This window comes from Caenispirillum bisanense (assembly GCF_900230255.1).
GTDB lineage: Bacteria > Pseudomonadota > Alphaproteobacteria > Rhodospirillales > Rhodospirillaceae > Caenispirillum > Caenispirillum bisanense_A.
In genome coordinates, this window is sequence record NZ_OCNJ01000002.1 from 1 (window position 1) to 53,098 (window position 53,098).

Consider the following 53,098-nt stretch of genomic DNA (forward strand, 5'->3'; position numbering starts at 1 on the left):
CCCGTTTCTGGGACGGAAGGCGCGGGTCCCTGTCGATCCGCCGGGCCGTCCTCTCGCTGAACCCGGCCTTGGCGGCCGCGACGTGCTGCGTGTGTTGTCCTCGGTGCTTCATGTAAAGTCTCACCTGATGGTCCGTGATGTGGGTTCCAGGCACCGGCGGTTCTCGTCTTGGCAGTTGAGTTCCGCACAGTGTCTCCCATCACGGCCGTCGGCGGGGTCTATGAAGACCGCGCACCGCATGGGGTGACCTCCGGCCGGGCTACGCCCGCCCTACGGTCACCCCATGCGGACATCGTAGTCGTCGGCAGAGCGGCCATCGTAATCGTCGCTGGATACGAGGGCGCGGTCGGCGCCGATCTCGGTGCCGGCGTACCCATGGAACCGGCCGCCCTGGAACACCGGATGGGTCGCCTTACCCTGTTGCCGCTGCGGGTGGAAGGGTCGGAACAGTGGCCCTTTCAGGTCGACGACGATGAAGCCGTCGCGCACCTGCTTGCCAAAGTGCCACCTGTCGTCCCGGATCGGCTCGAAGTGCGCCCCGCTGATGCGAATGTCCGCATTCTCAACGATCCAACGCGAGTGCGCGTCAATCTCCTCCGGCGACAGGATCTCGCCCTCCTTGGCCGGCCGGGCGGCCTTGTCGATAACCGGCAGGGTGTCCGTCGCGCAGAGGCAGAGGCCGTCGCCGGTGACGATCTCCAGGGAGAACGACGCCGTCTCCCAGTTTCTCGTGGCGGGGGTGTAGGTGGGGACCACCTGCAGGGCCTCTCTGGCCTCGGCGGCGGCGATGAGGCGGTCGGCCAGTTCGGGAGACAGGCTCTGGAAGCTGAGGGCGATGCGGTGGTTCACCTGACCGCGCTGGGGGCGGACATCGTTACGGTAAGCGAAGAGCTTCATGGTCAGACCTCCCGTTCGGCGGCGGAGCCGCTCAGCGCCATCTCACGGCAGACGATGCGGCCGTGGGGCGTCTGGATGGTGTAGGAGAGGGTTCCTGTGAGGGGGCAACGGCTGATGCCGACCACCCAGCCGTAGCGAATGGGGCGCCCCAGCACCGTCACCGGCTGGCCGACTTGATAAGTGGCCGGGGTTTCTGCCGGTGGAGCCACCGGCAGGCCGCGAGCCGCGCGGGCAGCCTGCAGATTGATGATGGTGGCGGTGGATGACATAGGGAGACCTCCCTTGCTTGAATAGCGTCCTGATGTCAGATAATATATCTCACATAAGACATCTGAAGCAAGGTCTTTTATCTCATGTCGGACGAAATATCCATTACGCCCGCGCAGTGCCTGGGTGCTCGCGCCATGCTCGGTTGGACCCGTCAACAACTGGCCGAGCGCGCCAAGGTGGGGGCTGCTACGTTGGCTGACTTTGAGGCAGGGAAGCGCCAGCCGTATGCGCGGACGTTGGCCGACATCCAGGGCGCGCTGGAGGCCGCCGGCATTGTTTTCATCCCAGAGGGACAGCCGAGCCCTGAGGGCGGCGCCGGCGTGCGTCTGAAAGCTGGAGCCTGAGGAGCGAGGGCGCATCATCAGCCTTCTCCCCCGTCCTCAGCCTCGATAGTGACCTTCCAGCGCCGCCCGTCGACGACGACGGTGCGCACCGCCTTTTCCTGTCGTCCCGTCGGCGCGCCCCTGGGCGCGACACTCTGCCGCGCTTGCCGAGCGGCTTCTGCCTCGGCGGCAGCTGGCCCGTGGATCTGCGCGATCTCGTCCAGCGACAACGGCCGCTGTCCCCGGCTCACCAGCAGCGCCTGATGCTCGCGGACGGCCAGCGTGTTGACCTGAAGGCCGGAGCAGCGGGCAGCCTCGGCGTTGTCGCGCGTCCACCGGGGCTGATCGACGACGGGCGGAATGGGGGGCTGTCGCTTGGTCATGCTCCACATCCTTTGTCGACCAAGCGCCGCAGGCTGTGGCACACGGTCTCAGCCAGCTTGGGATGGCGGAGCATGGAGCACAGATAGCCGGCCCGGCGCTTCACCCCCTGTCGTTCCATCACCACCACGGCGGCGGCCAGCGCAGCCCATCCATGCCGAGCAAGAGCCTCGGTCCAGATCCCGCTGGACAGCCCCAGCTCGCGCACGAAAGCGCCCACGGCCGCCGTCAGCCGGTTCAAAGCCGGCCCTGGTGGTCGTGGGCGTTGCAGGTCGATCAGGTCGTGGGGCGAGAGAAGCCCCTGGAGACGCGGTGAGGCATGGAGCATGAGGCTCACCAGCTCGCCGCCGGCACCAGCTTCGGCGCGCTGTACAGAAGCCGTAGGCTTGGGATTTCCACTGTAGGATTTCAGGCGGACGGAAATGTCCTCCATGCCGGACTCAGGTGTCCGGCTGCCGGTACCGGCGTCGTCACGCTCGGCATCGGCCTGGCGCCGGGCTTCACGCCCCTCTTCCGCCACCCACTCGACGGCCTCTCGCAGGTCGGCCAGCCGCGCCGCCACGGGCGCCAGGTCGATCCCCGCCTCGGGGCGGCTGCGGCGGTTGCTGGCGGTGTAGCGGCGGACGATCCAGTGGTTGGCCTCCAGCAGGCTCAGCAGGCGCCGGATGCCGCGCTCGCAGGTCCCCATCATCGCCGCCAACCGGGCGTTGCTCGGCACCACTCGCAGCCTGCCGCGTCGCCATCTGTCGTCGCCGTGGACGTGCTCGACCAGCAGCGCCAGAAGGTGGACCGCTGCAGGCGTCAGCGCCGGCGTCAGCACCTTCACGCCGCGTAGAACCAGGCCGGTCACCGATGCCGTCGTGACACCGGGGGCGCTGGCGCCGCGCGCCGATGCCTCAAGATCTGGAAAGGTATCGGAGCGATTCGCCACTCCCGGCGACCTGCTCCGGCTCGCCCCTGTGGGGGCGCATTGCAATGCCCGTACAGTCATTCATGACCTCCGGGGCAGGAACTTGGCCGCACAAGATCATCGCCATCCTAAGACAGCGTTGACGGGCGCACCGGTATCCGCTAAGAAAGAGGTCTGTTGCATCTCTTCTTTAGCGCTTCGGCGCACCACGAAAAGCGACCCGTTTGCAGACGGGTCGCTTTTTCGTTATCGGCTTGTGCTGAGTTTTTTCATCCCTACCCGAATCGAGGGCTTGTCAGCCCACCGAGCGGCGCCGTATCATTTCGGCGCCGCTGGAATCAGGGTAGTTAAAGGGGTGGTGGAGCTGAGGGGAATCGAACCCCTGACCTCTACAATGCCATTGTAGCGCTCTCCCAACTGAGCTACAGCCCCGTCGTGCCACCGGATCGTTGGGATCACCGGCGGAAGGTGGGCGGAACATAAGGAAGCGCCGCGCCCGAATCAAGCGAAAAATGAAGGGTTTGCGACGGCCTTTTCACAAGGCCGCCGCAGCCCCGGAACGGCCCCTTACGCGGCGGCCAGCGCGTCCATTTCGGCGAGCAGGGCGTCGCCCATTTCCTTGGTGCCGACGCGCGTCGCGCCCGGCTGCATGATGTCGCCGGTGCGGATGCCCTTGTTCAGCACCACCTGGATCGCCTGCTCGATCAGGTCGGCCTCGGCCATCATGTCGAAGCTGTAGCGCAGCATCATGGTGAACGACAGGATGGTCGCCAGCGGGTTCGCCAGGTTCTGGCCGGCAATGTCCGGCGCCGAGCCGTGCACCGGCTCGTACAGCGCATAGCGCTTGCCGGTGGTGGCGTCGGCCGCACCCAGCGAGGCCGACGGCAGCATGCCGAGCGAGCCGGTCAGCATGGCGGCGCAGTCGGACAGGATGTCACCGAACATGTTGGTCGTGACCACCACGTCGAACTGCTTGGGGTTGCGCACCAGCTGCATGGAGGCGTTGTCGACGTACATGTGCGACAGCTCGATCTCCGGGTACTCTTCCTTCTGCAGCTTGATCATCTCCTCGCGCCACAGCACCGTGCATTCCAGCACGTTGGCCTTGTCGACCGAGCAGACGCGCTTGCCGCGCTTCATGGCGAGGTCCATGGCGACGCGGCCGATGCGGGTGATCTCCGGCGTCGTGTAGACCAGCGAGTTGACGCCCTTGCGGGTTCCGTCGGGCAGCGTCTCGATGCCGCGCGGCTGGCCGAAGTAGATGCCGCCGGTCAGCTCGCGCACGATCATGATGTCGAGGCCCTTGACCACCTCGAGCTTGAGCGTCGAGGCCTCGGCCAGCGCGTCGAACACCACGGCGGGGCGCAGGTTGGCGAACAGGCCCAGTTCCTTGCGGATGCCGAGCAGGCCGCGTTCCGGCTTGATGTCGAAGGGCAGGTCGTCCCACTTGGGGCCGCCGACCGCGCCCAGCAGCACGGCGTCGGCCGCCTTGGCCTTCTCCAGCGTGTCGACCGGCAGCGGGCCGCCGGTGGCGTCGATGGCGGCGCCGCCGATGAGGCCTTCGGTCAGCTCGAACTTGGCCTTGCCGGCCTTCTCCAGCCACTGCATGACGCGCACCACCTGCGGCATCACTTCCGGGCCGATGCCGTCGCCGGGCAGGACGAGAACCTTCTTCGTGTCAGCCATGGTGTTCGTTCTCTCTCTCACGGACAGTCTTGGTCTTCGGGGCGCGGGAGGGGGCGTACGGACGGCCCCGGCATGAAAAAGGGGGCTCCGCCGCGCAAAGCCCCCTTCCTGCGATCAGAGCCGCATCAGGCCGCCGTGTTGGCGGCCGGCACCGACCACGGCGCTTCGCGGGTCAGCTTGTCCTCGAAGGCGGTGATCTTGGCGTCCTTCTGGAGGGTCAGGCCGATGTCGTCCAGGCCTTCCAGCAGGCAGTGCTTGCGGAACGGGTCGATGTCGAAGCGGATGACGCCGCCGTCGGGGCCGGTGATCTCCTGCTTCTCCAGGTCGACGGTCACGGTGGCGTTGGCGCCGCGGCTGGCGTCGTCCAGCAGCTTTTCCACCTGCTCCTGCGGCAGGCGGATCGGCAGGGTGCCGTTCTTGAAGCAGTTGTTGTAGAAGATGTCGGCGAAGCTCGGCGCGATGACGCAGCGGAAGCCGAAGTCGAGCAGCGCCCAGGGGGCATGCTCGCGCGACGAGCCGCAGCCGAAGTTGTCGCCCGCCACCAGGATCTTGGCGTTGCGGTAGGCCGGCTTGTTCAGCACGAAGTCGGCGATCTCGGCGCCGGCGTCGTCGTAGCGCATCTCGAAGAACAGGTTCTTGCCGAGACCCGTCCGCTTGATGGTCTTCAGGAACTGCTTGGGGATGATCATGTCGGTGTCGACATTGATCATCGGCAGCGGCGCGGCGACGCCGGTCAGCTTGGTGAACTTTTCCATCGCACGATCATCCCTTCTTGCGCGGCGACCAGGACGCGAGGTCGGCGAAGAAACCGTCCTCGTCCTCGTCGGCCTCGAATTCGATCTCGACGTCGTCGTCATCGCCGTCGCAGGCGGCGAACTCGTCGTCGGCATCGTCCTCGTTGGCGGCCTCGTCGAACAGCAGGTCGGCGGCGGAAAAGGCCGGCCACACGCGGCTCAGCAGCTTTTCCGACACCTCGATCTCCGAGGTGATGAGGTCGTTGACGAAGCGAGCCGTCGGATCCACGAACAGCGGCGCCATCGCGGCCTTGGCCATGGCAGGTACCCTTCTCTCTCTCAATTTTTCACCGGCGCCCTCGGGCGCCGGGCGGGCGCTCCGCGCCCCTGGCTCCCGCGGCGGGGGCCGCGCGGCGCAGGCGCGCCGTGGCAGGGTTTGCCCCCGTCGCCCGGCCGCGTCTTCGGCGGTCCTGAAGCGGCGGGGGCGAAGGTCAGGCCGGAACGGCGTCCACCGCCGGCAGCTTGCGCACGTCGGTCAGGCGGCCGGTGACGGCGGCGGCGGCGGCCATGGCGGGGCTGCACAGGTGGGTGCGTCCGCCGCGGCCCTGACGGCCTTCGAAGTTGCGGTTCGAGGTCGAGGCGCAACGCTCGCCCGGCGCCAGCTTGTCGGCGTTCATGGCGAGGCACATGGAGCACCCCGGCTCGCGCCATTCGAACCCGGCGGCGATGAAGATTTCGTCAAGGCCCTCGGCCTCGGCCTGTTCCTTCACGAGGCCGGAGCCCGGCACCACCATGGCGGAGACGCCGGCGGCCACCTTGCGGCCCTTGGCGATCTCGGCGGCGGCGCGCAGGTCCTCGATGCGGCCGTTGGTGCACGAGCCGATGAAGACGCGGTCGATGGCCACCTCTTCCAGCGGCACGCCGGCCTGCAGGCCCATGTATTCCAGCGAGCGGGCGGCGGCCTTCTGCTTGGCCGGGTCCTTGAAGCTGGCGGGCTGCGGGATGACGGCGCTGATGGGCGCCACGTCTTCCGGGCTGGTGCCCCAGGTGACGTGCGGCTCGATGGCGGCGGCGTCGATCTCGATCTCGACGTCGAACGTCGCACCGGCGTCGGTCTTCAGGGTCTTCCAGTAGGAGACGGCGGCCTCCCACGCGGCGCCCTTGGGCGCCATGGGGCGGCCCTTGAGGTATTCGAAGGTGGTCTCGTCCGGCGCGATCAGGCCGGCGCGAGCGCCCGCCTCAATGGTCATGTTGCAGACCGTCATGCGGCCTTCCATGGACAGCGCCTGGATGGCGTCGCCGGCGTATTCCACCACGTAGCCGGTGCCGCCGGCGGTGCCGAGGCGACCGATGATCGCCAGCACGATGTCCTTGGCGGTGACGCCGGGGCCGACCCGGCCCGTCACGGTCACGCGCATGTTCTTGGCCGGGCTCTGCAGCAGCGTCTGGGTGGCGAGCACGTGCTCGACCTCCGAGGTGCCGATGCCGAAGGCCAGCGCACCGAAGGCGCCGTGGGTGGCGGTGTGGCTGTCACCGCAGACGATGGTGGCGCCCGGCAGGGTGAAGCCCTGCTCCGGCCCGACGATGTGCACCACGCCCTGGCGGATGTCGGTCATGGGGAAGTACGGCACGCCGAAATCGGCGGCGTTCTTCTCCAGCGTCTCCACCTGGATGCGGCTCTCCTCGTCGGCGATGCCCTTGGAGCGGTCGGTGGTCGGCACGTTGTGGTCGGCGACGGCCAGCGTGTTCTGCGGCCGGCGGACCTGGCGACCGGCCGTGCGGAGGCCTTCGAAGGCCTGCGGGCTGGTGACCTCGTGCACCATGTGGCGGTCGATATAGATCAGGCAGGTGCCGTCGTCCTGCACGTCCACCAGGTGGGACTGCCAGATCTTGTCGAAGAGGGTGCGGGGCTCGGCCATCTCCGATCCACTCCAATGTGAGAGTCTGAACGCTGTGATTTCCGCCGGGGCGGAAAAGCGAGCGGAGCATATGAAAACCGGGCGCGCCTGTCCAACGGAGTCGGACCGGACGCGCCCGGTGATACGGAACGGCTGCCGTCGCGATTCACGACGGCAGCCGCTGGCGGGCTTCTCAGCCCTCGGTCTTCTTGGCGCGGAGGTCCTGGTCGACCTGGCGCTCGTGCGCCTTCGCCTTGATGGTCGCCTGGGTGTCCTCGACGATACGGGCCGAACGGCCGCGACGGTCGCGCAGGTAGTACAGCTTCGCGCGGCGAACCTTACCGCGGCGCACCACCTCGATGCGCTCCAGCGCCGGGGAGTACAGCGGGAACACGCGCTCGACGCCTTCGCCGAAGGAGATCTTGCGGACGGTGAACGAGCTGTTGATGCCGGCGTTCTTGCGGGCGATGCACATGCCTTCGTAGGCCTGGGTACGCTCGCGGTTGCCTTCCACGACCTTCACGTGGACGCGCACGGTGTCGCCGGGGGAGAATTCGGGAATGCCGTGCTCGGGGGTGAGCTTGGCGACCTGCTCTTTTTCGAGCTGTTCGATGATGTTCATTGGGATCGACCCTCTTGCTCTTGCTTCTGGGCAGCGACGTAGCGGGACCACAGGTCCGGGCGACGCTGCCGGGTGATGTCCTCCGCCTGGTCCCGACGCCAGGCGTCTATGCGGGCGTGATGCCCGCTCATCAAGACCTCCGGCACCGGGATGCCGTTCCACTCCTGGGGCCGCGTATAGAGCGGATGTTCCAGAAGCCCGGTCTCGAAACTCTCGTGCTCCAGCGACTCGGTCTTGCCGACCACGCCGGGGAGCATGCGCACGACCGCGTCCAGGAGGACGATGGCCGCCGCTTCGCCGCCCGACAGCACGAAGTCGCCGATGCTGATCTCCAGCACGCCGCGGGCCTCCAGCACACGCTGGTCGACCCCTTCGTAGCGGCCGCAGAGAACGGTCACCGCCGGTTCACGCGCCAGGTCCTTCACCAGCGGCTGATCGAGCACCCGGCCCCGCGGGGTCAGGTAGACGATCGGCCCCTCGCCGGGGTACGAGCCTGCGATGGCGGCGTCCACCACGTCGGGACGCATGACCATACCGGCCCCACCCCCGAACGGCGTGTCGTCGACGGTGCGGTGTTTATCGCGCGCGAAAGCCCGGATGTCCACCGTTTCCAACGACCACAGGCCGTCGGCCTGCGCCTTGCCGGCGAGGGAGTGGCCGAGCGGCCCCGGAAACATCTCCGGGAACAGCGTCAGCACCACGGCCCGGAAGGGCGTGCGGGGCTCCGCCGCGTCGCTCATGCCTCGTCCTCGTCGGTGTCGGCCTCGGCCGCGCCGTCGGAGGCCTCGCGGTGGTCTTCGGGCCGCGACTCGTCGATCAGCCCGGCCGGCGGGTCGATGACGAGGCGCCGGGCGGCGATGTCCACCACCGGCACCACGGCGCGGGTGAAGGGCACCAGCACCGGCTTGTGGGTCAGGCCCCCGTCGACCGGCGTCACCTCCAGGATGTCGCCGGCGCCGAAGTCGTAGACCGCGGCCACCGTGCCCACCGTGCCGGAGCCGTCGGCCATCTCGACCGTCAGCCCGACCAGGTCGGCGTGGTAGTACTCGTCGTCCTCCAGCTGCTGCGGCGGCAGGGCCGTGCGCGGCAGATAGAGGCGGGTGCCCTTGAGCGCTTCCGCCGCGTTGCGGTCGGCGACGCCCTTGACGGCGCAGATCACCGTGCCCTTGGCCATGCCCTTGACGCGCAGGGAGAAGGTGCGCTGCCCGCTCTCCGTCTGGACGGGGCCGTAAGCGGCCACGCCTTCGGGTTCGCCGGTGAAGCTCTTCACCTTGACGTCGCCACGGATACCGTGGGCGCCGACGACGACGCCCACCAGCACCCGATCGACAGCCCCATCACCTTGCGCGGCCATGGCCGGTCCCGGAGTCGGCTGGGAAGTACGAGCGGTGCCCACCGATTACTCGGCGGACGCGGCCTCGCCACCGGCAGCCTGTTCGGCGGCGGCAGCGGCGGCGGCGGCCTTCTCGGCGGCCTCGCGCAGACGCTCCTGCGCCTTCGCCTTCGGCTGGTTCTTCTTGGTCTGCTCGGGCACGGCGGCGGCCTCGACCAGGCCGGCCTGCGACAGCAGCTTGCGCAAGCGGTCGGTCGGCTGGGCGCCGCTGGCGATCCAGTACTGGACGCGCTCGGTCTTCAGGACCAGACGGTCGCCGTGCTCGGTCGGCAGGATCGGGTTGTAGGTGCCCAGCTTCTCGATGAAGCGGCCATCGCGCGGGGCGCGGGCGTCGGCGACGACGATGCGGTAGAACGGACGCTTCTTGGCACCGCCACGCGACAGGCGAATCTTCAGGGACATTTACCGGTCTCCAGGTTCACTAACAGACATTGACCAATGGCACGGGAGAGGCTCCCGCACCGGTTCGCGGAGGCACGGCGGCGGCGCGGTCCGAACCCGGACCACGACCGCCGCCGCGCCGTCATTTCTTGCGGCCCTTGTTCATGGCCTTCAGCAGGTCGGGAGGCAGCCCGCCGGGCATGCCCTTGCCGAGCTGCGCCAGGTCCGGCATGCCGCCCTGGCCGCCCTTGGCCTTGCCGCCGCCCATGCCCTGCAGCATCTCCGGCGGCAGCGCGCCCTGCATGCCGGCCGGCGGCATGGCGCCGCCGAACATCTTCGACATGGCGCCCATCAGGCCCTTCTTGCCGCCCATCTTCTTCATGCGCTTCATGACGTCGGCCATCTGCTGATGCTGTTTCAGCAGCTTGTTGACCTCCTGCACCGTGGTGCCGGAGCCTTCCGCCACGCGCTTCTTGCGGCTGGCCTTCAGAAGCTCCGGCGTGCGGCGCTCCTTCTTCGTCATGGACAGGATGATCGCTTCCTGGCGCTTGATCATCTTGTCGTCGATCTTGGCGGCATCGAGCTGCTTCTGCATCTTGCCGATGCCCGGCAGCATGCCGAGGATGCCCTTGATGTCGCCCATCTTCTGGATCTGGCGCAGCTGCGAGAGCATGTCGTCCATGTCGAACTTGCCGTCGAGCAGCTTGGCCGCCATCTTCTCGGCCTCTTCGGCCTCGAAGGTGGCGGCGGCTTTCTCGACCAGGCTGACCACGTCGCCCATGCCCAGGATGCGGCCGGCGATGCGGTCGGCGTGGAAGCCTTCCAGCTGGTCCAGCTTCTCGCCCATGCCGAGCAGCTTGATGGGCTTGCCGGTGATGGCGCGCATGGACAGCGCCGCACCGCCGCGGGCGTCGCCGTCGACGCGGGTCAGCACGATGCCGGTGATGCCGATCTTCTCGTTGAACTCGCGCGCCAGGTTGACGGCGTCCTGGCCGATCATGGCGTCGGTGACGAGCAGCGTCTCGGCCGGGCGGACGGCGTCGCGCACCTGGGCGACCTCGTCCATCAGCTCCTGGTCGATGTGCAGGCGGCCGGCGGTGTCGAGGATGACCACGTCGAAGCCGCCGCGGCGCGCCTCGTCCATGGCGCGGCGGGCGATCTCCACCGGCATCTGGCCGGGAACGATGGGCAGGCTGACCACTTCGGCCTGACCGGCGACCACTTCCAGCTGCTTCTGCGCCGCCGGGCGGTAGACGTCGAGCGAGGCGACCATCACCTTCTTGCGCTCGCGGGTGCGCAGGCGCAGCGCGAGCTTGCCCGAGGTGGTGGTCTTGCCCGAGCCCTGCAGGCCGACCATGAGGATCGGCACCGGCGGGGCGGCGCGCAGGTTGATGGCGCTGTCCTCGTCGTCGGCACCCAGGGTGTCGACCAGCACGTCGTGGACGATCTTGACGACCATCTGGCCCGGGGTGATCGACTTGATCACCTCCTGACCGACGGCGCGCTCCTTCACCTTGGCGACGAAGTCCTTGACCACCGGCAGGGCGACGTCGGCCTCGAGGAGGGCGATGCGCACCTCGCGCATGGCCTCCGAGACGTCGGCCTCCGACAGCGCACCGCGGCCGCGGAGCTTGTCGAAGACGGTGCCGAGCCGGCTGGACAGACTTTCGAACATGCGAACCCTTTATGAAGTCGCGTCGACCAAAGCAGTATCGCGCCAGTGCGCGAACCCTCGCGGACTGGCGTGCCCCCTCGGGAGCCGAAGCCCGAAGCAGCGTGAAGACACACTCCACCCTTGGGGCGAAGGTGACGGTGTAATAGGCCCTCCACGCGCCGGAGTCAAGGGAACCTGCGGGCGAAGAGGCGGGGAACCGGCGGCGGCGGGCGTCCGTTGCTTCGGAACGCAGCAGGAACAGCCACGAGGTCATCCGCCATGACGAACCCCAAGGTCGCAGACGATCGCCAGACCTCCAACCTGGAAAAGGACCCGGAGGACTGGGTGACCGGCGACGAACCCATGACCGGCGCCCAGAAGAGCTACCTGAAGACCCTGAGCGAGGAAGCGGGGGAGCCGTTCGACGACACCCTCACCAAGGCCCACGCCGCCGAACGGATCGAGGCGCTGCGGACGAAGACAGGCCGGGGGCAGTGAGGCGCTGCCCAAAGAAGAAGCGGCGCCCGAGTCGGGCGCCGCTTCTTGACTGGAGTCCGCCGTTTCAGGCGTTCACGGGACCGGGTGAGGGCTTGCGAAGCATATGGCGGTTCCTTTAGCGGGGATTCGGGGTTGATGGTACCAGTGGTGACACTGGTGGTGCAAGGACTTCCATGGCATAGAGCCAGGCGTCCATCTCGTCTGCCGAGAGGTAAGTGTGTGCGTATCCGGTGATCCTCAAGGGCGGGGTATCTTCTGGTACTCCGGCCCGCGCGCACACCGCTTCCTGCAGAATGGCGCGCGACCGCTGCGCCATGGCAACTGCATCCGCCCTCTCTCCTAGAGAGTTATAGCAGCGGCAAAGCGTGTCGTAGCTAGTATGGGCCTGGAACGGCGGATCCTGATCCACCAGCGCCCGGAGGTCGGCGACATGACGGCGGAAGTCATCTTCGTCGATATTTATGTCAGAGTAGCCTCGCTCGCGTGCCTCCCAGCAGTAGTACGCCAGATTGTTGAGGCAGAGCTGCCGGTCCCGGACATCCATGGGCATGGTCAGGGCCTTGGAGGTGCACTCGATCGCGAGCTTGAGGTTCGTTTCCGGTTCCTTCCGCTCCTCCACGGCAACCATGTACAGGGCAAAGCCCAGGTGCCGGTGCAGCGCCGCGTGGATCCAGTGGTCCTGGTCGATCCTCGGGTCGGAGTCTATGACGGCTAATGCCGCCCGGTAACGGTCGACACTGTCGCCGAACCGGTTCTTGCGGCGCAGGACCTGAGCACGGCGGAAACGGGAGACCGCATCGGTCGCGAGTTCCTGCTCGATGCCAGCGTAAATCTGGTCGGCCTCGTCCAGGTTCTGCCGGCTTTCCTCGCCGCCGCCGTCGCCGTGCATGAGGCAGAAGGCGAGCTCGAGACGCAGCCAGTACCGCAGTTCCTGGACGTCTGCCCGTGAGGCGGCGTGCATCCAGCTCGTGCCGCCCTCGACTTCATCGAGGAGCATTCGGAACCGCTTGATGCCGTCTTTGAAGTGCGGGATGCGCTCTGCTCCCTTGACCAATGTCTTCGCGGTGTCGCGCACCTTGAACGCCTCCCGAAGGCGCTCCGCAAAGGCATTCGGCATCCCCCTGATCCTGGCCAAGCGGCTCAACACCGTGTCGGTCGTCTCGATGGGCTTGGTATCGTTGCTTGGCGCTCCGGAATCGGCGCCGGCCATGGCCTGACCGCGGATGACCTCGACGTACTGGATCAGGCCGTCGGTGAGGGCCTTGAGCGCGTTCAGGTGCTTGTCCCACGACGTTGAGTCGATGGCACCCCGGTTGGGCCCGTAGCGCAGTTTGTGGTCAATCTCGCCCCACACCTCTTCGAAGGCGCTGCGGACCTGGAATTCGATGCCCACCACCCGAGAGACGCCGTTGTCGTCGGCGACGTTCAGGTCCATGACGATGTGGACGGATGAGTAGAGCGACGCCTTGGTCTCTCGTGCATAGATCTGGCGCAGGTCGCACTCGTCCACGACCTTCTCGACCTCCAGCTCAATCGATAGCGGGTCCGATACGGGGCGCGAACCGTAGAACCTGATCTCCCGCACAGTCGGAAACAGGGCGTCGGCGTGGTCGCCCACATAGTGCAGGAGTTGCCGCAGAGCCGCAGCGACGTCGCTCTGGAACAATGCGATAAGGCGAAAACCGCAGGCGTCGGTGATATGGTCCACCGAATACTCGGGGCGGCCGGCCCGGCGACGCTCCAGAACTTTTTCGACGATCCGATTGGGACGCTTGAGACGGTCTTTCATGTGGTAGCAGACGACCCGAAGCCGTTGATCGTCCTCCAGCGTCGACACGATCTTTCGGTGTGGCTCCTTCAGGCATTCCAGAAGGCTCAGCGCCTCGAACTTTATCTGATCGGCTTCAGTCATGCCCCGCCCCCATTTATGCGCTTTCGTCGCGAGCGCACCTCTATAAAGCATGATAATGACATTATGCAACCAGCAATGCAGTCTGACCATGAAAGCTATAGATAACTACATCCACCCCCACGGCCTCCTTCTCCGCGGTGCCCTGCACCCGCCCGAAGGCGGCACCGTCGTGCTGGTGGGGAACGCCGGGCCGGGCCTGTGGCAGGCCTTTGCCCGCGCTCGCCGTGCCGAAGACCGGCCGCACGAGTTGGATGCCTGGACGCGGCGGGTGATGGAGCCCGTCGCCGCCGCGGTGGGCGCGCGGGTGGTGTTTCCGTTCGAGGGGCCGCCCTACCACCCGTTCCAGCGCTGGGCCATGGCGGCGGAGGGGTTGAAGCCGTCGCCTGTGGGCGTGCTGATGCATCCCGTCTTCGGCCTGTGGCACGCCTATCGCGCCGCGCTGCTGTTCGACGCACGGCTGCCGCTACCGGAGTCCGCGCCCGCGCCGCATCCCTGCGACTCCTGCGACGCCAAACCCTGCCTGAGCGCCTGTCCGGTCGGCGCCTTCACCGCCGGCGGCTACGATGTCGCCGCCTGCCGGGCGCATGTGCGGTCGGCGGCGGGGGAGGCCTGCCGTGCGGGTGGGTGCCTGGCGCGCCATGCCTGTCCGGTGGGCGAGGCTTACGCGCCCGGGCAGGCGGCCTTCCACATGGCGGCCTTCGCCGGGCTCAGCTGAAGGTGGGGATGCGCTTCACGGTCACCGGCGGCGTTTCCACCTTGGCCGCCACGATGAGGATGAGGCTGACCGGCTCGCCCTCCGCCGGGGCCGCCGGCAGCACCAGGCGCTGCCAGACCTGGTCCTCGCCGCCGAACTGCGCCTTGTAGCTGCGCCACACCGGGCTGCGACGCTCCGTCGCCGTGGCGAACTCGTACTCGATGAGTTGGCGCTGCCCGGCCGGCAGGGTGCTTTCCGGGATGCTGTCGAGCGCGAGGCCGGTGAGGTCGGTCTTGAAGGCCGCCCGCAGCGCCGGCCCGTACCAGCGGTACCAGTAGGTGCCGTCGCGCCGCTCGATGATGACGGCGTTGGGACGCCAGCGGGCGAGGTCGACGCGCAGCACGTCGGCGACCAGCGGCAGCCCCTGGTCCCAGCCGAGGGCCTGCCACAGGGCGTAGAGGTCCCGCAGCGGCGGGATCATCGAGTCGATGACGCTCTGCTTCAGCATGACCTCCGGTCTACGACCTTCGGTCACGTCCGCCAAGCTGTGCAAAGGTGTATGGCACGCGGGAAAGGCGTGCGGCGCGGTCATTCCGGCCGGTGCGGCCGCTCCGGTGCCCCCTCGGGCGCGAAGTCGCTGCGGCCGACGCTGCGGCGCTGCGCCTCCAGCGCCCAGACCACCGAGGGAAAGGCCAGGTCGTCCCACGGGATCTCGTCCCACGTCAGCAGCGCCACCTCCAGGCTCTCGGGGCCGGCGGCGTGGTCGGCGTCGATCATTTCGGCGCGATAGATGAGGTGCACCTGGCTGATGTGGGTCAGGCTGTAGACGCCGAGCAGCGGCCCCACCGTCACCCGCGCCCGCGCTTCCTCCCACACCTCGCGGGCGGCGCCGGCCTCGGCCGTCTCGTTCAGTTCCATGAAGCCGGCCGGGATGGTCCAGAAGCCCTTGCGCGGCTCGATGGCGCGGCGGGCCAGCAGGTAGCGGTCGCCGTGGGTGACGACGGCGCCGACGATGATCTTGGGGTTCTCGTAAGCGATGAAGCCGCAGTCGTCGCACACCAGGCGCAGCCGTTCGTCGCCGGCGGGCACGCGCTCCACCACGGGGCCGCGCGGCGCGTCGGTCAGGTCGCTCATGGAGGGGGTCCGTTCGCTGCCGGTCATGGGCTTCAATGTGCGCGCCCCTCCCGCCGGGGGCAAGGCCCCGTGTGCGGCGCAAAGGAAAACGGCGCCGGATCGCTCCGACGCCGTTTCCTGCTCTGAAGGAGGCCGCCGAAGCGACCCACCACATCCGGATTACTGGATGCGGATCATCACGCGACGGTTCTGCGGCTCGCGCGCACCGTCGGCGGTCGGGACCAGCGGCTGCGACTCGCCCTCGGCGTCGAGCGCCATGGCCGAACGCGGCACGCCCTGGCTTTCCAGGTAGGCGGCGACGGCTTCGGCGCGGCGCATGGACAGGCGCTCGTTGTACTGGTCGCTGCCGGCGCGGTCGGTGTGACCGGTGACGTTGATCACCGCCGGACGGTTGTTGGAGGCGGTGGAGGCGGCCTGATTGAGGACCGACTGCGCTTCCGGGGTCAGGTTGGCGCGGTCGAACTCGAAGAACACCAGGTAGTCACGCGGGGCCGGGCGCTGGGCCACCGGCTCGGGCTGCGGCGCCGGGGCCGGCGCGGCGGCCGGCGGCGGCGGGGCCGGCGGGGCACCGAAGGTGTAGCGCACGCCGAGCATGACGGTGTGGTTCTGGTATTCGGAGTCGTAGCTGGTGCCGGCGGTGGCGCCGCTCAGTTCCAGGTCCGGGGCGCTGAAGTAGCGGTAGTCCAGCGTCAGGTCGACGTTGTCGCTGATGCCGTAGGCGGCACCGGCGATGCCCTGCCACGCCCAGGAGATGTCGCCGTCGTCGGTGATGGCGCCGGCGCTGTTGCGCCAGTTTTCCGCCTCGACGCGGGCCAGACCGATACCGGCGCCCAGGTAGGGCTTCAGGCCGATGCCGAAGTCGAAGTCGTACAGCACGTTGGCCATGGTGGCGAGCGCGTTGGCCGAGCCGGCGCCGTTCACGGCGCCCGGCGTGGTGATGCCGTCGACGCCGGTGTCGCGGTACGAGAACTCGAGTTCCGTACGCAGGCCGTTACCCCAGGCGTAACCGCCGGCGATCATGGCGGCCCAGCCGTTGTCGAACTCGACTTCGCCGCTGGTGGCGGCGGTCGGGCCGTCGAGGTCGGAGTCCTCGGGAATCACGAGGCCGGCGCCGAGGGCGACGTACGGGCCCTCGGACTGGGCGAGGGCGGGGGTGCCGGCGGCGGCAGCGAGCGCGATGGCGCTGACCGCGAGGGCGAGGGAACGCTTCATGACGCGGACCTTCCTTCTATCATCCCGTTGTGTCGTGGCGGCCACAGGGGAAAGGTGTGGCGGCCACAAGGGCGCAATGTTCTGGAGCCAAGGGTGTGCCTGAAACACGGCGCAAATCAAGGACTGGAACGGTTCTGAAGGCCGCTGCGGCGGGGCCCGATCGCGTTTTCCCGGGTGATGTTGCCGCGGTGCAACAGCTTCGTGGCGAAAATACGCCGAACGGGCGGCCGGGACTACACCGAAAGAAGAAGGGGCGCCGTCGCCGACGCCCCTGTCGCAGGACTGCCGTGGCGGTCGCCCCGGATCAGCGCGGCTCGAGGCGGATGGCGCCGTCGAGGCGGATGACCGTGCCGTTCAGCATGCGGTTGCCGCAGATGGACAGCACCAGCTCGGCGTATTCCTCGGGCTTGCCGAGGCGCTTCGGGTAGAGCGTCTTGGCCAGCAGGGCGTCCAGCACGTCCTGCGGCAGGCCGCCGAACATCGGCGTCTCGAAGATGCCCGGCGCGATGCACATGACGCGCACGCCCTTGGGCGCGAACTCGCGCGCCGCCGGCAGGGTCAGCGACGCGACGCCGCCCTTGGACGCCGAATAGGCGGCCTGGCCGAACTGGCCCTCGAAGGCGGCGACCGAGGTGGTGTTGACGATGACGCCGCGCTCGCCGTCCTCCAGCGGATCCAGGGCGAGCATGTCGGCGGCCGCCTGGCTCATGACGTTGAAGGTGCCGATCAGGTTGATCTGAATGACGCGCGAGAAGGCGCCCAGGTCCATGGCGCCTTCCTTGCCGACGATGCGGGCACCGTGGACGACGCCGGCGCAGTTGACGGCGATGCGGGCCGGGCCGTGCGCCTCGCGGCCCTTGGCGATGGCCTCCTTCACCGAGGCGGCGTCGGTGACGTCGCAGGCGGCGGCGAGCCCGCCGATCTCCTCGGCGACGGCGGCCAGCTTGTCGGCGTTGAGGTCGAGCAGCGTGACCTTGGCGCCGGCGGCGGCCAGCGCCGTGGCGGTGGCGCGGCCGAGACCCGAAGCGGCTCCGGTGACGACGGCGGCCTGCCCCTTCACGTTCATTGTATTCCTCCCGATGAGTTTTGCGCTTAAAGCGAAGGCGGATTGCATACCAGATTCGCCCCGCAGCCGGAAGCCGCGTGCGGCGTGGGGGTTCCGTCCGCCCGGGACCGGCGTCGGAGGCTCCGCCCGCTCAGGCCGGCGTGTCGGTGGCCGAGGGCACCGGCGGGTCCTTCTTCAGCCTCGCCTCGCGCAGCAGGATGTAGAGGGTGGAGCAGGCGATCACCGCCGCCCCCGCCAGGGTGAGCCAGCTCGGCTGCTCGGCGAACATCATGTAGCCGAGGCCCCAGGCGATGGGGATCTGGAAGTAGTCGAAAGGCACCACGATGGTCGCTTCCGCCAGGCGGTAGGCGCGCAGCACGCAGTATTGCGCGGCGGTGCCGACCAGTCCGACGAAGGCCAGCACGCCCAGCTGCCGCGCATCGGGCATGGTCCAGTAGGGCGCGGCGGCGACGCCGGTCACCAGCACGGACGCGATGGAGAACCACAGCAGCATGGTCAGCGGCCGCTCCGTCGCCGACATGCGCTTGATGAGGGTGATGACGCAGGCCATGAGGAAGGCCGCCGCCACCGCCGCCCAGGCGGCGGCGTTGAGGTCGCCGGCATCGGGCCGCAGGATCATCAGCACGCCCAGGAAGCCGCAGGCGGTGGCCGCCCAGCGGCGCCAGCGTACCGCCTCGCCGAGGAACAGCACCGCCAGCACGATGAGGAACAGCGGCCGGGCGTAGGCCAGCGCCGTCGCCGCCGCCAGCTCCATGTGGGTGATGGCGTAGAAGATGCACAGCATGGTGGCCGAGCCGAACAGCGCCCGCAGGGTGTGCAGCCCCGGCCGCTGCGTCGCCAGCAGCGGGCGCAGGCCTTCCCGCATCACGAAGGGCAGCAGCACCACGAGGCCGAACAGGCAGCGGAAGAAGGCGACCTCGAAGGCGTGCAGCCCGGCGCCGCCGGCCAGCTTGATGCCGGCGCCCATGAGCCCGAAGCCGACCGAGCCGCAGACCATCCACAGCACGCCGCGCACGTTGTCGGACAGGCGCTCCGCCAGGGTGTCGAAGGGCCGGCGCAGGCTGTCGAGAAGGGCGGGCATGGCGGGTCCGGAACGGCGGAAGGCAAAGCCGAGCATGGGGGCTTTGCCGCCGGCGCACCAGTGCCACTCTGCGATGCGGGGCCTCGCCATCGGACAAGAGGGTGCGCGCAGGAGCGCGGCGGCTCAGACGCCGCAGTCGGCCACCTTCAGGTCGATGCGGTGCTGGCGGCAGCAGGCCAGCAGGGTGTTGCGCAGCAGCATGGCGATGCCGAGCGGCCCGACGGCGCCGAAGCGGTCGGCGAAGGCGCCGGCGACGCCGAGGATCTCCTCGCGCCGGCAATCACCCACCAGCCGGGGTTCGGAGCCGGACTGCTGCAGGCGGTGGCGGCCGGTGTCGATGACGGTGGCGCCGGCCTGGATCCAGTCGGACCGCACCGCCTCCGCCCGGTTGACGGCGCAGACCACGATGTCGGCGGCGCGTGCCACGGCCTTGGGGTCGCGCGTCTGCGAGTGCGCGACGGTCACGGTGCAGTCGGCGGCGATGAGCAGCTGGGCGACCGGCGCCCCGACGGTGGCGCAGCGGCCGAGCACGGCGGCGGTCATGCCGGCGAGGCCGCGGCCGTGGTGGTTGCGCAGCACCGCGCGCACGGCGAGCGGGATGGACGGCACCAGCCCGACACCGCCGGTCATCAGCTCGCCGGCGTTGAGCGGGTGCTGGCCGTCGACGTCCTTCACCGGCAGCACGGCGCGGCGCACCCGGCCCATGTCGATCTGCTTCGGCGCCGGCTCCAGGATGACGACGCCGTTGATGGCGCTGTCGTCGTTGATGCCTTCCACCACCAGCAGCAGTTCCTCGGTGGTCGTCTCGGCGGGCATGTCGTGGCGGTTGACCTGGAACCCGGCGTCGCGCGCCCAGCGCTCGCGCTCGTCGAGCATGGGCTTGGTCTCGCCCTTGTCGCCGATGCGGATCAGGGCGAGGCCGGGGCGCAGCTTGCGGCTGTCGCGCAGGGCGCGGACGCGCTCGGCCACCCGGTCGCGCAGGTCGTCGGCGTCCTCGCGGCCGTCGAGCAGGATCGCCTTAGCCATGGCTCCGCATCCTTTCGCCCAAGTGGTCCGCCAGCGCGGCGGCATCGCCGGCCACCAGCAGCGTCTTGCGCCGGTCGGTGGCGCCGGAGACCAGGGTGAAGGCCGATTTCGGCAGCCGCCACTCCTTGGCCAGCAGCTTGATCAACGCCTCGTTGGCCTTGCCGTTCTCCGGCACGGCGGTGACCGCCACCTTCAGGACATGGCCGCCGTCGGCATCGGGTGCAATGCCCTGGACGGCGGTGCGCGACGCTTTCGGCGTCAGCCGCACGAACAGCCGCAGCCCCCCGGCGACGGGCTCGAACGGCAAGCCGGCGGGGGCGGCGGCGGTCACGGCGGACCGGCTCAGAGGGAGAAGGCGAGGCGGCCGATGACGCCCTGCAGGAAGATGATGATCAGGATCAGCACCATGGGCGACAGATCGACGCCGCCCATCACCGGCACCACCGAGCGGATGGGCCGCAGGGCCGGTTCCGTGATGCGGTGCAGGAAGTCGCCGATCATGTAGACGACACGGTTGTGCGTGTTGATCACGTTGAACGCCACGAGCCAGCTCATCACCGCCGAGATGATGAGCGCCCAGAGATAGAGATTGAGCGCGATGCTCACGACCTGCAGCAGGGGCCCGAGAACGACATCCATGGACGTGCAACCGCTCCGCGTTGGAAATGCTCGCGAAAAACGTAAGGCCTGGGGGCAGTTCGCGCAAGGCCGCGCGACCGTTCCGGGCGGTCTGCGGGGCCATGTTATTTTTCCGAGGAAGTGCTTGACAGGCGGGGCCCTTCCAACGAATATCCGCGCCCACCGGGGCTGTAGCTCAGATGGGAGAGCGCTGCAATCGCACTGCAGAGGTCAGGGGTTCGATTCCCCTCAGCTCCACCAGAATTCCGGTGAAACCCGCTGTCGTAAGACGGCGGGTTTTTCGCTTTCGAACCCCTGCCCTGGGCAGTGCGCACCTCTGGTGCGACGGGTTCGAGTCCCTCGGCAAGCTGCGCTACGTCGGCGTGTCGAACTTCTCCGGCTGGCAGGTGATGAAGTCGCTGGCCGCCGCCGACCACCGCGACCGCACCCGCTAGGTGGCGCACCAGATGTCCTTCTCACTGCTCGGCCGCGACTACGAGTGGGAGTTGATGCCGCTGGCCCGCGACCAGGGTCTCGGTGCCCTGGTGTGGAGCCCGCTCGGCTGGGGGGGCGCCTCACCGGCCGCATTCGCCGCGGCCAGCCCGTGCCGGAGGGCAGCTGCCTGCACGCCACCGAGCAGTTCGCACCGCCGGTGGCCGAGGAGCATCTCTATCGCGTGGTCGACGCCCTGGATGAGATCGCGGCGGAAACCGGGCGCAGCGTGCCGCAGATCGCCATCAACTGGCTGCTGCGCCGCCCGACAGTGTCATCGGTCATCATCGGCGCCCGCACGGAGGAGCAGTTGCGCCAGAACCTGGGCGCCGTCGGCTGGAAGCTGACGCCCGACCAGGTGGCACGCCTGGACGCGGCGAGCGCGGTGACGCCGGCCTATCCCCACTTCCCCTACTACCGCCAGCCGGGCTTCGCGCGCCTTTCGCCGCCCGCCGTGTGACGGCCCGTCGTCAGGTGGAGACGCGGTCGACGGCGGCGCCCGCCGGGCGCCGAACGCCGTCAGTCGCGTCCCACCAGTCGGCCAGGGCGTCGATGAGCGGCACCAGCTTGCGGCCTTCCGGCGTGAGGTCGTACTCGACGCGCAGGGGATAGCCCTCGAACTCGGTCCGCTGCACGATGCCCGCGTCGACGAGCTTCCGCAGTTCCACCGTCAGCATCTTGTGGGAGATGGTCGGATTGTCGCGGCGCAAGTCGCCGAACCGCTTGGTGCCGTCCTGCAGATAGTAGATGAGCAGCGTCGGCCAGCGGCCACTCAGGACCTGCATCACCTCTTCGATAGGGCAGCGGGAGACCAGGTCTTTCATGGCGCGCTCATGGTTACGAAAAGGTGCGTAATTTACTTCCAAGGCCGTGTCCCCGAAGGTCGGGTGGCTGCGCAGCCCACCCTCCGAACCTTCAGGACCGCACGCTATGGATCCGATTCTCATATACGGTTTCCCCTCGGGAAGCTCCATGGGCCTCGTCGCCGCTTTCGAATGGATGGGCCTGCCGCACCGCCTGTGCCGCGTCGACATGCTGGGCGAGATGCGCGAGCCGCCCTATCGCCGCATCAACCCGCGGGTCGAGACGCCGGCGCTGATCACCGACCGCGGGACCGTCGTCACCGAAACCATGGCCATCGCCGCGTGGCTGGAAGCCCGCGACACCGACCGCCGGATCAGCTTCGATCCCCGCTCGCCGGACGCCGACCGCATGCACCAGCTGATGGGCTTCGTCAACACCGGCTTCACCGGCGCCTTCTCGCCGCTGTGGGCGGCGATGGAGATGGATCCGCCCGATCCGGATCTGCAGGCCGCCCTCGTCCGATGGGGCCGGGAGAGCGTCGTCGAGCGCCACGACAAGCTGGAGGACATGATCGGCGACACCCCCTTCCTGGTGGGCGATCGGCCGACCCTGGCCGACGGCCTCCTCGTCGGCGTGGCGCGCTGGCTCGACTATCACGCCGTCGCCGATCCGGCCCGTTGGCCCCGGCTCGCGGCGCTGCGGGCCCGCCTCGATGCCGACCCCGCCGTCGTCTACGCAAGGGCGCTGGAGGCCGGCGAGCCGGCGACGGGCGGCGGAGCCTGCAAAGGGCACGTCCCCCTGGCGGAGGTCGTCGCGGCCTACGGGCGCTGACGGCCGCGGGCCGGTGACGGAAGCCTTGACGCAGCCCCGGCGCGTTGTGGACAACGGAGTGCCACCCGGCCTTGTGCCGGGTGGCGACGACGCCAGCGGCCACAGCACGGAACCGGGTCATGATCACCAGGCTGGCCATCTCGGGCTATCGGTCGTTGCGCGACGTCACCCTGCGTCTCGGCCCCGTCACCGTCGTCACCGGGCAGAACGGGTCGGGCAAGTCGAGCCTCTACCGCTCGCTCCGGCTGCTGGCCGACGTGGCGGACGGCGGCGTGGTCCGCTCGCTGGCGGCCGAGGGCGGCATCGCCTCGGCTCTCTGGGCGGGGCCGGAGGCCTTCAGCCGCGCCATGCGCGCCCGGGCGGAGCCGGTGCAGGGCACGGTGCTCACGAAGTCGGTCGCCATGCGGCTCGGGTTTTCCAGCGACGACTACGGCTACGCCATCGACCTCGGGCTGCCGCAGCCGTCGTCGTCGTTCTTCTCCCGCGATCCGGCCATCAAGGCGGAAGCCCTGTGGGCGGGGCAGAGCCTGACCCGGCGCACCGTCCTCGCCGAGCGTCGCGGTGCCGCCTTCCGCCTGCGGTCCCGCGCCCATGGCGGGTGGTCCGACGACTGGAACGCCATCGGGCCGGTCGACAGTATGCTGGTGCAGGGCGCCGGCCCCGGCGACGGCGTGGAGCTTCTGATGATGCGCGAGCGCCTGCGCCGCTGGCGCTTCTACGACGACCTGCGGGTCGACCGCAACGCGCCCGCCCGTCGCCCCCAGGTGGGCACCTTCACGCCCGTCCTCGCCGCCGACGGCGCCGATCTGGCCGCCGCCCTGCGGACCATCGTGGAAGTCGGCGACGACGTGGCCCTGAAGACCGCCGTCGCCGACGCCTTCGATGGCGCGACCGTCGCCGTCGCGCCGGATTTCTCCATCGAGATGCGGCAGCACGGACTGCTCCGGCCGCTGGGCGCGGGAGAGCTTTCGGAAGGGACGCTGCGCTACCTGCTGCTCGTGGCTGCCCTGCTGTCGCCGCGGCCACCGGAGCTGATGGTGCTGAACGAGCCCGAAAGCCACCTCAACCCGGCGCTGCACGAGGCGCTGGCGCGCCTGCTGACGGCGGCGGGCAAGCGCTGCCAGCTGATCGTCGTGACGCACGCTCCGGCGCTGGTCGAGGCGCTCGGCACGGACCCGGACACCGTCACCATCCGCCTGCACAAGGACCTCGGCGAATCGCATCCCGATGCGGAAGCACGGGATCCGGACCCGTGGTCCTGGCCGAGCCGCTGAGCGGGAACGAAAGGGAGTCAGGCTATGGCCCTGCGCCGCATGCCCAAGCCGGCCCTCCAGCCCTTCGTCTCGTCGGTATGGGCGACGGACGCCACCGCGCCGACGCCACTCGGCGCGCGGCGGGAGCTGATGCTGCCGGCGGGGGCGATGCACGTCGCCATCCGGCTCGGTGGCTCCCCACTGCGGATCTATACCGATCCCGCCGACGCGGCGGGAACCGTCGTCGGCGGGAGCGTCCTCAACGGCATGCGTCTGCGCGCCTATTGCAAGGCGACGGGTGACGGGGCGGCCTGCGTCGGGGCGCTGCTGAAGCCCGGCGCCGCCGATCTGCTCTCGAACACGCCCGCTGGCGCCCTTGCCGGCCGCCACACGAACCTCGAAGATCTGTGGCCGCGGGCCGACCTCGCGGACCTGCGCGAGCGGCTGGAGGCGACCCCGGCCCTCGACCGCCGGCTCGACCTGTTCGAGGCCGTGCTGGAGCGGCGTCTGGCGTCGCTGCGCCGCATCGACCCCATGATCGCCCACGCCTTGTGCCGGTTCGACGGCGGCTCGGCCATCGCCGGCGTGGTGAGGGACAGCGGCGTCAGTCACCGGCACTTCGTGCGGGTCTTCACCGAGGCGGTCGGCCTGAGCCCCAAGAGCAATCTGCGCCTGCACCGCTTCGATGCCGCCGTGACGCACCTGCATGCCGCGCCCGAAGCCTCCCTCGCCGATCTGGCGGCGCTGGCCGGCTATGCCGATCAGGCCCACATGACGCGCGAGTTCCGCGCGTTCTCGGGTCTGACGCCCGGCCGCTACCGCCGTCTGGCGCCGGTGGAGGCGCGCCACGTCCTGCTGGCGCCGTGACGGTCAATTATCTTCAAGACGCAGGGGCGCACCCGCAGGCAGGCTGTGGACGGGCAACCGCGAGGAGGTCGCACCATGTCGATCCACGAAGTCTATCCCTATCTCCGCGCCCGCGACGCCGCTGCGGCCGTCGCGTTCTACAAAGCGGCCTTCGGGGCGGTGGAGAAGTTCCGCCTGACCGAGCCCGGCGGGCGCATCGGCCATGTGGAGCTGCTGTTCGGCGGCACGACCATCATGCTGTCGGACCCCTTCCCCGAACTCGGCATCGCCGCGCTCGATCCCGACGGCCCGAGCTGCTTCGTCATCCACCTGCACGTGGACGACGCCGACGCCATGATCGCCGCCGCGGTGGCGGCCGGCGCCAGATTGGTGCGCGCGCCGCAGGACCACTTCTATGGCGAGCGGTCAGGCACCATCCGCGACCCCTTCGGCTACGACTGGTTGATCGGCCACGCCATCGAGGAGGTCGAGCCCGAGGAGATGCAGCGGCGTTACGCAGCCATGCTCTCGGGCGACTGACTAGGGCTGCGGCCACATCACTGGTAGGAAGCAAATGCGGGAATGTAGCCTCCGTGCCTCCTACAGTTGGAAATAGACCACCATCCGCAGGTGGCGGTGTTCGTCGACCGTCAGAACCTCATGCTCCAGCCGCAGTACACCTTGTTCGCCTGCAAGGGCGGTGAGGCCCCTCGCCGCGCTGTGTTCCGGTGTTCCGTTCCACCAGCGCCGGAAGTCCGGCGAGAGGGACTCCAGGTCGTCGACCAACCGCTGCATCGCCGGGTCGTCGGGGACCAGCGCAAGGTCGCGCCGCAGGGCCTCGACGAGGTGCGGCGCGTCACTCGCCCAAGCCGGAAGGCGGCGTCGCAGATCGGGATCGGCGAACACCATCCGGAGCATGTTCCTGTCTGGCGGCTCCTTGCGGGAGAAGCCGAACAGCCCGTCCCCGGCGGCGTTCCAGGCGACGACGTCCCACCGCAGGTTCTGGACATAGGCCGGGCGGTCCCGCCAGTCGTCCATGAGCAGCTGTACGCGCGGCGAGACGACGGGCCAATGGTAAGGCTCGGCGGGCGGCGGGCGGCGGTGCGCCAGAACGAACAGATGGCAGCATTCGGCGTCGTCGAGCCGGAGCACCTTGGCCAAGCGCAGGAGGAAGTCCTCCGACACGCCGATGTCTCGCCCCTGTTCGAGCCACGTGTACCAACTGAGGCCGACACCGGCGAGCGCAGCCACTTCCTCGCGGCGCAGCCCAGGCGTGCGGCGGCGGCGGCCGGCGGTAAGGCCGACCTCGGCGGGCGAGACCCGCTCGCGATGGTGCCGCAGGAACTCCGCAAGCTCCTTTCGTGTCCGCTCGAGAGATCGCGTCGTCATGGCCTGTTGCTCGTTGTAACACCATAAACAGCCAGATTGTAACAGGCCTAGTGCCTCCGGAAAATGCCGCCCCGACGTCGGGGGGCCGCACCGCGCCTCCCTATTCCCCGGAGGTGACATGTCTTCCGATTGCGAACAGATCTCCCTCGATGCCCAGGCCGTCCCGGCGACGGCGCCGCACTCTCCCGGCCGGGAAGGCGCAGGACCCGCGCGATGGGTCGGACTAGCCGTGCTGGCGCTGCCGACCGCCCTCCTCGGCCTGGACGTGACGCTGCTGTATCTGGCCATGCCGGCCCTCGCGGCCGACTTGCGCCCGAGCAGCAGCCAGGCGCTGTGGATCATGGACGCCTATGGCTTCATGATCGCTGGCTTCCTCATCACCATGGGCACGGTGGGGGACCGCATCGGACGCCGGCGACTGCTGCTTGTCGGAACCGCCGCCTTCGGCGCCGCATCGGTGCTGGCGGCCTTCTCGCCGACCGCCGGCATCTTGATCGCCGCCCGCGCCATGCTCGGCGTCGCCGGCGCGACCCTGATGCCCTCCACTCTGGCGCTCGTCAGCACCCTGTTTCCGGTGCCGCGGGAGCGGGCGCTCGCCATCGGGATATGGGCGACCATGTTCGCCCTCGGCATGGCGGCGGGACCGCTGGTCGGTGGGGTACTGCTGGAGCATTTCTGGTGGGGCGCGGCGTTTCTCGTGGCAATACCCGTCATCGCCGTGGTGCTCGTCGCCGGTCCGCTGGTTCTGCCGGAATACCGGGCGCCCGGAAGTGGGCGGCCCGACCTGCTCAGCGTCGCGCTGTCCCTCGCCGCGATCCTGCCGGTTGTCTATTTCATCAAGGCCAGTGCGGAGACCGGTCTGTCTATCGCGCCGGTGGCCGCGTTAGCGGCCGGATTGCTCTTCGCCCGCCTCTTCGTGAGGCGGCAGCGACGACTCCCGAGCCCGCTGCTCGATGTGGGCCTGTTCGGCAACAGGACCTTCAGCGCCGCCTTGACCGTGCTGTTGGTCGGCCTGGTCGGGGTCGGCGGCGCCATGCTGCTGGTCACCCAGTACCTGCAGCTGGTCATGGGCCTCTCGGCAATGGCCGCCGGCCTGTGGATGGGGCCGCCGGCGGTGATGATGATGGTCGGCGGCATCGGCGCGCCCCTCGTCGCCCGGACCGTGCGGCCGAGCCTGGTCATGGCCGGATCTCTGGCTTTGTCCGCCGTCGGCTACCTCTGCCTCGCCCTGCTGCCGTGGCTGCCGGGACTGGTGCCGGTGATGCTCGGCTACGGTCTCGTCTATCTCGGGCTCGGCACCATCGCAGCCCTCGGCACCGATCTGGTTGTGGGCTCCGCCCCGCCGGAAAAGGCCGGATCCGCCTCGGCCATGTCCGAAACGGTGCAGGAGCTGGGGATTGCCGTAGGCGTCGCCGTCCTTGGCAGCCTCACCACCGCCGTCTACCGCCGGCTGGTCGCAGAGCGCGTGCCGGCGGACCTTCCCGAGGCCGCAGCCCGTGCCGTCGGCGAAGGCCTCTGGGCGGCGGCATCGGCAGCGGAGCGCCTGCCGGACGACGTGCTCGCCACGGCCAAGGGGGCGTTCACGGCGGGGCTGGGCGCCTCCGCCCTGGTCGCAGCGCTGGCGATCGCCGTCCTGGCGGGAGTGTGCGCCATCGTCCTGCGCCACGTGGGCGTCGCCGGCGACGGCACCGCCTCGGACAGCGAGGCCGCTTGAAACGCCTCCGTTGCGCCGGCCGCCGGCCGATCAGCCGCGGCTGATGCCCGCCCCTCGCGCCTGATCCTCCACACTGTTCAGAGCTTCTGACGGCCGAGGAAATCGCGCAACAGGGCGGCGATCTCCTGATGATGCGTCTCCAGCGCGAAGTGCCCCGTATCGAAGAAGTGAACTTCCGCGCCCGGGATGTCCCGCTTGAAGGCGTCCGCTCCGGCGGGCAGGAAGAAGGGGTCGTTCCTGCCCCAGACGGCGAGCAGCGGGGGCTGCCTGGTCCGGAAGTACGCATGGAACTGCGGATAGAGCTCCACGTTGCTGCGGTAGTCCAGGATCAGGTCGAGCTGTATTTCGTCCCGGCCCGCGCGGGCGAGGAAGAAGGAGTCCAGGTTGGACCCGTCGGTCGAGACCAGCGATGGATCTGGAACACCCATGACGTACTGCTGGCGCACCGCGTCCGGGGTCTGGAAGATCCGCAGTGCTTCGCGGTTCTCCTTCGTCGGCTCGCGCCAGTATCGCTGGATCGGGCTCCAGCCCTGGCTTAGCCCCTCGACGTAGGCATTGCCGTTCTGGCTGACGATCGCGGAAATCCGATCCTGCTGCGCGAGCGCGAGGCGCAGGCCGACCGGCGCACCGTAGTCGAAGATGTAGATCGCATAACGCTCCAACCCGAGCGCATCGACGAAGCCTTCCATAGTCGTCGCGAGCGTGGCGAAGCCGTAGGTGAATTCCTCGCGAGGCGGCGCCGCCGTCTCGCCGAAACCCGGCAAGTCGGGCGCGATCACGCGATAGCTGTCCGCCAAGTGCGGGATGAGATCCCGATACATGTGCCCCGAGCTCGGGAAGCCGTGAAGCAGCAGCAACACGGGCGCGTCGGCAGGCCCCGCCTCGCGGTAGAAGACCTCGACGTCGCCGACCTTCTGTGTGCGGAAGTGGATCTTGGCCGGCACCGTGCTGCCGCTGGTCGCAAGACCCGGCGAGGCGGCGAGGGTCGACAGGCCGGCTGCTGCAGGTGCTGCCGCAGACAGCGCGAGCATCGAGCGTCGGCCAATGGGAACTGCAGAACGGGGCACTGGGCGCTCTCCTTGTGCATGGACATCCCTACCGGGCCGAACATGCGGCTTCACGCCCAAGATGATAATCCTCTAAGCTTGCAAAGCATCTTCACTATTTATGGGAAAATGATGGATCGCTTCGACGGCATGAGGATCTTTTTGACGACGATCCAGCACGGCAGCTTCTCGGCCGCCGCCCGCGAGATGCATGTCCCCGTCCAGACCGTCAGTCGCAAGCTCGCCGAGCTCGAACGTCACCTCGGGGCGCAGCTTCTGACGCGCACGACCCGCAAGCTCAGCTTGACCGAGGCCGGCATCGCTTATGCCGCGGCGGCCAGGCGGATCCTCGAACAGGTCGATGAGGCGGAGCGGGAGGTGGCCGGAGAATTCGTCGCGCCTCGCGGCAACCTGGTGGTCACGGCGCCGCTCTTCTTCGGGCGGCGCCATGTCGTTCCCATCGTCGCGGACTTCCTCGGCCGCTTTCCCGACATCGACATTCGCCTGGCACTCGGCGATCGACAGGTCGACCTCCTCGACGATCAGGTCGATATGGCGGTTCGCATCGGGCATCTACCCGATAGCGGCATGATCGCCACGCGCGTGGGGTCAATCCGTGGGGTCGTTTGCGGTAGCCCTCGGCTGTGGGACGGGCGGGGTGTGCCACGGACGCCGGATGACGTGGCGCGCTTCCCCTGCATCATGCCGGACGGGCCGCCGCAAGCGGCGTGCTGGCGGTTCCGCGATCCCGATAGCGCCGCCCTCATCGAGGTGCCGGTGCGGCCGCGGCTGATCAGCACGGCGGAGGCGTCGATGGAAGCCGCCGTTCATGGCGCCGGGCTCGTGCATCTGCTGCACTATCAAGCCGAGGCCGCCATCCGGGCGAAGACGCTGGAGATCGTCCTCGCCGACTACGAACTGGAGCCCTATCCCGTGCACCTCGTCCATGCGCCGCACGCGCTGTTGCCGCTGAAGATGAGGTGCTTCCTGGATTTCGCCGCACCCCGGCTGCGGCAGGCGATCAGCCTGATCGGCGCATGATGTCGCGGGGCGCCGCGACGGTGTCCCGGTGCCGGGCGCCCCTTTCGCCAGCCGTCAGCGGCTTCGCGCCGGGGCGAAGCCGGCCGTCTTCGCCGCATAGGCGACGACGAGGGCGACGATCACCAGCGCCAAGGTCGGGCCGGGTATGGCGCCGGCGCCCTGCGTGTCCAGCAGCAGACCGCCGGCGACGCCGCCCGCCGCCATGGCGAGGTTCCACACCGTGACGAGCATGGCCTGGGCGACGTCGGCCGCTTCGCCGGCGGCCTGGGCGGAGGCGGTCTGCAGCAGGGTGGCGGCGCCACCCCATCCCAGGCCCCAGATCACCACCGCGGCCCAGGCGGCCTCGGGCGTCCGGCCGAGGCCGAAGACCACGACGGCGACGGCGAACAGGCCGGCACTCGCCAGCGTCAGCTCGCGCAGGCGGCGGTCGATGAGCGCGCCGACGACCCAGACGGCGGCGAGCGCCACCAGCCCGAACACCAGCAGCACGACATCCAGCCGGCCGGCCAGGCCGAAGGGCTCAAGCAGCGGCGCGACGTAGGTGTAGAGGATGGTGTGCGCCAGCACGAACGTCAGCGTGACCCACAGCACGGCGCGCACTCCCGGCCGCCGGGCGACCGCCGCCAGGGTCGTCCGCCTCTCCGGCGGGCTGCCGGGGAAGTCGGGCACGCAGGCGAGCAGCCAGGCCATGGCGAGAAGGCTGAGCCCGCTCATCAGGCCGAAGGCGAGCCGCCAGCCGAACAGCGTGCCGACGAAGGTGCCGGCCGGGATCCCCACGGTCAGCGCGAGCGGAATGCCGACCATGGCGATGGCCATGGCCCGCCCCCGCAGCGCCGCTGGCGCCATGCGCGTGGCATAGCCCGCCACCAGCGCCCACAGGAGGCCGGCGAAGATGCCCGCCAGAAACCGGGCCGCCAGGGTCAGCCCGTAGCTCTCCGACAGGGCGGTGACGCTGTTGGCGGCGGCGAAGCCGGCGATGGCCAGAACCAGCAGCGGCCGGCGCCGCCACCCCTGCGTCGCCGCCGTCAGGGGGATGGCGGACAGGACGGTGCCGAGGGCATAGACGGAGACGTACTGGCCGATCCAGGCTTCCGGCACCTGCATGTCGCGGCTGATCGGCGGCAGCAGGCCGGCCGGCAGGGCCTCAGTCAGCACGGTGAGAAAGGTCGCCAGGGCGAGGGCGAGCAGGCCGAGGACCGGCAGCCGGTCGCCCGCCGCCGGCTCGCGCGAGGATGTCACTGAGGGCATGGAAGGGCACTCCCATCCGGAACGGTTGAAGACGGGCCAACCCTACGGCCACGCCCTCACCGCGGAGAATGGGGCTCCAGTTCCTGGTTTTCCGGACTATACTGTCCGCAATGACCCGGTCCCGCCTCGACAGTTTCCGCGCCTTCGATGCCTTCGTCCGTGCCGCCGAGGCCCGCAGCTTCACGGCGGCGGGCCGGCAGCTCGGCGTCTCGTCGTCGGCCGTCGGCAAGGCCGTCGCCCGGCTGGAGGAGACGCTCGGCGTCCGCCTGCTCCACCGTTCCACGCGGACGGTGACCCTCACTCCGGAGGGGGCCGCCTTCCTGGCACGCTGCCGCCGCATCCTCGACGAACTGGACGCCGCCGAGCGCGAGCTGGCGCAAAGCCGTGACGCGCCCCGCGGCCGCCTGCGGGTCAGCATGCCGTTGGCCGGCATGCTGATGACGCCGGCGCTGGCCGGGTTCATGGCCGCTTATCCGGAGGTGGAACTCGACGTCGACTTCAGCGACCGGCTGGTGGATGTCGTGGAGGAGGGGTTCGACGCCGTCATCCGCGCCGGCGAGGTGGCCGACTCGCGGCTGATGACGCGGGTGCTCGGCACCTTCCGCCTCATGCTGGTGGCGTCGCCCGCGTACCTGGAGAGCCGCGGCACGCCGCGCGCACCGGCCGACCTGCGGCACCACGCCTGCCTACACCACCGCTTCGCCACCAGCGGCACGCTGGAGCGCTGGCCGTTCCGGGCGGGCTTCGAGGACGTCGAGGCGCTGCTGCCCCGCACGGCGGTGATGAACACCATCGAGCCCCTCATCGCCATGGCGGAGTGCGGCCGCGGCATCACCTGCCTGCCCGACTTCGCCATCCGGCGCCAGCTGGACGCCGGCACGCTGGTCGCCGTGCTGGAGGACGCCGTGGAGCACACGGGGACCTTCAGGATCCTGTGGCCGGCGAGCCGCCACGTGCCGCCCAAGCTGCGCGTGTTCGTCGACGTCATGGCCGACACGCTGTTCCGGTGACAGTGCCGCATGCGGCCTGTATGCATCTGGCGACGCCAGTTCTTCCCGGCCCGCCAAATGGACCTGGGCGGCAAAGGTCCGGCGGGTCAGTTTGTTCCGGGGAGTCACGCGCCGCGTCGACGCCGCTGCCCCTTTCACATCGCAAGAAAATATTAAACCAGGAGCGCGACGAAACGCTGCACCGGCTGAACCCTGCCTCGGTCCTCCGCGTCATCGACGATGCCGGGCACTTGGTGATCGAAGAGCGGCCCGAGGAAGTGGCTAGGGAAATACTTGCCTTCGTCGCTGAGTGACGGTGCCCTCGCTGCGGGGCCGCTCGATGGACAGGCGACCATTTTTGGGAGCCCCTCAGAGCGTCACGACGATCTTCCCGAACTGCTCGTTCGGTTCCAGATAGCAGTGCGCGGCGACGATGTCGCAGAAGGCGAATGTTCTGGCGATGATCGGGTGGAGCTTCCTGTGCGCCAGGCCGCCTCGTGGCACTGCGCGGCCGTGGCTGCAGCGGGTCGACGGCCGCACCTACGACCGCGCCGGGGTCCTCCGACATGCGGCGGCGGTGACGGCGCGGGCCGCCGTGACCATCGAGCGTATCGTCGGCGACGGCCGGTCCGCCGCCACCGTCCACACCGCCCGCGTCACCAAGACCACGGGGCAGGCGGTGACGATGAAGGTGGTCGCCTTCTACGCCTTCGCGGACGGCAGACTGCGCCTCGTCGACGAATTGACCCGGCTGGAAGCCGGCGGCGCCGAGGACCGGGATCTCGGCTCGCGGTCCTGATCCGGCCGCGGTGCCCGTCAGCCGAGGGCGCGTTCCGCCCGCAGCCGGCGCGCGGCGAAATCCACGAAGGCCCGCACCCGGGCGGAGGCGTCCCGCCCCTCGCGGTGCACGAGGTGGATCGGCACCGGCGGCGGCTCGTAGTCCGCCAGCACCACCGCCAGCCGGCCGGCCGCGACGTCGGCGGCGACCATGTAGGACAGCACGCGCGTCAGCCCGTGCCCCTGCAGGGCGGCGGCGATGGCCGTATCCGCCGTGTTCACCTCCAGCCGCGGCGCCGTCCGCACCGCGATCTCGCCGTCGCCGGCACGGAACGACCACACCGGCGACGGCGTGACGCCGTGCACCGCGACGATGCGGTGATCGGCCAGCGCAGCCGGCTCCTGCGGCACGCCGTGCGCCGCCAGATAGGCCGGCGAGGCGCAGACGAGGCGCCGCACCGACCCCACCTTCACCGCCGTCATCCCCGAATCGGGCAGGTGGGCGATGCGCACCGCCACGTCCAGGCCTTCGTCCATGAGGTTGACGACGCGGTCGACGAACAGCGTCCGCACGCTCACCCGCGGATGACGGCCGAGAAAGTCGAGCAGGATCGGGGCGATGTGTATGCGCCCGAACAGCACCGGCGCCGTGACCGACAGCCGCCCCTGCGGCTCGCGGTGCGAGCCGGCCGCGGCCTCCTCCGCCTCCTCGACCTCGGCCAGGATGCGGCGGCAGTCCTCCAGGTAGCGGCGGCCCTCTTCGGTCAGGCGCACGCTGCGCGTGGTGCGGTGAAGCAGCCGCGTGCCGATGCGGTCTTCGAGCGCGGCGACGGCCCGCGTCACCACGGGCGGCGACAGCGCCAGGCGGCGCGCCGCGCGCACGAAGCCTTCTTCCTCCGCGACCGCCACGAACACCGTCATCGCCTGCAGCCTGTCCATGACCGATCATTCCCTAAACTGGAACTATCTTTTGCCGAGAATGAGAATTCATATCTTCGAAGACAAGGGCGATTGTCTGGTCACCGGGGGCGGCCATCGCCGTCCCGGCCACCGGACAAGGACCGTTCCCCATGACCCGCATCCCCGCCGTCGATCCCGCCGCCGCCTCCGCCGAGGCCAAGGCCCTGCTGGACGCCGTTCAGGCCAAGCTCGGCATGACGCCCAACTTCCTGCGCGTGCTCGCCCATTCCCCCGCCGCCCTCGCCGCTTTCCTCGGGCTGCACGGCATCGCCGGGCAAGGCAGCCTTGATGCACCGACGCGCGAGCGCATCGCGCTCGCCCTCGCCGAGCAGAACGACTGCCAGTACTGCGTCTCGGCGCATACCGCCATCGGCCGCGGCACCGGGCTGAGCGGCGAGGAGATGGCGGCCAACCGCCGCGGCACCTCGCAGGACGACCGGGCGGCGGCGGCCGTCGCCTTCGCCCGCGCCCTGGTCGAGCACACGGGCGAGGTGACCACCGCCGAGATCGAGGCGGTGCGCCGGGCCGGCTACGGCGATGCCGAGATCGTCGAGATCATCGTGCACGTCGGCATGAACCTGCTGACCAACATCCTCGGCAAGGCCAGCCGCATCGAGATCGACTTCCCCGAGGTCCCGCTGCTGCAGCACGCCTGATCCCGCGCCGCCGCCCCCGCCCGACCGTGCCCGGTAGGGCGGGGGCGCCGGTTTCCTCCAGGGAGTGTTCCCGCCATGGCACGCGCTTTCGCAGACATCACCTTCACCCCGAGCGTCAAGGCCGCCCAGGCCCGCTACGGCAGCCGCGCCGCCAACGAGGGGTTCGAGCGGGCCGCCGACCGCGGGGCCGTGCTCACCGCCCGCGAGGCGGAGTTCATCGCCGCCCGCGACGGATTCTATCAGGCGACCGTGGGCGAGACCGGCTGGCCCTACGTCCAGTTCCGCGGCGGCCCGCCGGGTTTCCTGAAGGTCCTGGACGAGCGGACGCTCGGCTATGCCGACTTCCGCGGCAACGTCCAGTACATCAGCACGGGCAATATCGAGGCGGACGGCCGCGTCGCCCTGATCCTCATGGACTATGCCAACCGCCGCCGCCTGAAGATCTGGGCGCGGGCGCGCATCGTGCACGAGAGCGACGATCGCGCCCTGCTGGCCCGGCTGGAGATCCCGACCTATCGCGCCCGCGTCGAGCGGGCGGTGGTGTTGACGGTCGAAGCGCTGGACTGGAACTGCCCGCAGCACATCACGCCCCGCTTCACCGCCGAGGAAACCGCGGCGCTGGTCGCCCCGCTGCGCCGCCAACTCGCCGATGCAGAAGCAGAGGCGGCCGCCCTGCGGGCGCAGGGGACGGCGCCGCCGCCGCGCCTCGGCAGCGGCCCGCTGGAGCTTGTGATCTCGGGGATCCGGCAGGTGACGCCGCGCATCCGCACGTACGAGCTGCAGGCCCCCGACGGCGGACGACTGCCGACTTGGACGCCGGGCGCCCATCTCGCCGTGCCGGTCCGCCTGCCCGACGGGACGGAGGCGACGCGCCCCTATTCGCTGACGGGCGACCCGGCCGACCGCCACCGCTACCGGATCGCCGTCCAGCGCGAGGACGGCGGCCGCGGCGGCTCCGTCGCCGTGCACCGCGACTACGGCCTCGGTACCGTCCTGCACTGCGGCCGGCCGGCGAACCGGTTCCCGCTGCACGACGACGCGCGGCCGACCGTGCTCGTCGCCGGCGGCATCGGCATCACGCCGCTGCGGGCGATGGCGGCGGCTCTGCTCGAAGCGGGGCGCCCCTTCACCCTCCACTACGCCACCCGCGACCCGGCGGGGATGGCGATGCTGCGGGACCTGGAGGCACGCCTCGGCGACCGCCTGCGCCGGTACGGCGCGCTCGACCCCGCGTCGCGACGACTTGACGTCGGCGCCGTCCTGGCGGCGGCGCCGGCCGATGCCGTCGTCTACGCCTGCGGGCCGGCATCCCTCCTCGCGGCGGTCCACGAGCATGCCGCCGCCTGCGGCATCCCGCCCGAGCGGGTGCGGTCGGAGCGCTTCGCGGCGTCGGAGCCGGCGGGGGTCGACGGGCCGCTCAGCGTCCACCTCGTGCGCTCCGGCCGCAGCGTCGCAGTGCCCGCCGGGCAGAGCATCCTCGACGCCCTGGCCGCGGCAGGCATCGAGACCGCCGCCCAATGCCGCGTCGGCACCTGCGGCACCTGCGCCACCAAGGTCCTCGACGGCGTGCCGGACCACCGTGACGACGCCTTGACCGCCGCCGAGCGGACGCAGGCCGGGTTGATGTGCCCCTGCGTGTCGTGGGCGGTCGGGGATGCCCTCACCCTTGACCTGTGACGGGCCGCGCGCCGGTCAGCCGTCGGCGGGAACCTTGCGGATCACCGTGTCGTCGGGGCCGACCAGGCGGCCGTCCTCGGCGCGCACCTCCAGGTGGACCGGCCGGCCGCTCTCGCGGTCGACCAGGACGGAATGGGCCTCGTCCGCGGTGAACAGATGGCGCTCGCCGAACTGGCGCAGCGCCACCATCACCGGGAACAGGTCCCGCCCGACCGGCGTCAGCCTGTACGCGCTGCGCGTCCCCGTCTCGCCGGTCGGCACCGCCTCCAGGATCCCCCGCGCGACCAGCGTGCGCAGGCGGTCGGTGAGGATGTTCTTGGCGATCCCGAGGCTCTTCTGGAACTCGCCGAACCGCGTCATGCCGTCGAAGGCGTCGCGCACGATCAGCAGCGACCACCAGTCCCCGATGACGTCCAGGGACCGGGCGCTGGGGCAGTGGTCGGTCTTCAGGCTCTTGCGTCCCACCATGGGGTGTCTCCGGATCGAACGGCGGCGTCCCCGGTTTTCGGTTGCATTATAAAACCAACAGGGGTACTGCTTGTTTGGTTTCATAAAGAGACCATGATCGACAGGAGCCCGCAATGGACTTGCCGAAGAACGCAGCGCCCGACGGCGCCGCGGCCGCCCCCTTGCGCCCGCAATCCACCCCCGACCCCGCCCTCTCGGGCGCCGCGCCGCGGATGAGCCGGCCGGTCACCCTCCTGTTCGCCGTCGCGAGCGGGCTCGCCGTGGCGAACGCATACTTCGCCCATCCCCTGCTCGACGTCATGGCCGACGACCTCGCGCTCACCCGCGGCCAGGCCGGGCTCATCGTCGGGGCGACCCAGGTCGGCTACGCCGTCGGCCTGATCCTGCTGGTGCCGCTCGGCGACCTCGTCGACCGCCGCAGGCTGATCCTCGGCCAGTCGCTGCTGTCGGTTCTGGCCCTCCTGTGCGTCGGGTTCGCCTCGACGGCGGCGATGTTGCTGGCGTCCATGGCGACGGTCGGGTTGCTGGCGGTGGTGACGCAGGCGCTCGTCGCCTATGCGGCCAGCCTGGCGCGGCCGGGCGAACGCGGCCATGTGGTCGGCGTGGTCACCAGCGGCATCGTCCTCGGCATCCTGCTGGCCCGCAGCGTAGCCGGGCTGGTGACGGATCTTTCCGGATGGCGGACGGTCTACCTGCTGTCGGCCGGCCTGATGCTGGTGATCACGGTGCTGCTCTGCCGGGCCCTTCCGCACCAGGAGAGGCGGGCGGAGCGGCAGTCCTACGTCGGGCTGATCGGCTCCCTGGTGACGCTCTTCGTCGCGGAGCCGGTCCTGCGAATCCGTGCGGTGATCGCCATGCTGATCTTCGCCGACGTCACGACCCTTCTCGCGCCCCTGGTCCTGCCGCTGAGCGCGCCGCCCTACGCGCTGTCCCATACCGAGGTCGGGCTCTTCGGGCTCGCCGGTGCCGCCGGTGCGCTGGGGGCGGCACGGGCGGGGCGGTGGGCCGATCGCGGGTACGGGCAGCGGACGACGGGTGTCGCACTGGGGCTCATGACCGTCGCCTGGCTGCCCATCTCCCTGCTGCCGCACTCCTTGCTGTGGCTTGTGGTCGGCGTCGTCGTCCTCGACTTCGGCCTGCAGGCCGTCCACGTCACGAACCAGAGCATGATCTATCGCACGCGACCCGAGGCGCAAAACCGCCTCACTGCCGCCTACATGGTCTTCTATTCCGTGGGCAGTGCCATCGGCTCCTCGCTCTCGACCCTGGTCTACGCCCGTGCCGGGTGGGGCGGCGTCTCCCTGATGGGGGCAGGCATCGGCGTCCTTGCGCTGATGTTCTGGTCCCTGACCTTGCGCGCGACGCCGGCCTGCGCCACCCGCCCGACGGCGGCCGCCGAGTAGACGAATGGACCTGGGCGAACCGGTCCGGGCCGGTCACTCTGGGCGGCGAGGTCGCAGTGCGCCGGCCGCCGGAAGGAGAAGACGCCATGAGTGAAGAGGAGTCCCCGACCGCCCGCATCGACGCCAAGATCGCCGGCCTCGGCGATTGGCGCGGCGCCGTCCTGGCGCGGATGCGCCGGCTGATCCACGAGGCCGACCCGGCGGTGGTCGAGGCGGTGAAGTGGGTGAAGCCCACCAACCCCTCGGGCGTCCCGACGTGGGAGCACGACGGCATCCTCTGCACCGGCGAGGTCTACAAGGCCACCGTCAAGCTGACCTTCGCCAAAGGCGCCGCGCTGCCCGACCCCGCCGGCCTGTTCAACGCGAGCCTGGGCGGCGGCACGCGCCGGGCCATCGACATCCGCGACGGCGACGGCGTCGACGCAGCGGCGTTCAAGGCACTGGTGGAGGCGGCCGTCGCCTTCAACGAAGCGAACCGGAAGACGAAGCGCCGCTAGGACGCGGACTCATACCTAAGCCAGATTTGGGACGCCGCGATGAGAATTGCGGCCAGATAGTTTCTGGCGGACTGCTCGTAGCGGGTGGCGATCTTGCGGAGCTGCTTGATTTTGTTGAAAAACCGTTCCACCAGGTTGCGCTGACGGTATAAGGCTCGATCGACGGAGCGTTGGACTTTCCGGTCCCGCTGGGTCGGAATATGGGGCTCGGCTCCATGCTGGCGGACAAGGTTCAGAATGGCCTGAGCGTCGTAGCCGCGATCGGCAACCAGATGGTCGGCTGCAGGGAGCCCTTCCAGCATGGCTTCCACAGCTGCCTTGTCCGACGCCTGACCCGCCGTCAGCACGATACATACCGGGCGGCCTGCTTCATCGACCACGGCGTTGATCTTGGTGCTCAGTCCACCACGAGAGCGACCGAGGGCGTGATCCGAATCCCCCTTTTTCCCGCCGCCGTATGGTGATGGGCGCGGACGATGGATGAGTCGATCAGGTGCATCGAGTGCGGCGACTTCGCCGCCAACATTTCGAAAACCTTCACCCACACGCCCTTTTTGGCCCACCTGTTGAACCGGTTGTAGACCGTCGTTGGCGGGCCGTAGCGCTCCGGCAGGTCCCTCCAGGGGCACCCCGTCCGGAGCACGTAGAAAATGCCGTTGGGAACCTGTCGATCCCCTTCCTGCCCATGTGGCGGCTCACGGAAGACGCCGCCCGGTCGCGCCGCTTCCTGCACCACCTTCTCAGCCTGACGCAGGCGGAGGCCGCCGCCGATCCGCAAGGCCGCCCGCAGGCGCCGGCGCTTCTGGCCGAGGCGCTGGCCCTGTGGCCGGAGCTGGAGCGTTCCATCCACCCCTCGGCGCGCCTCGCCGCCTACGACCTCGACGGGCGCATCGAAGCGCTGCAGCCGGGCAGGACCCGCATCGCCCAGCGCGCCATCCGCCGCCGCGGCTCCGACGGGCGCCTTCTGCTGGCGGAGAATTTTCTGGCAGCCGTCTATTGCCTGGAGTGGCCGTGGAGCGGTCGACTGCGTTGCGGGGTTCTGCCTAGCGGTTCGAGCCGATGGTGGTTCTACCGCACCTGTGCCCACTTCGTGGCGTCGTGGGAGCGTCAGCGCTTCATCCTCGACGCCCGCGCCGTCCCGCGCCTGCGGTCGATCCTGGAGTGGTGGGAGGTGACGTGACCTGACGTCGAGGACGTAGGGGCATCCCCAGCGCCGCCATACCGATCGCCGGCTCCGACGTCACAGCTCCACGCCCATCCGCTGGATCATGCGGTCGCGCTCGCGGAGCGCCGCGCGTGCCTGGTCGGGATGCGATGCGGCGCAGGCGTTGATCAGGCATTCCGCAGCGACGATGAAGGCGCCGAAGCTGTTGGAGAGGAAGCTCGACCCGTGGGAGACCAGAATGGCGGCTTGAGAGGTGTCGACCAGCGGTGAACTGGCGCTGTCGGTCAGGGCCACGGTCGACAGCCCGATCTCGCGGGCGGCGGCCGCCACCTCCACCACCTGCGTCGAGTAGGGGGCACAGCTGACGGAGATGAAGCAGTCGCCCGGCGACAGGACCGCGAGGCCTTCGGCGATGCCCAGGCTGTTGGCGTCGAGCAGCGAGACGTCCGACCGAATCATGCGCAAGCCGTAGACGAGGAAGCTCGCCATCGCATGAAACTGGCGGATGCCGTACACGGCGACGTGGGGGGCCTCCGTGATGAGGGCGACGGCCTTGTCGAAGGCGGCGACGTCGAACTGCTCGACGAACCGATCGATGTTGGCCTGGTTCTCGCGGCACAGCTGGACCGCCCGGGCGTGCGACGAACTGCCGGCCGCGAGGGCGGCCTGGGCCTGGCGGGAATAGAACTCGCCGGGCGGGGACATCGAGGCCGACAGCAGGACCTGCTGAAACGCCGGGAACCCCGAGTAGCCGAGGCTGTGCGCGAGGCGGGTCAGGGTCGACGGGTTGACGCCCAGTTCCTCGGCCAGCGCCGTGATCGACAGCAGCACCGGGCTGCCGCGCAGCTCGATGATGCGGCCCAACGCCGTGCGCGCCTTGGCGCCCAGGCTGATGGGGGCCTCGCCGCGCGCGATGGCGACCATCAGGGCACGCAGGTCGTCCAGCGTTTCAGGGGGTGCGGCCGCGGTAGACCGGTTGGGGGCTTCGCCAGTCATGAATGCTCCACTCGACTCCGTCTTCTGTGACATGGAGGACTGCCGTGGCAAGGGTATTCTCGTCGTCCGGGTCGTCGGAGCCGCTGCGATGGATGGGCAGCCCCGGCCCGCCTGCGTCGTGCAGGATGTCGAGCGGCGCCCATCCCTCAGCCAGCAACGCCTCGCCCCGCACCTGGCGGTCGGCCGACGAACGGGTGACGTGTTGCGCCGCCGTGCCGCGATCGAGGTGCAGGGCGTGGTTGGCGTGCAGGGCGGGCGCCACGAGCGGGCGTACCGAGATCGCGCCGGCGCCGAACTCCACGGAAAGAATGCGGCGGTCGCGCCGGTGGCTGAGGGCGAAATGGAATCCGCCGCCGGTGCCGTGGTCGCGCAGCAGGGCGACCGCCTCGTCGAGCCCACCGGCGCCGAGCACCGCCCGGCCGATCACCATGCGCGGCATCGCCGGTCGCACGTCGAGCAGGCGCAGGTTGTTGACGGTCTGCACGAGGCCCGTGTCGGTCACCGCGAAGGTGTGACCCGGCAGCGAGCCGGGATAGCAGAACGACAGGAACCCGGGTCCGTCGGCCGGTGCCACCTCGGCGATGAAGGAGGCGCCGCGGAAGAACGGTAGGCCGTCCTCGTTATGGCCGATGAGCGGTGACGGCCCCGGGATCATCACCGTGGTGCAGCCGTCCGGGACCGACGCCAGCAGGTCGCCGCGGCAGTTCCAGGCCACCACCTGCGGCAGCGGCAGCTCCAGGCCTTCCGCCAGCCCCTCCAGTTCGGCCCATACCGCCGGGAAGCGCGCCCGCACCGCCTCCGCCAGGGTCCGCACCCGTGCCGCCTGGGCGGGGCCGGTGACGAGGTCCCACACCTGGCTGCGGACGAGATGACGGTGCACGGCGTCCTTCCCGGCGCGCCCCAGCGCCAGGCCGATCTCGTGCGCGGTGCCGGCAGCCCGGACCCAGCCGAGATCCTTCTTTGCGTCAAACATGCTGCAGGAAGTCCTTCAAGCGGTCGCTGGGGGGAGTGTCGATGACCTCGCGCGGCGGCCCGTCCACCGAGATCTTGCCGTGCTCCATGAAGATCAGCCGGGTGCCGACCTGGCGGGCGAAGGCGATCTCGTGGGTGACGACGACCATGGTCATGCCCTCCTGCGCGAGTTGGCGCATGACCGTCAGCACCTCCTGCTTCAGTTCCGGGTCGAGGGCGGAGGTCGGTTCGTCGAACAGCATGACCTTGGGCTGGACGGCGAGCGCGCGGGCGATGGCGACGCGCTGCTGCTGCCCGCCGGACAGTTGCGCCGGATGGTGATGGGCGCGCTCCGCCAGGCCCACCTTCTCCAGGAGGCCGAGCGCCAGCGTCCGGGCTTCGGCTCGGGACAGTCCGCGCACCTGGCGGGGACCGAAGGCGACGTTCTCCAGCGCCGTCATCTGCGGGAACAGGTTGAACTGCTGGAACACCATGCCCGCCTCCTGCCGGATGAGGCGGAGCTGGCGCTTGCCGGCCCGCACGCTGATGCCGTCCATGACGAGGTCGCCGCCGGTGATCTGCTCCAGGCCGTTGATGCAGCGCAGGAGGGTGGACTTGCCGGAGCCCGACGGGCCGATGAGCACGACCACCTCGCCCGTCGCGATCGTCAGGTCGATCTCGTCGAGCACCTTGAGCGGGCCGAAGTGCTTCGAGGTCTTGCGGAATTCGATGATGTTCACAGGATCCTCATGCGCTTCTCGATGATGCGGAGGCCGACCGTCATGGTGCCGGTGAGCAGCAGGTAGATGACCGCGACGGCCGTCCAGATCTCCACGGCGCGGAAGTTGGCGGCCATGATCTCCTGCCCGGTGCGCGTCAGTTCGCCGACGCCGATGACGATGAACAGCGACGTGTCCTTCAGGCTGACGATGAACTGGTTGCCGAGCGGCGGGATCAGCCGCCGGAAGGCCAGGGGGCCGACGATGTGAAGCAGCACCTTCCAGTGCGGCAGGCCGATGGCGAGGCCCGCCTCCACCAGACCGCGGGAGATGGACAGGAGGGCGCCGCGGACGATCTCGGCGATGTAGGCGCCGGCGTTGATGGTGATGGCCAGGATGGCCGCCGCCATCGGGTCGATGCGCAGGCCCGCCAGCACGGGCATGGCGAAGTACAGGAACATCACCTGCACGACGATTGGCGTGCCGCGGATCAGTTCGATGTAGCCGAAGGCGACGGCGTTCAGAACCCGTCCGCCGAAGGCGCGCATGAGGCCGCCCGCCGTGCCGATGGCGAGGCCACCGAGCAGGCCGATGACGGTGATCTTGATGGTGATGGCGGCGCCTTCCGCGAGTTGCGGCAGGAAGGACGGAATGACGGACCAGTCGATCTGCATGACGGGCCTCCTGAGCTAGGGGCGGAGGGGCGGGCGGGACGGCGGTCCGCCCCGCCCGGCATCGATCAGTTGGCCGGCTTGGCGCCGAACCACTTCTCGTAGATCGCGTCGTAGCGTCTGTCGGCCTTCAGCGTCGCCAGGGCGGCATTGACCTTGGGCGTCAGCTCGCTGCCCTTGGGGAAGCCGATGCCGTACTGATGCGCCATCATCTGCGCGCCGACGGCCTTCACCTGCCCGCCGCCGGCCTTGGCGATGTAGTAGAGGACGTTCGGCGTGTCGTGCATGGCGGCGTCGACGCCGCCCGCCCGCAGCTCGAGGTAGGCATTGTCGATGTTGGGGAACTTGCGCAGCTCGGTGCCGGTGAAGTGCTGCTCCGCGTAGTCGGAGGCCGACGTGCTGGTCTTCACCGCCAGCGACTTGCCCTTCAGGTCGTCGGGGCCGGCGATGTCGCTGTCGGCGGGCACCATCAGCAGGAAGCCGCTGTCGTAATAGCCGTCGGAGAAGTCGATGACTTCCTGGCGCTCCGGCTTGATCGTGATGCCGGCCAGCGCGACGTCGACCTGGCCCGTCTGCAGCGCCGGGATGATGCCCGCGAAGTCCATCGGCTGCAGCCGGTAGGTCACGCCGATCTCCTTGGCGACGGCGTCCCACAGGTCGATGTCGAAGCCGACGTAGGTGTCGCCCTCCTTGAACTCGAAGGGCACGAAGGCGGTGTCGGTGGCGACGATCAGGTCCTTGGCGGAGGCGGTCGTCGCGGTCACCGCCAGGACGGCGGCGCCGATGAGCGAAAGAATGGTCTTCATGGCACTTCCCTGTTCCGGTGTCGTCTGATTTGGACCGGCTCCTTGCATGACGGCCGATCATGCAAAAAGATTTGCACACGCCGACCAAAGATGCAAATTCTTTGCATAGGCCGTTCCTGCTGCAAGGAGTTTTGCGATGCCCGACCATGTCTTCGGCCGCTCGACGCGCGGCGTTCCCCCAGTCGCCGTGCGGGGCGAGGGGTGCTATCTGTTCGACGCGGCGGGGAAGCGGTATCTCGACGGCTCCGGCGGGGCGGCCGTGTCCTGCCTCGGCCATTCGGATCCGGACGTCCGCGCGGCGCTGCATCGACAACTCGACCGGCTGGCCTTCGCCCACACCGGGTTCTTCACCTCGGAACCCGCCGAGGCGCTCGCCGACGCCCTCGTGGCGGCGGCCCCCGAGGGGATGGAACGGGTCTATCTGGTTTCCGGCGGATCGGAGGCCGTCGAGGCCGCCATCAAGCTCGCGCGCCAGTACTTCCTGGAGATCGGGCAGCCGCAGCGCCACCGGGTCGTCGCGCGGCGCCAGAGCTATCACGGCAACACTCTCGGCGCCCTGGCGGCGGGAGGCAACGCGTGGCGCCGCGCCCAGTTCGCGCCCCTGCTCGTGGAGACCAGCCACATCGTGCGGTGTTACGCCTACCGCGAGCAGGCGGCGGGCGAGAGCCTGGCGGACTACGGCCGCCGCGCCGCCGACGCGCTGGAGGAGGAACTGCTGCGCCTCGGGCCGGACACGGTCATGGCCTTCATCGCCGAGCCGGTGGTCGGCGCCACGGCCGGGGCGGTGCCGGCGGTTCCGGGGTACCTCCCGCGCATCCGCGAGATCTGCGACCGCTACGGCGTGTTGCTGATCCTCGACGAGGTGATGTGCGGCATGGGCCGCACCGGGCGGATGTTCGCCTGCAAGGAGGACGGCGTGGCGCCGGACCTGCTCACCGTCGCCAAGGGACTCGGCGCCGGCTATCAGCCGATCGGCGCGCTGCTGGCGACGGGGCGCGTCTACGAAGCCATCGCGAGCGGCAGCGGCTTCTTCCAGCACGGTCACACCTACATGGGCCATCCCATGGCGGCGGCGGCGGCGCTGGCCGTGGTGACGGCGATCCAGGAGCGCGACCTGCTGGCGCAGGTGCGGCGCCGGGGCGCGCGCCTCGACGCCCGCCTGCGCGAGGTCCTCGGCGACCATCCGCACGTCGGGGACATCCGCGGACGCGGCCTGTTCCGCGGTATCGAGCTGGTCCGCGACCGGGCGACGAAGGAGCCCTTCGACCCCGCCCTCGGGATCCACCGCCGGATCAAGGCGGCGGCCTTCGCGGCCGGCCTGATCTGCTATCCCATGGGCGGCACCATCGATGGCCGCAGCGGCGACCACGTGCTGCTGGCGCCGCCCTACATCATCGACGACGGTCAGATCGACGATCTGGTGGCGATGCTGGCGGCGGCCATCGAGGCGACGTGCCCGGCGGCGTGACGGCACTTGTCGAACAGGCATAGGCTGCTGCCGTCCCAGGCCAGGATCTTGACCATGTCCAGCCGCTTCGAGCGGAAAATGAGGAGGTCGCCGCAAAAGGGATGGCACCGCAGGGCTTCCTGTACGACTGCCACTGGACGGTCGAACCCATTGCGGAAGTCACCGGTTTCGGACCGAGTACCACCTTCACGCCCGTCGGCGGCGCGATCACCGCAGCCTCCACAAAACATCAACGCTGGCGACCAGCAGGGCCGGATCGACGTCGGCTGAAAGCACGGCGTGCCCGTCATCGACCACCACGTCGATTCGACCCGGTCGGCGAGCATCGGGCTGCTGCGGACGCGTCGCCGGTATCGGTGAAGGAGAGCTTCAGTCAGAAGTAACAGGAACCTGCGGCCCGGACGGCGGAAGCCTTCTCCACTGGCTGCGCGAGTCCAGTCCGGCCGCCTTCACGGCCGCCTGGATCTGTCGGCGACGGTCGGCGGCATCCCTGGCCGGCAGGGAGCGCAAGCTTTTCGGCCTCCATGGCTGTCGGCAGCGGTGCCAGCGTGGCCGAGGCGACGAGCAGGCGCCGTTCCGGGAAGCGCTTGCGCAGGGCGGCCACCGTGGCGGCCAGATCACTGGCGGCCTGCACCACCGGTGCCATGGTCTCGCGGCGCAGAGCGAACGCCATCGGCAGGGTGTCAGCGATCACCAGCGGGCGGCGGTCCTTCCCACCGAGCCAGCCGCCGAGGACGTGCATCAGAGCCTTTGGCGTCTCGGCCGGCAGGTCATCTAGCGCGCTAGCGCTGGCGGCCTTCTGCGACCAACTGGACGTGCCGCTCGGCGGAGCCGAGTTCGGCGATGGCGGCGGCCAAGCTGTCGGCCATGCCCTTGCTGTTGGCGTATTCGGCGAGGTCGTTTTCCAGGAAGCACCGTTCGACGGCGAGGATGAGGTCGATGTCGCTGCTCTTGCCGACCTCGCGGACCAGCTGGTTCATGCCGAGGCGGACCTTGCCTCGTTCCTTGGCCTCCGGGGTCTTGTTCACCTCCGAGGTCAGGACCTTCTCGCGCAGGAAGGCGCGGTCAAACTTCTCGATCAAGCCAGTCTTCGCCATAAGCCGTTTCCGTTCTCAATCCCTTGGCGCGGATCCACTCGGCGCCGTTCACGCGCTTGGCCGCCAGCAGGGCCGGGGCCGGCACTTCGGCCAGCGTCAGCCATTCCCAGGCCGCGCGTTCGTCGCCGGCGTCGTCGGCGGCGGCGGATTCCGCGGCATAGAGGGCGTTCTGCGACAGGCCGAGCTTGCGCTCGTCGCTCAGGTAGCTCTTCGGCATGGTGGGTCTCCCATGGTGTGGTGTCCTTCGCTGGTGAGCTTAGGCGCCGGGACGGCGGGCGTCAGGGGTCAATTGCCAGGTGTTCAAGGCAGGTCCGGTCGGAACCGCAGCCCCGGCCGGTGACTGCGTCGCATCGCCATGCCGGCGGCCCGGGCAGGTGCCTTCTTGCGGCGCAGTGCCTGGCGCGGCGGCTCCTTCTCTTGCTCCTCCGCCAGCTCGACCGCCGGCTTCAGCGGCGCGCGGGCCAGCGCCGCGTCGACCACCTGCTGGATGACGGTATGCGCAGCCTCCTTGCCCCGCTCGGCCACCAGGTCGTTGAAGTCGGTGCGGCCCTTGGCCTTCTCGGCCTCGGTGAGCGGCGGGCGCCCACCAGCTCGGCGGCGGCGGTCGCCCGGTCGATGCCGGTGTTGGGCTTGTTCCTGGCTTCCAGGTGGTGGTCGTCGGCGGCGGCGAATGCGTGCCGCAGCGTGCAGCCCTCGGCGGTCTCTTCCAAGGGCAGGTCTCCTTGATGGGGAAGACCTGCTCGGGATGGTTCTCGCAGCCCCCCACCTCCACCAGAATACCGCAGCCCGCCGGCGAGCAATCGCGGCGGGCTTCGTGCATTCCGGCCTCGTTCCGTCGTCGGCCCTGATGGTCCCTTGCACAGGATCGGCGGATCGGGCGGTGCGCGACGCCGCCATCGGTCGGCCGCTTCAGGCGGGCCACACCAACTCGAAGACCGATCCCCCGCCACCCGATGCACGACACGTCGCGTTGCCTCCGTGCGCCCGCGCGACCGCCTTCACCACGGCCAGACCCAAGCCGCTGCCCCGACCGGATCGGTCGTCCTGACCGCGATGGAATGCCTCGAACACGCGCTCGGTGAAGCCGTCGGGAATGCCCGGCCCGGCGTCCTCGACCTGAAGGTGAGCCATGCCGTCGCTTTCGAACGAGCGGACGCGCAACGGGCCGGGGGTCGCGTGGTGGACGGCGTTGTCCAGCAACGCCAACAGGGCCTGCCGCATCCGCACCGGATCGCAGATCGCTTCGAACTCGCTCAGGTCCAGGGAAAGCGTGAACCCCGCCGCGCGCAAGGTCGGTTCGAAGGCATTCACGGTGGACCGGATCTCGGCGGCGAGGTCGCACTGCTCCAACTGAACCGTCAGGCGGCCGCTTTCGTCCAGGCCGAGGACGCGGAGATCCTCGACCAGGCGGGACAGGCCCTCCACTTGGCTCAGCAGTCCCGAAAACAGTTCCGGGCTCGGCTGGAACACCCCCTCTGCCAGCCCCTGAAGGCGGCCGCGCAGCACCGTCACCGGGGTTCGCAGTTCATGGGCGATCGCGGCGTTCCAGAAGGCGCGGTCGCGAGCCATGCGCTCCAGACGTTCGGCGAGATCGTTGAAGTCGGAGACGAGGCGCGTCGCTTCGCCCATCGACCGGTCGTCGGCGGTCGCACGGGCGGACAGGTCGCCTTCGGCCACCCGCCGCAGGTTGTCGGCAACGGAGTTGAGGGGCGTCAGGATCCGCTGGGCCAACTTGACAGCGATACCCGCCGCCAGCCCCAGGGCCGCGAGCATGGTCGCGGCCATCCAGGTGAGTTCCACCGGCGCAGGGTAGAGATCGTCGGAAATGCTGTCCGGGTAATAGGTCAGGAATACCGCGTAGAACACATAGGACCCGCAGATCACCAGCAGGGCCACGGCGAAGGCCAGAACCGTCATCGACAGGACGATCTGGCGGCGCAGGCCGGACCTCCGTTCGCGCTCCGACATCGCCGTCACGCTCCGCCCAGCCGATACCCGACGCCCCGCACATTGGCGGGCACGCCCGTCACCCCCTGCGCTTCCAGCTTCTTGCGCAGCTTGCTCAGGTGGCTGTCGACGGTGCGTTCCAGCGCCTCGCCCTCCGGCAGGCAGGTCTCGAGAAGCTCGCTCCGGCTGAACACCCGTTTCGGCGTTCGGGCCAGTCGAGCCAACAGGCGGAATTCGGTCAGCGTCAGGTCGAGCACCGTTTCCCGCCCGTCCTCGCCCTCCACCAGGGCCTGATGCCCCTCCAGGTCGACCGCCAGGGCGCCGAAGCGGAGAACGCGGCGCGATGCGGCCCGGCCCTGGCCGCTTGTCCGCCGCAGCACGGCCTTCACCCGCGCGACGACCTCCGCCGGATTGAACGGCTTGACGACGTAGTCGTCGGCGCCGATGCGCAGCCCCATCAGCTTGTCGATGTCCTGATCCAGGGCGGTCAGCATGATGACGGGGGTATCGCCGCGATGGCGCACCTCCGCCAGCACCTGCCAGCCGTCCAGGCGTGGCATCTGCACGTCCAGCAACAGCAGGTCGGGGTTCAGCGACAGGTGAAGGTCCAGGGCGCGCCGTCCGTCCTCGGCCCTGACGACGCGCGTGCCCGCCCGCTCCAGATAGGCGGTCAAGATGTCGGCGATGTCGGGGTCGTCCTCGGCGACCAGAACCAGCGCTTGCTCTTCCACCGTCCTCGTCGGTCCTTTTTTCTCGTCTCCATCGTATCTCCACATACCCTCGGCTCGATCGCAACCGCTGTCTGCGACCAAGGCGTCGGATGGCCGGCGCCGATCGCCGCGCCTTCGACCACAAGGTTGGAGTGACCATGAAGCGGACAGTCTTTCTTGCGGCGGCGGTGCTGGGCACGGCCGCCTACGCGGGGATCGCGTTTTCGGACGACGGGCCGGACACCGTGGAGCGCGCCGCGCCGACCGGGGTCCTAAGCGTCAGCGTCACAACACCCCGCGAAGAGCGGGTGGTCGAGCGCCTCGGCGTGATCGGAACGCTGGTCCCGCGCGAGGAGGTCACGGTGATGCCCGAGGTCGCTAACGCCCGCATCCTGAGCGTATCGGCCGAGGTGGGCGACCGCGTCCGCAAGGGCGACACGCTGGCGGTGCTCGATCCCGCCAACGCGCGGTTGCTGGTCGCCCAGATGGAGGCGGACTACGCCAGGGTCCGCGACGAGTTCGCCCGCGTCGACTCCATCAAGGACACCGGGGCCGTCAGCAAGGGCCTCGTCACCGAAAAGAAGAACGCCGTGGACGCGGTCGCCGCCAAGCTGGAGGAGGCGCGCCTCGCCGAGCGGCGCACCGTCGTCACGGCGCCCGAGAGCGGCATCGTGTTCGACCGTCGCGCCACGGTCGGGGCACTGGCCAACCCCGGCGAGGCGCTGTTCCGCATCGCCCGCGATGGCGAAATCGAGGCGGAACTGCGGGTGCCGGAGGGCTCTGCGAGTCGCGTGTCGCCGCTGGCGCCCGTCAGCCTGTCGATCGCCGGGATGCCGGACCCTTTGTCGGGGACGGTGCGCTTGGTGTCGCCGCGCATCGACGCGGCCGACCGCGCCGCTCCGGTCCGCGTATCGATCCCCGGCGGGGAGGGGCTGAAGGTCGGCGGCTACGTCCATGGCGACATCGCGTTGACCGCGGTGACGGCCCTGGCCGTACCGATGACGGCCATCCAGCGGGACGCCGCCGGTGCCTTCGTGTGGACGGTCGAGACCGAAGGCCGCATCGCGCGCCAGGCCGTCACCCTGCTCGTGCAGAAGGATGACGTCGCCCTCGTTGCGGGGGTGACGGCCGCGGTGCGCGTCGTCGCCAGGGCGGGGTCGCTCGTCCGGGCGGGCGACACCGTGACGCCCGTGGAGGCCCGCTGATCATGGCGATGCCGGTGTCCACGTGGGCCATTCGCAACCCCATCCCGCCGATCGTCCTGTTCCTGGCCCTGACCATCGCCGGGCTGGCGGCGTTCTCGCGGATTCCGATCAGCAACATGCCCAGCATCGTCGTGCCGGCGGTGAGCGTCACGATCAGCCAGCCCGGTGCGGCGCCGAGCGAACTGGAAACCCAGGTCACCCGCCGCGTCGAAGGGGCTCTGGCGGGCCTGCGCGGGGTGAAGCACATCACCTCGACGATCTCGGAAGGTGTTTCCGCCACGACCGTGGAATTCCATCTGGGAACCGACTTCGACCGCGCGGCGAACGACGCGCGGGATGCCGTTGCCGGTATTCGCGACCAGTTGCCGCGCACGATCCTGGAACCGCAGGTCCAGCGCGAGGAGGGGGAGGGCGGGGCCCTGCTCGCCTACATCGTCGATGCTCCCGAGATGCGGCCGGAGGACCTGGCGTGGTTCATCGACGACACCGTGAACCGGCGCCTTCTCGCCGTTCGAGGCGTGGCCAAGGTGACACGCCACGGCGGTGTCACGCATGAGATCACCGTCACCCTCGATCCAGCCCGGCTCGCCGCTTTCGGCGTGACCGCCGCCGACGTCAGCCGCCAGCTGGCCCAGACCAACGCCGATTTTCCCGGTGGGCGCCTGGTTCAGGCGGGCACGGAATACAGCTTGCGGACGCTCGGCGCGGCGCCGTCGGTGGCGGCGTTGCGCGACACCTGGATCGGTCTCGGCTCCGGCCGGGGCGTCCGTCTGGGCGACATCGTCGCGATCACCGACGGCGGGGCGGAAGCGCGCTCCATCACGAAGATCGACGGCAAGCCGGCCGTCACCTTCTCCGTTCAGCGCGCGAAAGGGGCCAGCGAGATCTCCACCGGCGCCGCCATCGAGGCGGCGATCGCGGAGTTGCACGCCGCCCATCCCGGCGTGGTCTTCACCGAAGTCTTCTCGCTCGTCGACTTCACGCAGACCAGCTACGACTCGACGATGTCGACCTTCGCCGAAGGCGCGGCTTTGACGATCCTGGTCGTCTTCCTGTTCCTGCGCGACGGGCGGGCGACCGTGCTGGCGGCGCTGACCATTCCGCTGTCGATCATCCCGACCTTCCTCGTCATCCATCTGCTGGGGTACTCGCTGAACTTCGTCAGCCTGATGGCGATATCGCTCGTCACCGGCGTGCTCGTCGACGACGCCATCGTCGAGATCGAGAACATCCACCGCCACATGGCGAAGGCGAAAAGCCCCTACGACGCCGCGATGATCGCCGCCGACGAAATCGGTCTGGCGGTGGTGGCGACGACGGCGGTGATCTGCGCCGTGTTCCTGCCCGTCAGCTTCATGGGCGGCACGTCCGGCCAGTTCTTCGTCGAGTTCGGCGTGACGGTGGCCGTGGCTGCGGTCTTCTCGCTGCTCGTCGCGCGGTTGCTGACGCCGCTGATCGCCGCTTACGTCCTGAAGGCCCCGGCGCACCGCCCCGAAACGACGGGCGGGTGGACCGCGCGGTACCGCCGTCTGGTCGAGTGGACGCTGGACAATCGCGGCAAGACGTTGGGCATCGCCGCCCTCAGCCTCGCGCTGTCGTTCGGCATGATGCCGTTCCTGTCGACGGGTTACCTGCCGTACGAGGACTATTCGCAATCCAGCCTGACTATCGAACTGCCGCGCGGCTCCACGCTCGCGCAAACCGACGCGGTCGCGCAGCGCGTCGCAGTCGCCCTGAAGAAGCACCCCGAAGTGCTGTACGTGCTGACCAATGCCGGCACCGAGTCCGGCGTGAACCTCGCGACCGTGGACATCAAGCTGGTGCCCCCGAAGGCGCGGGACATCAGCCAGCGCGACTTCGAAAGCCTGGTGCTGCCGGACCTGGCGACCGAGCCCGACGCCCGCGTGAAGTTCGCCAATTCCATGGGGGCGAAAGACATCAGCATCGCGCTCACGAGCGAAGACGCGACGGCCTTGGAAGCGGCGGCCATCGCCATCGAGCGCGAGATGCGGACCATCGTCGGCATCAACTCCGTGGGCAGCACGATGCCCGCGGCACAACCGGAAATCCTGATCGTTCCCGATCTCGCCAAGGCGGCTCAGCTCGGCGTGACCGTTCAGGCGCTGAGCGACGCGGTGAGCATCGCCACCATCGGCGATACGGACGGCAACCTCGCCAAGCTCGACCGCGACGGACGGCGCCTGTCCATCCGTGCGCGGCTCGCCGCCGGTCCGGCGACGTCGCTCGACACCATCCGGGAATTGCGCGTTCCGACGGTATCCGGGGGCTCGGTGGCGCTCGCCGCCGTGGCCGACATCCGCTTCGGTGCCGGTCCGTCGAGCATCGAGCGCTACGACCGCCGCCGCAAGATCGCGGTCGAAGCCAACCTCGACGGTCTGTCGCTCGGCGACGCGATGGCGCGGATCAGCGCCCTGCCGGCCATGCAGGCGCTTCCGAAGGAGATCGAGGTTCTCGAGACCGGGGACGTCGAGGAAATGGCCGACCTGTTCTCCCGCTTCCTGACGGCCATCGGGTTCGGGCTGATGATGGTCTATGCGATCCAGGTCCTGCTCTATAAGGACTGGATTCAGCCGATCACCCGCATGGCGGCGCTGCCGCTGTCCATCGGCGGCGCCTTCCTCGCCCTGCTGCTGACCGGAACCGAACTCAACCTGCCGGCCGCCATCGGGATCCTGATGCTGATGGGGATCGCCGACAAGAACTCGATCCTGCTCGTCGATTACATGGTCGAGCGCATTCGCGCCGGCACACCCCGGCGCGAGGCGATCGTCGAGGCCTGCACCGTCCGGGGGCGGCCGATCATCATGACCTCGCTGGCCATGTTGGCGGGCATGGTGCCCATCGCCGTGGGCCTCGGCCTC

The 53,098-nt window shown here is 69.5% G+C and carries 63 protein-coding genes, 2 tRNA genes and 2 pseudogenes (1 of these 67 cut by a window edge); 22 read left to right on the top strand and 45 right to left on the bottom strand.

Translation table 11 applies throughout. The features are described from left to right. The 3 genes and pseudogenes from CRP50_RS26455 to CRP50_RS04400 form a co-directional block, all read right to left on the bottom strand. Positions 1–190: pseudogene (locus CRP50_RS26455) on the bottom strand (IS21 family transposase); the annotation flags it as partial. Positions 191–276: 86 nt separating this feature from the next. Next, the gene (locus CRP50_RS04395; RefSeq protein WP_097277797.1) at positions 277–897 is read right to left on the bottom strand and encodes a hypothetical protein; all 621 of its coding nucleotides are present in this window, start codon (positions 895–897) and stop codon (positions 277–279) included. Positions 898–899: 2 nt separating this feature from the next. Beyond that, positions 900–1,166: a hypothetical protein gene (locus CRP50_RS04400; RefSeq protein WP_097277798.1), complete on the bottom strand. Its 267-nt coding sequence runs from the start codon at positions 1,164–1,166 to the stop codon at positions 900–902. Between the two features lie 84 nt (positions 1,167–1,250). Here CRP50_RS04400 and CRP50_RS04405 point away from each other — a divergent pair, with 84 nt between their 5' ends. Then, a complete protein-coding gene (locus tag CRP50_RS04405; RefSeq protein WP_176525022.1) occupies positions 1,251–1,511 on the top strand; it encodes a helix-turn-helix domain-containing protein in 261 nt (86 codons plus the stop codon). A gap of 17 nt (positions 1,512–1,528) precedes the next feature. Here the strand turns inward: CRP50_RS04405 and CRP50_RS04410 are convergent, their stop codons facing one another. The 12 genes from CRP50_RS04410 to ffh all read right to left on the bottom strand — a co-directional run bounded on the left by CRP50_RS04410 (position 1,529) and on the right by ffh (position 11,170). Continuing rightward, positions 1,529–1,873 (bottom strand): hypothetical protein, encoded by a 345-nt coding sequence (locus CRP50_RS04410; protein WP_097277799.1) that lies wholly within the window; start codon positions 1,871–1,873, stop codon positions 1,529–1,531. Continuing rightward, positions 1,870–2,802 carry a helix-turn-helix domain-containing protein gene (locus CRP50_RS04415; protein WP_176525023.1) on the bottom strand — a complete coding sequence of 311 codons (933 nt, stop codon included), beginning with the start codon at positions 2,800–2,802 and terminating at the stop codon, positions 1,870–1,872. Before CRP50_RS04415 ends, CRP50_RS04410 begins: the two co-directional genes overlap by 4 nt. 335 nt (positions 2,803–3,137) lie before the next feature. Next, positions 3,138–3,213: transfer RNA gene (locus CRP50_RS04420), tRNA-Ala, on the bottom strand. A 135-nt stretch (positions 3,214–3,348) separates the two neighbouring features. Next, positions 3,349–4,467, bottom strand: a complete 1,119-nt coding sequence (gene leuB, locus CRP50_RS04425) for a 3-isopropylmalate dehydrogenase (protein ID WP_097277801.1) — start codon at positions 4,465–4,467, stop codon at positions 3,349–3,351. 125 nt (positions 4,468–4,592) lie between these two features. Next, on the bottom strand, positions 4,593–5,222 hold the full coding sequence (gene leuD, locus CRP50_RS04430) for a 3-isopropylmalate dehydratase small subunit (RefSeq protein WP_097277802.1): 630 nt from the start codon (positions 5,220–5,222) through the stop codon (positions 4,593–4,595). A gap of 7 nt (positions 5,223–5,229) precedes the next feature. Next, positions 5,230–5,520 carry a hypothetical protein gene (locus tag CRP50_RS04435; protein WP_097277803.1) on the bottom strand — a complete coding sequence of 97 codons (291 nt, stop codon included), beginning with the start codon at positions 5,518–5,520 and terminating at the stop codon, positions 5,230–5,232. 172 nt (positions 5,521–5,692) lie between these two features. Continuing rightward, complete coding sequence (gene leuC / locus CRP50_RS04440) at positions 5,693–7,120, bottom strand: 3-isopropylmalate dehydratase large subunit (protein WP_097277804.1); 1,428 nt, start codon at positions 7,118–7,120, stop codon at positions 5,693–5,695. Between the two features lie 172 nt (positions 7,121–7,292). Continuing rightward, the gene (gene rplS / locus CRP50_RS04445; RefSeq protein WP_097277805.1) at positions 7,293–7,721 is read right to left on the bottom strand and encodes a 50S ribosomal protein L19; all 429 of its coding nucleotides are present in this window, start codon (positions 7,719–7,721) and stop codon (positions 7,293–7,295) included. After that, positions 7,718–8,461 (bottom strand): tRNA (guanosine(37)-N1)-methyltransferase TrmD, encoded by a 744-nt coding sequence (gene trmD / locus CRP50_RS04450; protein ID WP_097277806.1) that lies wholly within the window; start codon positions 8,459–8,461, stop codon positions 7,718–7,720. The genes rplS and trmD overlap by 4 nt, the downstream gene beginning before the upstream one ends. Beyond that, entirely contained in the window at positions 8,458–9,075 is a 618-nt protein-coding gene (gene rimM / locus CRP50_RS04455) for a ribosome maturation factor RimM (RefSeq protein ID WP_097277807.1), read from the bottom strand. The genes trmD and rimM overlap by 4 nt, the downstream gene beginning before the upstream one ends. Before the next feature lie 45 nt (positions 9,076–9,120). Beyond that, on the bottom strand, positions 9,121–9,516 hold the full coding sequence (gene rpsP, locus CRP50_RS04460) for a 30S ribosomal protein S16 (protein WP_097277808.1): 396 nt from the start codon (positions 9,514–9,516) through the stop codon (positions 9,121–9,123). A gap of 121 nt (positions 9,517–9,637) precedes the next feature. After that, the gene (gene ffh / locus CRP50_RS04465; protein WP_097277809.1) at positions 9,638–11,170 is read right to left on the bottom strand and encodes a signal recognition particle protein; all 1,533 of its coding nucleotides are present in this window, start codon (positions 11,168–11,170) and stop codon (positions 9,638–9,640) included. Positions 11,171–11,428: 258 nt separating this feature from the next. Here ffh and CRP50_RS04470 point away from each other — a divergent pair, with 258 nt between their 5' ends. Then, positions 11,429–11,647, top strand: a complete 219-nt coding sequence (locus CRP50_RS04470) for a DUF3072 domain-containing protein (protein WP_097277810.1) — start codon at positions 11,429–11,431, stop codon at positions 11,645–11,647. A gap of 115 nt (positions 11,648–11,762) precedes the next feature. Here CRP50_RS04470 and CRP50_RS04475 read toward each other — a convergent pair whose 3' ends face one another. Then, on the bottom strand, positions 11,763–13,559 hold the full coding sequence (locus CRP50_RS04475; RefSeq protein ID WP_176525024.1) for a hypothetical protein: 1,797 nt from the start codon (positions 13,557–13,559) through the stop codon (positions 11,763–11,765). An 88-nt stretch (positions 13,560–13,647) separates the two neighbouring features. On the opposite strand from CRP50_RS04475, the gene CRP50_RS04480 reads away from it, so the two are divergent. After that, positions 13,648–14,274 (top strand): ferredoxin, encoded by a 627-nt coding sequence (locus tag CRP50_RS04480; protein WP_245913364.1) that lies wholly within the window; start codon positions 13,648–13,650, stop codon positions 14,272–14,274. On the opposite strand, the gene CRP50_RS04485 is transcribed toward CRP50_RS04480, so the two are convergent. The 8 genes from CRP50_RS04485 to CRP50_RS04520 all read right to left on the bottom strand — a co-directional run bounded on the left by CRP50_RS04485 (position 14,267) and on the right by CRP50_RS04520 (position 20,411). Continuing rightward, positions 14,267–14,761: a hypothetical protein gene (locus tag CRP50_RS04485; RefSeq protein WP_097277812.1), complete on the bottom strand. Its 495-nt coding sequence runs from the start codon at positions 14,759–14,761 to the stop codon at positions 14,267–14,269. The genes CRP50_RS04480 and CRP50_RS04485 overlap by 8 nt on opposite strands. 80 nt (positions 14,762–14,841) lie before the next feature. Next, positions 14,842–15,387, bottom strand: coding sequence for an NUDIX hydrolase (locus tag CRP50_RS04490; protein ID WP_097277813.1), 546 nt, complete (start codon positions 15,385–15,387; stop codon positions 14,842–14,844). A gap of 159 nt (positions 15,388–15,546) precedes the next feature. Continuing rightward, positions 15,547–16,599 carry an OmpA family protein gene (locus tag CRP50_RS04495; RefSeq protein ID WP_097277814.1) on the bottom strand — a complete coding sequence of 351 codons (1,053 nt, stop codon included), beginning with the start codon at positions 16,597–16,599 and terminating at the stop codon, positions 15,547–15,549. A gap of 304 nt (positions 16,600–16,903) precedes the next feature. Then, on the bottom strand, positions 16,904–17,665 hold the full coding sequence (locus CRP50_RS04500) for an SDR family NAD(P)-dependent oxidoreductase (RefSeq protein ID WP_097277815.1): 762 nt from the start codon (positions 17,663–17,665) through the stop codon (positions 16,904–16,906). Between the two features lie 130 nt (positions 17,666–17,795). Further along, positions 17,796–18,746, bottom strand: a complete 951-nt coding sequence (locus tag CRP50_RS04505; protein WP_176525025.1) for a DMT family transporter — start codon at positions 18,744–18,746, stop codon at positions 17,796–17,798. Between the two features lie 123 nt (positions 18,747–18,869). Next, a complete protein-coding gene (locus tag CRP50_RS04510) occupies positions 18,870–19,772 on the bottom strand; it encodes a bifunctional 5,10-methylenetetrahydrofolate dehydrogenase/5,10-methenyltetrahydrofolate cyclohydrolase (RefSeq protein ID WP_176525026.1) in 903 nt (300 codons plus the stop codon). Next, a complete protein-coding gene (locus CRP50_RS04515; RefSeq protein WP_097277818.1) occupies positions 19,765–20,103 on the bottom strand; it encodes a DUF167 domain-containing protein in 339 nt (112 codons plus the stop codon). The genes CRP50_RS04510 and CRP50_RS04515 overlap by 8 nt, the downstream gene beginning before the upstream one ends. 11 nt (positions 20,104–20,114) lie before the next feature. Beyond that, positions 20,115–20,411, bottom strand: a complete 297-nt coding sequence (locus CRP50_RS04520) for a YggT family protein (protein WP_097277819.1) — start codon at positions 20,409–20,411, stop codon at positions 20,115–20,117. A 164-nt stretch (positions 20,412–20,575) separates the two neighbouring features. Here CRP50_RS04520 and CRP50_RS04525 point away from each other — a divergent pair. The 3 genes from CRP50_RS04525 (at position 20,576) to CRP50_RS04530 (ending at position 21,342) form a co-directional block, all read left to right on the top strand. Further along, a tRNA-Ala gene (locus CRP50_RS04525) sits at positions 20,576–20,651 on the top strand. Positions 20,652–20,659: 8 nt separating this feature from the next. Beyond that, positions 20,660–20,845, top strand: a complete 186-nt coding sequence (locus tag CRP50_RS25960) for a hypothetical protein (RefSeq protein ID WP_245913365.1) — start codon at positions 20,660–20,662, stop codon at positions 20,843–20,845. Positions 20,846–20,937: 92 nt separating this feature from the next. Beyond that, positions 20,938–21,342, top strand: coding sequence for an aldo/keto reductase (locus CRP50_RS04530; protein ID WP_245913366.1), 405 nt, complete (start codon positions 20,938–20,940; stop codon positions 21,340–21,342). Between the two features lie 10 nt (positions 21,343–21,352). Here CRP50_RS04530 and CRP50_RS04535 read toward each other — a convergent pair whose 3' ends face one another. Continuing rightward, a complete protein-coding gene (locus tag CRP50_RS04535; protein WP_097277820.1) occupies positions 21,353–21,706 on the bottom strand; it encodes a winged helix-turn-helix transcriptional regulator in 354 nt (117 codons plus the stop codon). Between the two features lie 148 nt (positions 21,707–21,854). Between CRP50_RS04535 and CRP50_RS04540 the strand changes: the two genes are divergently transcribed. The 4 genes from CRP50_RS04540 (at position 21,855) to CRP50_RS04555 (ending at position 25,156) form a co-directional block, all read left to right on the top strand. After that, the gene (locus CRP50_RS04540) at positions 21,855–22,517 is read left to right on the top strand and encodes a glutathione S-transferase family protein (RefSeq protein ID WP_217991989.1); all 663 of its coding nucleotides are present in this window, start codon (positions 21,855–21,857) and stop codon (positions 22,515–22,517) included. Between the two features lie 119 nt (positions 22,518–22,636). Then, the gene (locus tag CRP50_RS04545) at positions 22,637–23,791 is read left to right on the top strand and encodes an AAA family ATPase (protein WP_097277822.1); all 1,155 of its coding nucleotides are present in this window, start codon (positions 22,637–22,639) and stop codon (positions 23,789–23,791) included. 24 nt (positions 23,792–23,815) lie between these two features. Further along, the gene (locus CRP50_RS04550) at positions 23,816–24,637 is read left to right on the top strand and encodes a helix-turn-helix domain-containing protein (protein WP_097277823.1); all 822 of its coding nucleotides are present in this window, start codon (positions 23,816–23,818) and stop codon (positions 24,635–24,637) included. 75 nt (positions 24,638–24,712) lie between these two features. Continuing rightward, the gene (locus CRP50_RS04555; protein WP_097277824.1) at positions 24,713–25,156 is read left to right on the top strand and encodes a VOC family protein; all 444 of its coding nucleotides are present in this window, start codon (positions 24,713–24,715) and stop codon (positions 25,154–25,156) included. Between the two features lie 60 nt (positions 25,157–25,216). Here CRP50_RS04555 and CRP50_RS04560 read toward each other — a convergent pair whose 3' ends face one another. Beyond that, the gene (locus CRP50_RS04560; protein WP_097277825.1) at positions 25,217–26,005 is read right to left on the bottom strand and encodes a helix-turn-helix transcriptional regulator; all 789 of its coding nucleotides are present in this window, start codon (positions 26,003–26,005) and stop codon (positions 25,217–25,219) included. A 229-nt stretch (positions 26,006–26,234) separates the two neighbouring features. Here CRP50_RS04560 and CRP50_RS04565 point away from each other — a divergent pair, with 229 nt between their 5' ends. Continuing rightward, complete coding sequence (locus CRP50_RS04565; protein WP_217991990.1) at positions 26,235–27,719, top strand: MFS transporter; 1,485 nt, start codon at positions 26,235–26,237, stop codon at positions 27,717–27,719. 77 nt (positions 27,720–27,796) lie between these two features. Here the strand turns inward: CRP50_RS04565 and CRP50_RS04570 are convergent, their stop codons facing one another. Further along, a complete protein-coding gene (locus CRP50_RS04570; protein WP_097277827.1) occupies positions 27,797–28,750 on the bottom strand; it encodes an alpha/beta fold hydrolase in 954 nt (317 codons plus the stop codon). Between the two features lie 144 nt (positions 28,751–28,894). Between CRP50_RS04570 and CRP50_RS04575 the strand changes: the two genes are divergently transcribed. Next, on the top strand, positions 28,895–29,806 hold the full coding sequence (locus CRP50_RS04575) for a LysR family transcriptional regulator (protein ID WP_217991991.1): 912 nt from the start codon (positions 28,895–28,897) through the stop codon (positions 29,804–29,806). A gap of 54 nt (positions 29,807–29,860) precedes the next feature. On the opposite strand, the gene CRP50_RS04580 is transcribed toward CRP50_RS04575, so the two are convergent. After that, positions 29,861–31,054 carry an MFS transporter gene (locus CRP50_RS04580; RefSeq protein WP_097277828.1) on the bottom strand — a complete coding sequence of 398 codons (1,194 nt, stop codon included), beginning with the start codon at positions 31,052–31,054 and terminating at the stop codon, positions 29,861–29,863. Between the two features lie 110 nt (positions 31,055–31,164). Here CRP50_RS04580 and CRP50_RS04585 point away from each other — a divergent pair, with 110 nt between their 5' ends. Next, positions 31,165–32,064 carry a LysR family transcriptional regulator gene (locus CRP50_RS04585; RefSeq protein ID WP_097277829.1) on the top strand — a complete coding sequence of 300 codons (900 nt, stop codon included), beginning with the start codon at positions 31,165–31,167 and terminating at the stop codon, positions 32,062–32,064. 348 nt (positions 32,065–32,412) lie between these two features. On the opposite strand, the gene CRP50_RS04595 is transcribed toward CRP50_RS04585, so the two are convergent. Next, a complete protein-coding gene (locus CRP50_RS04595) occupies positions 32,413–32,532 on the bottom strand; it encodes a zinc-binding dehydrogenase (protein WP_245913393.1) in 120 nt (39 codons plus the stop codon). On the opposite strand from CRP50_RS04595, the gene CRP50_RS04600 reads away from it, so the two are divergent. Further along, on the top strand, positions 32,477–32,842 hold the full coding sequence (locus CRP50_RS04600) for a nuclear transport factor 2 family protein (protein ID WP_097277830.1): 366 nt from the start codon (positions 32,477–32,479) through the stop codon (positions 32,840–32,842). The two genes, CRP50_RS04595 and CRP50_RS04600, sit on opposite strands and share 56 nt — an antisense overlap. A gap of 17 nt (positions 32,843–32,859) precedes the next feature. Here the strand turns inward: CRP50_RS04600 and CRP50_RS04605 are convergent, their stop codons facing one another. Next, positions 32,860–33,759 (bottom strand): LysR family transcriptional regulator, encoded by a 900-nt coding sequence (locus CRP50_RS04605; RefSeq protein ID WP_097277831.1) that lies wholly within the window; start codon positions 33,757–33,759, stop codon positions 32,860–32,862. Between the two features lie 131 nt (positions 33,760–33,890). On the opposite strand from CRP50_RS04605, the gene CRP50_RS04610 reads away from it, so the two are divergent. Continuing rightward, positions 33,891–34,436, top strand: a complete 546-nt coding sequence (locus CRP50_RS04610) for a carboxymuconolactone decarboxylase family protein (protein WP_097277832.1) — start codon at positions 33,891–33,893, stop codon at positions 34,434–34,436. Between the two features lie 75 nt (positions 34,437–34,511). Continuing rightward, positions 34,512–36,113: a 2Fe-2S iron-sulfur cluster-binding protein gene (locus CRP50_RS04615; RefSeq protein WP_097277833.1), complete on the top strand. Its 1,602-nt coding sequence runs from the start codon at positions 34,512–34,514 to the stop codon at positions 36,111–36,113. 15 nt (positions 36,114–36,128) lie between these two features. Here the strand turns inward: CRP50_RS04615 and CRP50_RS04620 are convergent, their stop codons facing one another. Next, the gene (locus CRP50_RS04620; protein WP_097277834.1) at positions 36,129–36,581 is read right to left on the bottom strand and encodes a winged helix-turn-helix transcriptional regulator; all 453 of its coding nucleotides are present in this window, start codon (positions 36,579–36,581) and stop codon (positions 36,129–36,131) included. Positions 36,582–36,694: 113 nt separating this feature from the next. Here CRP50_RS04620 and CRP50_RS04625 point away from each other — a divergent pair, with 113 nt between their 5' ends. Next, the gene (locus CRP50_RS04625) at positions 36,695–37,984 is read left to right on the top strand and encodes an MFS transporter (RefSeq protein ID WP_097277835.1); all 1,290 of its coding nucleotides are present in this window, start codon (positions 36,695–36,697) and stop codon (positions 37,982–37,984) included. Positions 37,985–38,070: 86 nt separating this feature from the next. Continuing rightward, entirely contained in the window at positions 38,071–38,481 is a 411-nt protein-coding gene (locus CRP50_RS04630) for a DUF1801 domain-containing protein (RefSeq protein WP_097277836.1), read from the top strand. Here CRP50_RS04630 and CRP50_RS04635 read toward each other — a convergent pair. Beyond that, the gene (locus CRP50_RS04635) at positions 38,478–39,026 is read right to left on the bottom strand and encodes an IS5 family transposase (RefSeq protein WP_176525028.1); all 549 of its coding nucleotides are present in this window, start codon (positions 39,024–39,026) and stop codon (positions 38,478–38,480) included. The genes CRP50_RS04630 and CRP50_RS04635 overlap by 4 nt on opposite strands. Before the next feature lie 44 nt (positions 39,027–39,070). Next, positions 39,071–39,217 (bottom strand): annotated as a pseudogene (locus tag CRP50_RS26460) (transposase); the annotation flags it as partial. Here CRP50_RS26460 and CRP50_RS25465 point away from each other — a divergent pair. Further along, positions 39,167–39,661, top strand: a complete 495-nt coding sequence (locus CRP50_RS25465) for a hypothetical protein (RefSeq protein WP_176525029.1) — start codon at positions 39,167–39,169, stop codon at positions 39,659–39,661. The pseudogene CRP50_RS26460 and the gene CRP50_RS25465 sit on opposite strands and share 51 nt — an antisense overlap. A 60-nt stretch (positions 39,662–39,721) precedes the next feature. Here CRP50_RS25465 and CRP50_RS04645 read toward each other — a convergent pair whose 3' ends face one another. The 5 genes from CRP50_RS04645 to glnH form a co-directional block, all read right to left on the bottom strand. Next, a complete protein-coding gene (locus tag CRP50_RS04645; RefSeq protein ID WP_097277838.1) occupies positions 39,722–40,642 on the bottom strand; it encodes a MurR/RpiR family transcriptional regulator in 921 nt (306 codons plus the stop codon). Further along, positions 40,596–41,615, bottom strand: coding sequence for a C45 family autoproteolytic acyltransferase/hydolase (locus tag CRP50_RS04650; RefSeq protein ID WP_097277839.1), 1,020 nt, complete (start codon positions 41,613–41,615; stop codon positions 40,596–40,598). The genes CRP50_RS04645 and CRP50_RS04650 overlap by 47 nt, the downstream gene beginning before the upstream one ends. Then, positions 41,608–42,327: a glutamine ABC transporter ATP-binding protein GlnQ gene (gene glnQ, locus CRP50_RS04655; RefSeq protein ID WP_176525069.1), complete on the bottom strand. Its 720-nt coding sequence runs from the start codon at positions 42,325–42,327 to the stop codon at positions 41,608–41,610. The genes CRP50_RS04650 and glnQ overlap by 8 nt, the downstream gene beginning before the upstream one ends. 2 nt (positions 42,328–42,329) lie before the next feature. Continuing rightward, on the bottom strand, positions 42,330–42,986 hold the full coding sequence (gene glnP / locus CRP50_RS04660; RefSeq protein ID WP_097277841.1) for a glutamine ABC transporter permease GlnP: 657 nt from the start codon (positions 42,984–42,986) through the stop codon (positions 42,330–42,332). A gap of 65 nt (positions 42,987–43,051) precedes the next feature. After that, positions 43,052–43,789, bottom strand: coding sequence for a glutamine ABC transporter substrate-binding protein GlnH (gene glnH, locus CRP50_RS04665; protein ID WP_097277842.1), 738 nt, complete (start codon positions 43,787–43,789; stop codon positions 43,052–43,054). Between the two features lie 136 nt (positions 43,790–43,925). Between glnH and CRP50_RS04670 the strand changes: the two genes are divergently transcribed. Next, positions 43,926–45,257, top strand: coding sequence for an aspartate aminotransferase family protein (locus tag CRP50_RS04670; RefSeq protein ID WP_097277843.1), 1,332 nt, complete (start codon positions 43,926–43,928; stop codon positions 45,255–45,257). On the opposite strand, the gene tnpB is transcribed toward CRP50_RS04670, so the two are convergent. The 7 genes from tnpB to CRP50_RS04710 all read right to left on the bottom strand — a co-directional run bounded on the left by tnpB (position 45,194) and on the right by CRP50_RS04710 (position 49,077). After that, complete coding sequence (tnpB, locus tag CRP50_RS04675) at positions 45,194–45,583, bottom strand: transposase (protein WP_245913367.1); 390 nt, start codon at positions 45,581–45,583, stop codon at positions 45,194–45,196. The genes CRP50_RS04670 and tnpB overlap by 64 nt on opposite strands. 47 nt (positions 45,584–45,630) lie before the next feature. Beyond that, positions 45,631–45,999, bottom strand: coding sequence for a hypothetical protein (locus tag CRP50_RS04680; protein WP_097277844.1), 369 nt, complete (start codon positions 45,997–45,999; stop codon positions 45,631–45,633). A 40-nt stretch (positions 46,000–46,039) separates the two neighbouring features. Continuing rightward, entirely contained in the window at positions 46,040–46,339 is a 300-nt protein-coding gene (locus CRP50_RS04685) for a hypothetical protein (RefSeq protein WP_097277845.1), read from the bottom strand. Beyond that, on the bottom strand, positions 46,323–46,571 hold the full coding sequence (locus tag CRP50_RS04690) for a hypothetical protein (protein ID WP_097277846.1): 249 nt from the start codon (positions 46,569–46,571) through the stop codon (positions 46,323–46,325). Before CRP50_RS04690 ends, CRP50_RS04685 begins: the two co-directional genes overlap by 17 nt. Before the next feature lie 83 nt (positions 46,572–46,654). Then, on the bottom strand, positions 46,655–46,879 hold the full coding sequence (locus tag CRP50_RS04695; protein WP_097277847.1) for a hypothetical protein: 225 nt from the start codon (positions 46,877–46,879) through the stop codon (positions 46,655–46,657). Positions 46,880–47,263: 384 nt separating this feature from the next. Next, on the bottom strand, positions 47,264–48,322 hold the full coding sequence (locus tag CRP50_RS04705; RefSeq protein ID WP_097277849.1) for an ATP-binding protein: 1,059 nt from the start codon (positions 48,320–48,322) through the stop codon (positions 47,264–47,266). A gap of 5 nt (positions 48,323–48,327) precedes the next feature. Next, the gene (locus CRP50_RS04710) at positions 48,328–49,077 is read right to left on the bottom strand and encodes a response regulator (protein ID WP_097277850.1); all 750 of its coding nucleotides are present in this window, start codon (positions 49,075–49,077) and stop codon (positions 48,328–48,330) included. Positions 49,078–49,121: 44 nt separating this feature from the next. Between CRP50_RS04710 and CRP50_RS04715 the strand changes: the two genes are divergently transcribed. Together CRP50_RS04715 and CRP50_RS04720 are read left to right on the top strand one after the other, a co-directional pair. Then, the gene (locus tag CRP50_RS04715; RefSeq protein WP_245913369.1) at positions 49,122–50,216 is read left to right on the top strand and encodes an efflux RND transporter periplasmic adaptor subunit; all 1,095 of its coding nucleotides are present in this window, start codon (positions 49,122–49,124) and stop codon (positions 50,214–50,216) included. Between the two features lie 2 nt (positions 50,217–50,218). Then, positions 50,219–53,098 carry the 5' portion of an efflux RND transporter permease subunit gene (locus tag CRP50_RS04720; protein WP_097277851.1) on the top strand. Its footprint extends 150 nt past the window's final position, so 2,880 of the gene's 3,030 nt are visible here — the first part of the coding sequence; the start codon lies at positions 50,219–50,221; its stop codon lies off the right edge, out of view.

Coding starts and splice junctions, on each gene's coding strand:
- CRP50_RS04500 (WP_097277815.1), bottom strand. CDS start 17,665: ATGAACGTGAAGGGGCAGGCCGCCGTCGTCACCGGAGCCGCTTCGGGT.
- CRP50_RS04395 (WP_097277797.1), bottom strand. CDS start 897: ATGAAGCTCTTCGCTTACCGTAACGATGTCCGCCCCCAGCGCGGTCAG.
- CRP50_RS04610 (WP_097277832.1), top strand. CDS start 33,891: ATGACCCGCATCCCCGCCGTCGATCCCGCCGCCGCCTCCGCCGAGGCC.
- CRP50_RS04520 (WP_097277819.1), bottom strand. CDS start 20,411: ATGGATGTCGTTCTCGGGCCCCTGCTGCAGGTCGTGAGCATCGCGCTC.
- CRP50_RS04470 (WP_097277810.1), top strand. CDS start 11,429: ATGACGAACCCCAAGGTCGCAGACGATCGCCAGACCTCCAACCTGGAA.
- CRP50_RS04475 (WP_176525024.1), bottom strand. CDS start 13,559: ATGACTGAAGCCGATCAGATAAAGTTCGAGGCGCTGAGCCTTCTGGAA.
- CRP50_RS04495 (WP_097277814.1), bottom strand. CDS start 16,599: ATGAAGCGTTCCCTCGCCCTCGCGGTCAGCGCCATCGCGCTCGCTGCC.
- CRP50_RS04615 (WP_097277833.1), top strand. CDS start 34,512: ATGGCACGCGCTTTCGCAGACATCACCTTCACCCCGAGCGTCAAGGCC.
- CRP50_RS04400 (WP_097277798.1), bottom strand. CDS start 1,166: ATGTCATCCACCGCCACCATCATCAATCTGCAGGCTGCCCGCGCGGCT.
- tnpB (WP_245913367.1), bottom strand. CDS start 45,583: ATGCTCGCCGACCGGGTCGAATCGACGTGGTGGTCGATGACGGGCACG.
- CRP50_RS04490 (WP_097277813.1), bottom strand. CDS start 15,387: ATGAGCGACCTGACCGACGCGCCGCGCGGCCCCGTGGTGGAGCGCGTG.
- CRP50_RS04620 (WP_097277834.1), bottom strand. CDS start 36,581: ATGGTGGGACGCAAGAGCCTGAAGACCGACCACTGCCCCAGCGCCCGG.
- CRP50_RS04625 (WP_097277835.1), top strand. CDS start 36,695: ATGGACTTGCCGAAGAACGCAGCGCCCGACGGCGCCGCGGCCGCCCCC.
- CRP50_RS04630 (WP_097277836.1), top strand. CDS start 38,071: ATGAGTGAAGAGGAGTCCCCGACCGCCCGCATCGACGCCAAGATCGCC.
- CRP50_RS04715 (WP_245913369.1), top strand. CDS start 49,122: ATGGCCGGCGCCGATCGCCGCGCCTTCGACCACAAGGTTGGAGTGACC.
- trmD (WP_097277806.1), bottom strand. CDS start 8,461: ATGAGCGACGCGGCGGAGCCCCGCACGCCCTTCCGGGCCGTGGTGCTG.
- CRP50_RS04435 (WP_097277803.1), bottom strand. CDS start 5,520: ATGGCCAAGGCCGCGATGGCGCCGCTGTTCGTGGATCCGACGGCTCGC.
- CRP50_RS04505 (WP_176525025.1), bottom strand. CDS start 18,746: ATGCCCGCCCTTCTCGACAGCCTGCGCCGGCCCTTCGACACCCTGGCG.
- CRP50_RS04410 (WP_097277799.1), bottom strand. CDS start 1,873: ATGACCAAGCGACAGCCCCCCATTCCGCCCGTCGTCGATCAGCCCCGG.
- CRP50_RS04480 (WP_245913364.1), top strand. CDS start 13,648: ATGAAAGCTATAGATAACTACATCCACCCCCACGGCCTCCTTCTCCGC.
- leuD (WP_097277802.1), bottom strand. CDS start 5,222: ATGGAAAAGTTCACCAAGCTGACCGGCGTCGCCGCGCCGCTGCCGATG.
- CRP50_RS25465 (WP_176525029.1), top strand. CDS start 39,167: ATGTGGCGGCTCACGGAAGACGCCGCCCGGTCGCGCCGCTTCCTGCAC.
- CRP50_RS04555 (WP_097277824.1), top strand. CDS start 24,713: ATGTCGATCCACGAAGTCTATCCCTATCTCCGCGCCCGCGACGCCGCT.
- glnH (WP_097277842.1), bottom strand. CDS start 43,789: ATGAAGACCATTCTTTCGCTCATCGGCGCCGCCGTCCTGGCGGTGACC.
- glnP (WP_097277841.1), bottom strand. CDS start 42,986: ATGCAGATCGACTGGTCCGTCATTCCGTCCTTCCTGCCGCAACTCGCG.
- CRP50_RS04645 (WP_097277838.1), bottom strand. CDS start 40,642: ATGACTGGCGAAGCCCCCAACCGGTCTACCGCGGCCGCACCCCCTGAA.
- CRP50_RS04585 (WP_097277829.1), top strand. CDS start 31,165: ATGACCCGGTCCCGCCTCGACAGTTTCCGCGCCTTCGATGCCTTCGTC.
- CRP50_RS04575 (WP_217991991.1), top strand. CDS start 28,895: ATGATGGATCGCTTCGACGGCATGAGGATCTTTTTGACGACGATCCAG.
- CRP50_RS04545 (WP_097277822.1), top strand. CDS start 22,637: ATGATCACCAGGCTGGCCATCTCGGGCTATCGGTCGTTGCGCGACGTC.
- rimM (WP_097277807.1), bottom strand. CDS start 9,075: ATGGCCGCGCAAGGTGATGGGGCTGTCGATCGGGTGCTGGTGGGCGTC.
- CRP50_RS04580 (WP_097277828.1), bottom strand. CDS start 31,054: ATGCCCTCAGTGACATCCTCGCGCGAGCCGGCGGCGGGCGACCGGCTG.
- CRP50_RS04600 (WP_097277830.1), top strand. CDS start 32,477: ATGTCGCAGAAGGCGAATGTTCTGGCGATGATCGGGTGGAGCTTCCTG.
- CRP50_RS04605 (WP_097277831.1), bottom strand. CDS start 33,759: ATGGACAGGCTGCAGGCGATGACGGTGTTCGTGGCGGTCGCGGAGGAA.
- CRP50_RS04680 (WP_097277844.1), bottom strand. CDS start 45,999: ATGCACGTCCTCGGCGGCTGGCTCGGTGGGAAGGACCGCCGCCCGCTG.
- rplS (WP_097277805.1), bottom strand. CDS start 7,721: ATGAACATCATCGAACAGCTCGAAAAAGAGCAGGTCGCCAAGCTCACC.
- CRP50_RS04670 (WP_097277843.1), top strand. CDS start 43,926: ATGCCCGACCATGTCTTCGGCCGCTCGACGCGCGGCGTTCCCCCAGTC.
- CRP50_RS04535 (WP_097277820.1), bottom strand. CDS start 21,706: ATGAAAGACCTGGTCTCCCGCTGCCCTATCGAAGAGGTGATGCAGGTC.
- CRP50_RS04405 (WP_176525022.1), top strand. CDS start 1,251: ATGTCGGACGAAATATCCATTACGCCCGCGCAGTGCCTGGGTGCTCGC.
- CRP50_RS04510 (WP_176525026.1), bottom strand. CDS start 19,772: ATGGCTAAGGCGATCCTGCTCGACGGCCGCGAGGACGCCGACGACCTG.
- ffh (WP_097277809.1), bottom strand. CDS start 11,170: ATGTTCGAAAGTCTGTCCAGCCGGCTCGGCACCGTCTTCGACAAGCTC.
- CRP50_RS04690 (WP_097277846.1), bottom strand. CDS start 46,571: ATGCCGAAGAGCTACCTGAGCGACGAGCGCAAGCTCGGCCTGTCGCAG.
- CRP50_RS04650 (WP_097277839.1), bottom strand. CDS start 41,615: ATGTTTGACGCAAAGAAGGATCTCGGCTGGGTCCGGGCTGCCGGCACC.
- CRP50_RS04570 (WP_097277827.1), bottom strand. CDS start 28,750: ATGCTCGCGCTGTCTGCGGCAGCACCTGCAGCAGCCGGCCTGTCGACC.
- leuC (WP_097277804.1), bottom strand. CDS start 7,120: ATGGCCGAGCCCCGCACCCTCTTCGACAAGATCTGGCAGTCCCACCTG.
- CRP50_RS04540 (WP_217991989.1), top strand. CDS start 21,855: ATGGGCCTCGTCGCCGCTTTCGAATGGATGGGCCTGCCGCACCGCCTG.
- CRP50_RS04485 (WP_097277812.1), bottom strand. CDS start 14,761: ATGCTGAAGCAGAGCGTCATCGACTCGATGATCCCGCCGCTGCGGGAC.
- rpsP (WP_097277808.1), bottom strand. CDS start 9,516: ATGTCCCTGAAGATTCGCCTGTCGCGTGGCGGTGCCAAGAAGCGTCCG.
- CRP50_RS04705 (WP_097277849.1), bottom strand. CDS start 48,322: ATGTCGGAGCGCGAACGGAGGTCCGGCCTGCGCCGCCAGATCGTCCTG.
- CRP50_RS04550 (WP_097277823.1), top strand. CDS start 23,816: ATGGCCCTGCGCCGCATGCCCAAGCCGGCCCTCCAGCCCTTCGTCTCG.
- CRP50_RS04710 (WP_097277850.1), bottom strand. CDS start 49,077: ATGTGGAGATACGATGGAGACGAGAAAAAAGGACCGACGAGGACGGTG.
- leuB (WP_097277801.1), bottom strand. CDS start 4,467: ATGGCTGACACGAAGAAGGTTCTCGTCCTGCCCGGCGACGGCATCGGC.
- CRP50_RS04560 (WP_097277825.1), bottom strand. CDS start 26,005: ATGACGACGCGATCTCTCGAGCGGACACGAAAGGAGCTTGCGGAGTTC.